This window comes from Acidobacteriota bacterium, from assembly GCA_034211275.1.
Taxonomy (GTDB): domain Bacteria; phylum Acidobacteriota; class Thermoanaerobaculia; order Multivoradales; family JAHZIX01; genus JAGQSE01.
Map to the genome: position 1 here is coordinate 1 of JAXHTF010000014.1, position 57,671 is coordinate 57,671.

The following is a 57,671-nucleotide window of genomic DNA, read 5'->3' on the forward strand; positions in this document are numbered from 1 at the left end:
GTGGGGGGGGGGGGGGGGGGGGGTTGGGGGGGGGGGGCGCGGTCTGCGGCCCGCCCCGCCGCCGGTGCTCGAGCTGCCCCTGGACCGCTCGCGGCCGCCCCGCCCCAGCTATCGCGGCGCCATGGTTCCGATGCGGTGGCAAGAGCCGCTGGTGGAGGACCTCCACCGCCTGGCCCGAGATCACCGGGCCACCCTCTTCATGGTGCTGCTGGCCGGGTGGCAGGTCCTGCTGGCGCGCTACGCCGGCTGCCGGGAGCTGACCACCGGTACCCCCATCGCCAACCGCACCCGGGTGGAGACGGAAGGTCTCATCGGCCTCTTCGTCAACACCCTGGTGCTGCGCACGGATCTCTCCGACGCTCCCACCTTCGCGGCGGTGCTGGAGCGGGTGCGGGAGTCGGCGCTGGCGGCCTACGAGCATCAGGAAGTGCCCTTCGAGCAGCTGGTGGACGGGCTGGTGAGTCGCCGGGAGATGAGCGTGTCGCCCCTCTTCCAGGTCTTCTTCCAGCTCCAGAACGCCCCGGTGGCGGCTCTGGAGGTGCAGGGCCTGAAGCTCGAGCCTTGGCCCGCCACCCTCGGCACCGGGGTCGAATCGCTGGCCAAATTCGATCTCACCCTGGCTCTGGAAGAGCGCGGTGGGGAGCTGCGGGGAGGGCTGCAATACGCCCGGGATCTCTTCGACCGCTCTACGGTCCAGCGCCAGGTGAGTCACCTGCGGCGGCTGTTGGAGGGCGCCGTGGCGAATCCTCGCAGGCCGCTGGCGGCGCTGGAAGTGGTGACACCGGCGGAGCGCCATCAGCTGCTGCGAGAGTGGGCCGTCGGCGAGGAGAGGACAGAATCCTCCTCGTTGGAAGAGTGGACTCCCGAGTCCCCGGTGCATCGCCGCATTGCCATCTTGGCGCGCCGCCGGCCGGAGAGAACGGCGGTGGCCTGGGCGGACGGCAGCTGGAGCTACGGCGAGCTGAGGGCGGCGGTGGAAGCCTTGGCGTCGCGGCTGGCGGCGCGGGGAATCGGCCGCGGCGATCGGGTGGGGGTGTGTCTGGAGCGCGGCCCCTGGCTGCTGGCGTCGCTGCTGGCGGTGCTCGAAACCGGGGCGGCCTACGTGCCTCTGGACCCCCAATATCCCGGCGAACGGCTGATCTACATCCAGCAGGATGCCGGCCTGCGCCTGGTGCTGACGACACCGAATCTGGAGCATCTGCTGGCTTCGGGGGTGGAGTCCATGGTCCCCGATGGTGGAGCTCCCGAGGGGCCGGTGTCAGAGCTGGAGCCGCCGGATCTGGAACCAACGGACCTCGCCTACATCATCTACACCTCCGGCTCCACCGGCGTGCCCAAGGGGGTGGCGGTGCCGCACCGGGGGGTGATCAATTTCCTCGACGCCATGGCCTGGCGGCCGGGCATCGAGCCCGAGGATCTGCTGCTCTCGGTGAGCTCGGCCTCCTTCGACATCACGGTGCTGGAGTTCTACCTCCCCTTGCTCCACGGTGCCCGGGTATTCCTGGTCACGGCCCAGGAGGCGGCGGACGGGCTGCAGCTGCGGCGCCGGCTGGAGAGCACCGGCGCGACCCTGATGCAGGCCACCCCCGCTACCTGGCGCATGTTGCGCAGCGTCGGTTGGCAGGGCAGCTCCTCGTTGCGGACTCTATGCGGCGCCGAGGCCATGCCCGGAGAGCTGGCGGAAGAGCTCACCGGGAGCTGCGCCGAGCTGTGGAATCTCTACGGCCCCACCGAGACCACCGTCTGGTCGTCGGCGAAGAGCCTGAGCCAGGACACCCGCGGACGGGTCGACATCACCATCGGACGGCCGGTGGCGGGCACCCGCTCCCACATCCTCGGCCGCGACCAGCGACCCCTGCCCGCCGGGGCGGTGGGGGAGCTCGTCATCGGCGGTGCCGGCGTCGTCTGGGGGTATTGGGGGCTGCCGGCGCGCACCGCCGAGGTCTTCGTCCCCGATCCTTGGAGCCCCGTTCCCGGCGGCCGCATGTACCGCACCGGTGACCTGGGGCGCTGGCGCGGCGACGGCGATCTGCTGTGCCTGGGCCGCATCGATCAGCAGGTCAAGGTCCGGGGCCACCGCATCGAGCCCGGCGAGATCGAAACCGTGCTGGGCCGCCACCCGGGGGTGCAGCGGGCGGTGGTGACGGTGCATCGGGACCCGCAGCGGGGGGACCATCTGGTGGCCTATTGGGTCGCCGAGGGCACCTCACTGGATAGCTCGCCGCCGGATAGCTCGCCTCCGGAACCCGAGGAGCTGCGCGCCCACGCCCGCCGCCAGCTGCCGGAGTCGATGATCCCCAGCCTCTTCCAGCTGCTGCCGGAGCTGCCCCTGACCCCCAGCGGCAAGATCGACCGCCGGGCTCTGCCGGAGCCGCAGTGGGGGAGCTCGGAGCGCGGTGAGGACGATCTCGGGGAGAGGCTCGCCGGCCCTCAGGAGGAGGTGCTGCGGCAGATCTTCTCCTCGGTGCTGGGCATCGAGCGGATCCGCCGGGACGACGATTTCTTTGCTCTCGGCGGCCACTCGTTGCTGGCCACCCAGGTGATGGCCCGGGTCAACCACGTTCTGGGGCAGGAGCTGCCCCTGCGGACGCTCTTCGAGGCTCCCTCCGTGGGGCAGCTGGCCCAGCGTTTGCGCGCTGCCGGAGAGGAGTCCGACGAGCCCATCGTGCCGGTGCCTCGGGAGGCGGACCTGCCCCTATCCTTCGAGGAGCAGCGGCTGTGGGTGTTGCAGCAGATGGATGCGGCGAGCAGTGCCTACAACATGCCCCTGGCCTTCCGCGCCGAGGGCCCCCTGCGGCCCCAGGCACTGGAGGGGGCGCTGCGGGGCCTAGTGCGCCGCCACGAGATCCTGCACACCGTTTATCCCCAGGGAGAGGGCGGTCCGGAGCGGCGGATTCTGCCGCCGGAGCAGGGCTTGACCGGTGCCGCCGGGTCGTTCGACGAATCCTTCGACGAGCCGCCTGTCGGGGTCGTCCTTCCGGTGGTGGATCTGTCCGCCATCGACCCGTCCCGCCGGGACGAGTTGGGGCAGGAGCTGGCTCGCCGCCGCCTCGGCCAGCCCTTCGATCTTCAGCGTGGACCGCTGATCAGGACGCTGCTACTGAGACTCGGGGACCATCGCCATCGCTTCCTGCTGGCCTTCCACCACATCGTCACCGACGGTTGGTCCTTGGTGGTCACCACCCGGGACCTGGTGTCCAGCTATCGAGCACGGGTCTCCGGCGAGGAGTCGGCTTTGGCGCCGTTGCCGGTGCAATACGCCGACTTTGCCGCCTGGCAGCACCGCCGTCTAACGGAGGAAGCCCTGGCTCGGCGCATCGACGTTTGGCGCCAGCGCCTGAGGGGAGCTCCCACCGAGCTGCAGCTACCCCCGGATCGTCCCCGCACCGAGCCCACCCACCGTCCCGCCGGCCTGGAGGTGCTGCGGGTGCCGCGTCCGGTGGTGGAGCCGCTGGAGGAGCTGGCCCGGGCAGAGGGAGCGACCCTCTTCATGGCTGCCCTGGCGGCGTTCCAGGTGGTGGTCTTCAGCGTCACGGGGCAGCGGGAATTCCTCCTCGCCAGCGACGTGGCCAACCGCGGCCGGCTGGAGACCGAGGACCTGGTGGGATTCTTCATCAACCAGGTGGTGCTGCGCTGTGGCCTGGATGGCGAGGCTTCCCTGCGCCAGCTCCTGGAGACCACCCGCCGGGTTTGCTTCGAGGCTTACGCCGATCAGGATCTGCCCTTCAACCGTCTGGTGGAAGGGCTCAAGGTCAAGCGCCAGCCGGGGGTGACTCCGTTGGTCCAGGTCTGCTTCAACTTCCAGAATCTGCCGCCGGCGGAGGTGCAGGTCGAGGAGCTGACGGTGCATCCGGAGGGCATCGAGCCTCAGGAGGCGCGCTTCGATCTGGTGGTCAATTGCCGCGAAGGAGAGGCGGGGCTGGCGTGCTTCATGGAGTACGACGCAGCACTCTTCGACGCGGCGACGGTGCGCCGTTGGGGTAGCCAGCTGCAGCGGGCCCTGGAGCTCCTGGGGAGCGATCCGGATCAGCCCGTGGCGGCAGCGGTGGCGGAGCTCGAGGCCTTGGGGAGAGAGCTCGCCAAGGAGCAGCTGGAGGAGCTCAAGACGGCCCGGCGTCCGAAGCTCAAGAAGATCAAACGCCGGAGTGTCCACAAGGTTTAGATGGATCGGATGACCATGCACGAAGACGTTCTAGAAGGTTTTGAGCTCTCACCGCAGCAGCGGTATCTGTGGTCCGTGGAGGAGGCGGGCACTCGATACCCCTACTGCGTTCAGCTGGCGGTGGAGCTGGTGGGAGAGGTGGACGAAGAGCGTCTCGAGGAGGCGCTGGAGTCCCTGGTGGCGCAGCACGAGATCCTGCGCACCGGCTTTGCCACCTTGCCGGGCATGACCCTGCCCATGCAGGTGGTGCGGGAGCCCGGCGACGGCGCTCCGGGGCACCGCATTCTGGAGCGGCGGGAGCTGCGGGACGGCGACTCCGTGGACCGCCGCCGCAGCCTGGATCGCTGGTTCCGGGAGGAGCGCCTTCGGCCCTTCGCCACGGCCGACGGCGAGGTCCTGCGGGCGCTGCTGGTGGTGATGGACGACCGGCATCGGGCGCTTTGCCTGACCCTGCCGGCGCTGGCCGCCGACGCCGCTACCCTGGGTCTGCTGTGGGGAGAGCTGTGGCAGGCCTACCAGGGCGAAGTCGTGGAGGAGGAGGGCGACGAGGCGGTGCAATACGCCGACGTCGCGGCCTTCCTCAACGAGGTTTTGGATTCGGAGGAGGCGGCGGCGGGCCTGGCCTATTGGCGCAACACCACCAAGGTGCGGGGGGAGGAGAGCTCCCTGCCGTTCGTCCGTAGCGGGGGCGGCGAACCCTTCGAGGTGGCGGTGACGAGTCTTCGCCTGCCGGCGTCTTTGGGACGGCGGCTGGGCGCCGCGGCGGCGGATGCCGGCGGCAGTCTCGAGGCCCTGCTCCTCCTCGCCTGGCAGCGGCTGGCGGCGCGGCTCACCGGTGGGGATCCGCTGGTGGCCAAGGCCTTCGACGGCCGCGCCCAAGAGGAGCTGGCGGAGATGCTCGGCCCCTTGACCCAATATCTTCCGCTGGCGCCGCGGAGCGCCGGCGCCCAGACCTGGCCCGAGGCCCTGGTAGCTCTGGACGAGCAGCTGGAGGACATGGCCCAATGGCAGGAGTACTACGATCGTGAGCGTCTCCAGGAGGCCGCCGGCGCTGTCGCTCCGCCGCTTCTGGGTTTCGACTGCCAGAGCCTCGCCGATGACGCGCTCTCAGCCGGCAGTCCGGCGTTGGGATCGGTACTCGTTTTCAAGAGCTGTCCTGAGGCTTTCGCACTGCGTCTCTCGGTGCTCGTGGCGCCCTCCGACGAGCTCTTGGTGCGCTGCTTCTTCGACCGTTCCCGCTTCGAGCCGCGCTTCCTGGGCTCCATTCCCGGTGCCTACCGCGAGCTCTTGGAAGAGATGCTCCAGCGGCCCGACGCGATCCTGTCTTCCCTCGGGAGCCCGCAGAGGGTCCAGCGTCACCACCTGCTGGTGGAGCTCAACGACAGCGCCGCCGACTTCGGGCCGCCGGCCTGCCTGCATCAGCTGGTAGCCCGGCGAGCGGCGGAGCGGCCGTCGGCGCCGGCGGTGGAGCTGGCCTGGGAAGGAGCCGAAGAGCCTCTGACCTACGGTGAGCTGCAGCGCCGGGTGCAGCTTCTGGCCCGCCGGCTGGTGCACCATGGGGTGACGCCGGAGACGGTGGTGGGGGTGTGTCTGGAACGCTCCTACGAGCTGGTCATCACCCTCTTGGCGGTGCTCGAAGCCGGCGGCGCCTATCTGCCCCAGGACCCCGACTATCCCGTCGAACGGCTGGCCACCATGCTCGAAGCCAGCGGTGCGGCGCTGGTGGTCACCACCCCCGAGCTGGAGTCGGCGCTGCCGGTGTCGGAGACGCCGAGGCTGGTGCTGACGCCGGAGCTCTTCACCGCCGAAGAGGGCTCCGGCGATGCCGCCGGACCGGATGCGAGAGAGCCGGTGACCCTGCCGCCGGGAGATCCGGACCGCCTGGCCTACGTGATCTACACCTCCGGCTCCACCGGTGTTCCCAAGGGGGTGATGATCAGCCACCGCTCGATCCTCAACCGCATCCTGTGGATGCCCTCGCGCTTCGATCTGGGGCCGGAGGATCGGGTGCTCCACAAGACGCCCTTCAGCTTCGACGCCTCGGTGTGGGAGATCTTCCTGCCCCTGCTGTTGGGGGCTCGGCTGGTGCTGGCGCGGCCCGGCGGTCACCGCGACAGCGGCTACATGGTGCACGCCCTGCGCCGGCACGAGATCACCGTCTTCCAGCTGGTGCCGTCGATGTTGCGGGTGGTGTTGGACGAGCCGGAGCTCGCTCAATGCACCTCCTTGCGCTATCTGTTCAGCGGTGGTGAGGCGCTGCCGGCGGAGGTTGAGGAGCGGGTGGCGGCGACTCTGGACGTGCATCTGGAGAATCTCTACGGTCCCACCGAGACCTCCATCGACGCCAGCTCCTGGAGCTGCCGCGGCGAGCGGTGGTCGGCGGTGGTGCCTTTGGGCCGGCCGCTGAGCAATCTGCGCCTCTATCTGCTGGACCGCCGGCTGCGGCCGGTGACCGCCGGCGCCGAGGGGGAGATCTTCGTCGGCGGCGTGGGGCTGGCCCGGGGCTATCACCGCCGGCCCGGCCTCACCGCCGAGCGCTTCGTGCCGGATCCCTTCGCCTCGGCACCGGGGGGGCAGCGGCTCTACCGCACCGGGGACCGCGGACGCCTGCGCGGGGACGGCACCTTCCACTTCCTGGGCCGCCTGGACCAGCAGGTCAAGCTGCGCGGCTTCCGCATCGAGTTGGGGGAGATCGAAGCGGTGCTCGGCCGGCATCCGACGGTGGCGGCGGCGGCGGTGGTGTTGCGCAGCGGCGTCGGCGGCGATCAGCTGGTGGCCTACGCGGTGCCGCGCATCGCCACCGACGAGATCCCGGCGGCGGAGCAAGGGGCCACCCTGCGGCGCCATCTGGAAGAGCAGCTGCCGGAGTACATGGTGCCGGCCAATATCGTGCTCCTGGACGAGCTGCCCCTGACCCCCAGCGGCAAGCTCGACCGGCGGGCGCTGCCGGAGCCCGTGGAGGAAGTGGTCCAGCGTGAGTACGTGGCGCCCCGGACGGCGGCGGAGGAGCTGCTGACGGCGCTCTTCGCCGAGCTGCTGGAGCTTGACCGGGTGGGGGTCGAGGACGATTTCTTCGAGCTCGGCGGCCACTCCCTGCTGGTCACCCAGCTGACCTCCCGGCTGCGCGCTCAGCACGGCGTCGAGCTGCCCATGCGCACCCTCTTCGAAGCTTCCACGGTGGCGCTGCTGGCGCCGCTCTTCGAACAGGCCCGGAGCGCCGGTGCGGCGGAGGAGGTACCCTTGGAACCGGTGCCGCGGGAGCCCGCGCCGCCCCTCTCCTTCGCCCAACAGCGGCTGTGGTTCCTGCACCAGCTGGAGCCCGCCAGCGCCGCTTACAACCTGCCCGTCAGCCTGCGTTTGCAGGGCGATCTGGATCTGCCGCTGCTGCACCGGGCGATGAGCGGCGTGGTGGAACGGCACGAGGTGCTGCGTACGACGTTCGACGAGGTGGCGGGGGAGCCGCGGCAGATGATCCGCTCGGTAGCTCTCTCCCTGGTGGCCCTCCCGCTGGTCGATCTGAGCGCCTTGGAGCCGGAGGCAGCCCGGCGGGCAGGGGAGAAGCTCGCCCGCCGCTCGGTGGCTCAGCCCTTCGATCTGCGGCGGGCGCCGCTGCTGCGGATGCTGTTGCTGCGGCTGCCGAAGGATTCGGCGGCGCCCCGGGAGCATTGGGCTGTGGCGACTCTGCACCACATCGTCACCGACGGCTGGTCCAACGCCCTGTGGGTGGCGGAGGTGGCGGAGCTCTACCGCGCCGGCGCCGAGGGGCGGCCGCCGGAGCTGCCGGAACTGCCGGTGCAATATGCCGATTTCGCCGTCTGGCAGCGGCGCTGGCTCGCCGCTGGCGCGGAGGTGGATCAGCTGGAATATTGGCGCCGTCAGCTGGCGGGGGAGCTGCCGCCGGTGGATCTGCCGGCGGATCGCCCGCGGCCGCCGGTGCAGCGGCACCGGGGAGCCCTGCGCAGCCGCCGGCTGCCGGCGGACCTGGGGGCGGAGCTGGAGGCCCAGGGCCGCGGCGCCGGCGCCACCCTCTTCATGACCCTGCTGGCGCTGGCCAAGGCGCATATCGCGCGGGTCACGGGGCTCGACGACGTGGTGGTGGGATCCCCCACCGCCAACCGCCCGCGGCCGGAGCTGGAGCCGCTGGTGGGCTTCTTCGTCAACACCCTGGCGCTGCGCACCTCCCTGGCCGGCGATCCTTCCTTCCAGCAGCTGCTGGAGCGGGTGCGGGAGGTGGCTCTGGAGGCCAACGCGCACCAAGACCTGCCGTTCGAGAAGCTGGTGGAGACCCTGCGCCCCACCCGGGACCTGAGCCGCTCTCCCATCTTCCAGGTGCTCTTCAACCTGCAGAACGTTCCCACCGCCAGGGTCGAGCTTCCCGGTCTGACCCTGGAGCCGCTGGCGGTGCACGGCGGCCAGGCCCAATTCGACTGGAGCTACTCGGTGAGCGAGACCGAGAGCGGCCTGGCGATCCTGGTGGAGTACGACACGGACCTCTTCGACGCCACCACCGTGGACCGCGCTCTGGGACAGCTGGAGCGCTTGGGCCGTGCGGTGGTGGCGGCGCCGGGGGAGCCTCTGTCCCGGCTGTCGCTGCTCTCCGCCGCGGAGCGCCATCAGCTGGCGGTGGAATGGGCTTCCGGACCCGCCGGAGAAGGGGACGAAGAGGACGAGAGCCTCCACGGCCTCTTCCTGGCCCAGGCGGCGAGGACCCCGGAGGCGGTGGCTCTGCGCTGCGGGGCCACCACCTGGACCTACGAAGAGCTGGCTCGCCGCGGTTCCGCCGTTGCCCAGCGGCTCTCGGGGCTGCCGGTGGAGGCGCGGGTGGGGGTCTACCTCCAGCGCTCGCCGGAGATGGTGGCGGCGCTCTTGGGGATCCTCCAGGCCGGTGCCGCCTACGTTCCCTTGGATCCCGCGTTCCCGGCAGAGCGTCTGCGCTTCATCGCCGGGGATGCCGGGCTTGCGGCCTTGATCACCGCTGGCGACGAGGCCGAGGAGGCGGAGCAGCTGCGTCCCGCGGAGGGCTCTGCGTTGCCAATCCTGCGGCTCGGCGGATCGCCAGCGGAGGAACAGGTCTCGGCGGCGACGCCAGGCCCGGACTCTCAGGGCTTCGAGGCCCACCGTCTGGCCTACGTCCTCTACACCTCCGGGTCCACCGGCCGGCCCAAGGGCGTGGCGGTGTCCCACGGGGCCATCGTCAACTTCCTGCGCTCCATGGCCCACCGGCCGGGGCTCACGGCGGCGGATCGCATGCTGGCGGTGACTTCCCTCTCCTTCGACATCGCCGCCCTGGAGCTCTATCTGCCGCTGATGGTGGGGGGCGAGGTGATCCTGGCGCGCCGCGACGAGGCAGCGGACGGCATCGCTCTGCGGCGGCTGGCGCGGGAGCACGGCGCGACGGTGATGCAGGGCACCCCGGCCACCTGGCGGCTGTGGTTGGAGGCGGCGGGGGAGAGCGATGAACCTTCCCGGAACGCCTCGGATTCACAGGCCGCCGGCCTGAGGACTCCGGGCCTGCGCGCCTTGTGCGGCGGCGAGGCGCTGCCCCCGGAGCTCGCCCGGCAGCTGGCGGCTCAGGCGCCGGAGCCCGATCTCCCCGGAGCATCCGCCGGCCGGGACGCATGGAATCTCTATGGCCCCACCGAGACTACCGTCTGGTCCTGCGTCGAGGCTTTGGAGCCGGAGTTGCAGCGGGTCACCGTCGGACGGCCCATCGCCGCCACCCAGGCCTACGTGGTGGAGCCCTCCGGAGCCCCGGCGCCGGTGGGGGTGGCGGGGGAGCTGCTCCTCGGCGGCGCCGGCCTCGCCCGCGGCTATCTGGGCCGCCCCGGCCTCACCGCCGCCGCCTTCGTTCCCGATCCTTTCGAGGCCGGCGAAGGAACGGCGGGCGGGAGCCGCCTGTACCGTACCGGCGATCTGGCCCGCTTCCTCCCCGACGGACGTCTGGAGTATTTGGGGCGTCGGGATCATCAGGTCAAGGTGCGGGGCTTCCGCATCGAGCTGGGGGAGGTGGAGAGCGCTCTGGCAGCCCACCCGGCGGTGGCCCAGGCGGTGGCGGTGGTGCGGGGTGAAGGGGCTGCCGCGGCCCTGGCAGCCTACGTCGTGCCGGCTGCTTCTTCGGGGGCGGGAGCAGCGCCGGATGCCGGGGAGCTGCGGGACTTCCTGCGCCAGCGGCTGCCGGAGTACATGATCCCGGGCCTCTTCGTCGAGCTGGCGGAGCTGCCCCTGACCCCCAACGGCAAGATCGACCGCCGGGCGCTGCCGGAGCCGGTGGCGACGCGCTCCACCGGCCGCGCTCCCCGGACGCCGCTGGAGGAGATCCTGGCGGGGATCTGGGCTTCGGTGCTGGATCTCGACGAGGTCGGTGCCGAGGAAGACTTCTTCGAGCTCGGCGGTCACTCCTTGTTGGCGACCAGCCTCATGGGGCGGGTGCGGGAGGCCTTCGGTCTCGAGCTCTCCCTGCGCACCCTCTTCGAGGCGCCGACGGTGGCGCAGCTGGCGCGGCGGGTGGAGGCGGCGGAGGCGGCGCGGGATGCCGGTGGAGCGCCGCAGGCCTCGGTGCAGCCCCTGACCCGAATCCCCCGGGACGGCCAGCTGCCCCTCTCCTTTGCCCAGGAGCGGCTGTGGTTCCTGGATCGTCTGGAATCCGGCGTCGCCGCCGACGGTGGCTCGGCGTACCACATCCAGGCCGTGGTGCAGCTCGACGGACCGCTGGACGCGGTGGTGCTGGAGCGCACGTTGCGCGCCCTGCAGCAGCGCCACGAGGCGTTGCGCAGCCGCTTCCCGGACCGCCGCGGTGAGGCGGTGACGGAGATCGCCGAGGAGCCGGATCTGGTGCTGCGGCGGGTGAATCTGGAGGATCGCGAGGATGCCCGCCGGGCCGCTCAGGAGCTGGCGGAGGAGCTGGCCGTGGAGCTGGCTGAAAAGGACGGCCGCCAGCCCTTCGATCTCGCCACCGGACCCTTGATTCGCGCGTTGCTGCTGCGCCTCGGTCCGGAGCGCCACCAGGTGAGCTTGACGATGCATCACATCGTCGCCGACGGCCTGTCCATGGCGGTGCTGATCCGCGAGGTCTCGGTGCTCTACGCGGCCTTCAGCGCCGGCGAGGAATCGCCCCTGGCGCCGCTGCCGGTGCAGATGGTGGACTTCGCGGCGGATCAGCGGCAGCGGCTGCGGGGGGCCGGCGAGGAGCGGCTGCTGAGTTTTTGGCGGCAGTATCTGGAGGGGGCTCCGCGGGTCCTGGATCTGCCCACGGACCGTCCCCGGCCGGCGGTGGCGGGGAGCTCCGGGGCGAGCGTGCCGGTGGTCCTGGAACCGGGGCTGGCGGAGCGGCTGGTGGCCTTCGGCCGGCAGCATCGGTGCACTCTCTTCATGACCCTCACCGCCGCCCTCGACGCACTGCTTTGGCGCTACACCGGCCAGCGGGACGTGCTTTTGGGGACGCCGGTGGCGAATCGCGACCGTTCGGAGCTGGAGGGCCTCATCGGGCTGCTGCTGGACACCCTGGTGGTGCGCGTCCAGCTGCCTCCGGGGGCCGGCTTCGAGACCCTGGCGGGCCGCGTGCGGGAGTCGGTGCTGGAGGCCCACGGCCACCGTCAGCTGCCCTTCGGCCGGCTGGTGGACGAGCTCCAGCCGGAGCGCGATCTGAGCCGTTCGCCGCTCTTCCAGGTCATGCTCACCCTGCAGGATTTGGGGCGCGACAGCCTGTCCATGGCGGGGGTGACGGCGACGCCGGTGGCGATGAACGACGCCAGCTCCAAATTCGATCTGCTCATGACCCTGGCGCGCACCGGCGGAACGGTGGCGGGCTCGCTGCAATACAACGCGGACCTCTTCGACCGCACCACCGTGGCGCGGATGGTGGCCCAGCTCCAGGTCCTCTTGGCGGCGGCGCTGGACGATCCCCGGCGGCCGGTGGAAGAGCTGCCGTGGCTGACCCCGGCGCAGCAGCATCAGGTGGAGGCGGAGTGGAACGACACCTGGCGGGATTACTCCCGGGGCGGCTACGGCCTGCCCCCGGGCACCGCCCCGGTGACCCTCCACGGACTGTTCGCGGCGCAGGCGGAGCGCACCCCCGAGGCGCTGGCGGTGAGCTACGAGGACCACGCCTGGACCTACGGCGAGCTGCGCCGGCGGGTGAGCTGCCTGGCGGCTCATCTGCGGCGCGGGGGCGTGGGGCCGGAGGTGCCGGTGGGGGTCTTCCTGGAGCGCAGCTTGGAGTTGCCCCTGGCGCTGCTGGCGGTGCTCGAGGCCGGCGGTGCCTATCTGCCGCTGGATCCCGGCTACCCCCGGGAGCGCCTGGAGCTGATGCTCGGCGACGCCGGGGTGGAGCGGGTGATCACCACCGCGGCGCTCCGGCCCCAGCTGCCGGAGGGAGCGCGGCAGGTGGTGTGCGTGGACGAGGATTGGGCGGAGATCGCCCGCGCCGCCGTCGACGGGGACGTCGCACCTGCGGCGACGGATGCCGACACCCTCGCCTACGTCATCTACACCTCCGGCTCCACCGGCCGGCCCAAGGGCGCCATGGTGGCCCACGGCGCCATCGTCAATCGTCTGCAGTGGATGCAGGACGCCTATCGCCTGGGGCCGGAGGATCGGGTGCTGCAGAAGGCGCCCTTCAGCTTCGACGTCTCGGTGTGGGAGTTCTTCTGGCCGCTGCTGGCCGGGGCCGAGCTGGTCATGGCGCGCCCCGGCGGCCACCAGGAACCGGAGTATCTGGCCCGGGAGATCCAGCGCCGGCGGGTGACGGTGATGCACTTCGTGCCATCCATGCTGCAGGTCTTCTTGCAACATCCGGCGTCGGAGGGTTGCGACAGCCTGCGCCTGGTGGTGTGCAGCGGAGAGGCCCTCTCCGCCGAGCTGCGGGACCGCTTCGGCGGCCGGTTGGGGGCTCAGCTGCACAATCTCTACGGACCCACCGAGGCGGCGGTGGACGTCACCGCCTGGCATTGCCGGTCCGGTGCGCCGACGCCGGTGCCCATCGGCCGGCCCATCGCCAACCTGCGCATCCACGTCCTCGATGGCGATCTGCGGCACCTGCCACCGGGGGTGCCGGGGGATCTCTATATCGCCGGTGCCGGCCTCGGTCGCGGCTATCTATCTCGGCCGGCCCTCACCGCCGACGCGTTTCGCCCGGATCCATTTGGCAGCGGCCGCCGTCTCTACCGCACCGGCGATCTGGCGCGGCTGCGGGGGGACGGGGCGATTCAATTCCTCGGCCGCCGGGATCACCAGGTCAAGCTGCGGGGTTTCCGCATCGAGCTGGGGGAGATCGAGGCGGCGCTGTGCACCCATCCGGAGCTGCAGGAGGTGGCGGTGACGGTGCGGCGGGAACTCTCCGGCGCCCAACGGCTGGTGGCCTATCTGGTGCACCGGGGCGAGACCCGGCCGCCGGTGGAGGAGCTGCGGGAGCATCTGGGACGGAGCCTGCCGGAGCATATGATCCCCGCTCTCTACGTGCCCCTGGAGGCGCTGCCGCTGACCTCCAGCGGCAAGCTGGACCGCCGCTCCCTGCCGGAGCCGGAGAAGCTGCGGCCGGATCTCGATCGTCACTACGTCGCCCCCAGCACCAGCGCCGAGGAGATCCTGGCGGGGGTCTTCTCCCAGGTCCTGGGCATCGAGCGGGTGGGGGTCCACGACAGCTTCTTCGCCCTCGGTGGCGACTCCATCTTGAGCATTCAGGTCATCGCCCGGGCGGCGGAGTCGGGGCTGCGGCTCACCGTGCCCCAGCTCTTCCAGCAGCAGACCGTGGCGGCCCTGGCGCGGGTCGCCGGCCGCGTCGACGAGCACGACGTGGAAATCCTGCACACCGAGCCCTTCGAGCTGGTGCCGGAGGAGGATCGCCAGCGGCTGCCGGAGGATGTGGAGGATGCCTATCCCCTCACCCGCCTGCAGTCCGGGATGCTCTTCCACATGGATCTGGAGTCGGAAGCGGCGGTCTTCCACAACGTCAACAGCATGCGGCTGCGCATGCCCTTCGACGCCCCGCGCTTCCAGCAGGCGGTGGATCACGTGGTCCGGCGCCACCCAATGCTGCGCACCTCCTTCGAGCTCTCCGCCTACTCCCAGCCGCTGCAATTGGTGCATCCGACGGCGCGGTTGGAGGTGGGGCTGGGGGATCTCCGGGATCATCCCTTCGAGCAGCAGGAGCGGCGGATCCGGGAGTTCATGGACGCCCAGGTGGCCTGGCGCTTTGACCTGCGGCGGGCGCCGCTGCTGCGCTTCTTCGTCCACCGCCGCGGAGCGGAGGAGATCCAGCTGACCCTCACCGAGCACCACGCCATCTTCGACGGCTGGAGCCTCCACACCACCCTCGACGAGATCTTCCGCACCTATTTCGCCCTCCTCGACGGCGAGGCGCCGGTGATGGAAGAGCTGCCGGTCTTCACCTTCCGGGACTACGTCGCCATGGAGCGCCGGCAGGTGGCTTCCGACGAGGCGCGGGAGTTTTGGCGCGGCAAGCTCGCCGGCTACCGGCGGCTGGAGCTGCCGTCGTGGAACCTGGCGCCGCGGCAGGGGGAGCGGCGGAGAGTGGAGATGCTGCCGGTGCCCATCTCCCAGGAGCTTTCGGAGGCGGTGAAGAAGGTCGCCCGCAGCGAAGCCTTGCCGCTGAAGAGCCTGCTGGCGGCGGCCCACGTCAAAGTCCTGGGGGCGATGGCCGGCCAGGAGGACGTGCTCACCGGCATCGGCACCCATGGTCGCCCGGAGGTGGAGGGAGCGGAGAGGGTGCGCGGGCTCTTCCTCAACAGCGCGCCCCTGCGCCTGAGCCTGCGACCGGGGAGCTGGAAGGAGCTCGCCCGCCGCGCCTTCCAGCAGGAGTGGGAGCAGATCCCCTACCAGCGCTATCCGCTGGCGGAGGTGCAAAAACAGATGGGGGGCGAGGGTCTCTTCGACACCCTGCTGAACTTCGTCCACTTCCACGTGGTGGACGAGCTGCTGCTCTCCCGACGCCTCGAGGTGCTGGACTTCCAGAAATACGAAGCCACCAACTTCAGCCTCATGGCGGGCTTCTTCATCGATGCCGTCTCCGGGCGGGTGGCCCTCGACCTGACCTACGATCCGGACGTCCTGACGGCGGCCCAGATGCAGACCATGGCGCGGCTCTTCGTCGACGTGCTGGAGGCCATGGCGGCGGATCCGGAGGCGCCCCACGAGCTCTTCTCGCCGCTGTCGACGACCCAGCGTCAGCTGCTGCTGGAGGAGTGGAGCGGCGCGGATGTCACGGCTCCGGTGGGATCGGAGGCGGTGCTCCACGAGGTGGTCATCGCCCAGGCCCGGCGCACCCCCGACGCGCCGGCGGTGGTGCTCGGCGACGAGGTCATCACCTACGGCGAGCTGGACCGCACCACCGCCGCCCTGGCTCGCCGGCTGCTGGCCCTGGGGGTCGGTGCGGAGACGCCGGTGGGCATTTGCCTGGAGCGCTCTCCGCGGCTGATCTTGGCGCTGCTGGCGGTGCTGCGGGCGGGGGGCACCTACGTGCCTCTGGATCCCGCCTACCCCGCCGAACGGCTGAGCTTCATGATCTCCGACAGCGGCCTCGGGCTGGTGCTCACGGAGCGCTCCCTGGCGCAGCGTCTGGAAGCTCTGGAGGGTCCCTCCGAGGTCTCCAAAGGCGAGGGGTCCGAAACGAGTGCGCTGCGGACGGTGCTCTGCCTCGACGAGGAACCCCTGGATGAGGACGCTCTGGACGGCTCCGCGGCGGCGGCCGGGGACCTGCCAGCGGTCGATCCCCGGCAGCGGGCGTACATCATCTACACCTCCGGCTCCACCGGCCGCCCCAAGGGCGTTGCCATCGAGCACCGCAGCGCCGTCACCATGGTGCGGGTGTCCCTGGAGTCCATCCCGGCGGACCAGCTGGCGGCCACCATGGTGTCCACCTCGGTGTGCTTCGACGTTTCGGTGATCGAGATCTTCGTGCCCCTGGCGGCGGGGGGCAAGCTGCTGCTGGCCCGGGATCCCTTCGACCTCGCCGGCCCGCTGCGGGACGCCGGGGTGACCCTGGTGAGCATGGTGCCCTCGGTGATGAAGGAGCTGCTGCGCCAGGGGCCTCTGCCGGGATCGGTGCGCTGCGTCAGCCTCGCCGGGGAGCCCATCCCTCGGGGGGTGGTGCAGGCGGTGACGGCGTTGCCGGGGGTGGACGCCCTCAATCTCTACGGGCCCACCGAGGACACCTCCTACTCTTCCACCGCCCGCCTGCAGCCCGACGGCCGCTCTCCCATCGGCCGGCCGGTGGCGGGAACGCGGGTCTACGTGGTGGACCGCTACCAGCGGCTGGCGGCCCTGGGAGCTCCCGGGGAGCTGCTGCTGGGGGGCGCCGGGCTGGCTCGGGGCTATCTGCGGCGGCCCGCCCTCACCGCCGAGCGTTTCATCCCCGATCCCTTCGGCGGCGCCGGCGAGCGGCTCTACCGCACCGGCGACCTGGTGCGCTGGCTGGCTTCCGGGGAGCTGGAGATCCTCGGCCGCATCGACCAGCAGGTGAAGGTGCGGGGCTTCCGCATCGAGCTGGAGGAGATCGAGGCGGTGCTCGCCGCCCATCCGCGGGTGATGGCGGTGGCGGTGGCGGCGCGCAGGGATCCCCGGGGCGACCACCGCCTGGTGGCCTACATCGTCGATGCCCAGGGCGCCCTCGACGTCGGCGAGCTGCGGGACTACCTGGCGGGACGGGTGCCGAGCTACATGATCCCCTCCCTCTTCGTCGCCGTGGCGGCCATTCCTCTCACCTCCAGCCGCAAGACCGACCGCCGGGCGCTGCCCGAGCCGCAGTGGGAAGAGGGCGCCTCCGAGGACGACTACGAGGCACCGCGGAGCGAGATCGAAAAGATCCTCGCGGAAGTTTGGGCGGAAGTGTTGGGAGTGCGCCGGGTGGGCATTCGGGACAACTTCTTCGAGCTCGGCGGCGACTCCATCTTGAGCATCCAGGTCATCGCCAAGGCACGGGATTGGGGGCTGGGCCTGACCGCCGGCGTGCTGTTCAAGAATCCCACGGTGGAGCGGCTGGCGAAGGTGGTGCAGCAGATCGGCTCCGGAGCCGGGGCGGCGCAACGTCCGGAGCCGGGGCCGGTGCCCCTGACGCCCATCCAGCGGTGGTTCTTCGAGCTCGATCTGGCGAACCGCCATCACTTCAACCAGGCGCTGCTGCTGAAGGTTCGGCAGGTCGTCTCTCCGGCGGCGCTGCGGCGGGCCGTGGCCCACGCCTTCGCGCATCACGACGCGCCGCGGCTGACCTTCCGGCAGGCTTCGAGCGAAGAGGAAGAGCCGCGGTGGATTCAGGAGCTAGCTCCAGAAGCAGGTCCGGACGAGCTGCTGCCGGTGCCGTGGGTGGACCTTTCCAGCCTGCCGCCGGAGCATCGGTCCTCGGAAGTCGAGGCATTGGCCCGGCGGGCTCAGCGGAGTCTCCATCTCGAGGCGGGGCCGCTGCTGCGGGCCTTGGTCTTTACCGGCACTGGCGACGGCCACCGGCTGCTGCTGGTGAGTCATCACCTGCTGGTGGATGGTGTCTCCTGGCGGGTGCTGCTGGCGGAAATGGAGAGCGCCCTGGCGCTGCTGGGACGCCGGGATCGGCTGCCACCGGCGCTGCCCGAGACGGCTTTTTCGACCTGGGCCCGGCGGCTGCCGGAGCGCGCCGAGGAGCCCAGCCTGGCGGCGGAGCTGGAGTATTGGTCGGCGGTGCAGGCGCCAGCGCCGGCGCTCCCCCGGGACTTCCCCGGCGGCGGCAACCGGCGCCATGAGACGGCGGCGGTGACGGTGTCGGTGGACGCCGAGGTGACGGAGGAGCTGCTGCGGGAGCTGCCCCGGCGCTTCGGCGGCGAGAACGGCTCCGCGGGAGTCGAGGACGCCCTACTCACCGCCCTCGCCCTCACCCTCGGCCCGTGGTGCGGTGGCCCGCTGCGGGTGCACCTGGAGAGCCACGGCCGCGACGAACTCTTCCCGGACCTCGACCTGAGCCGCGCCATGGGCTGGTTCACCGCCCTCTATCCGGTGCGCTTGGAGCTCACCGCGGACCAGCAGCAGGAGGCCGGCGCGAGCCTCGAGGCAGTGCGGCGGCAGCTGGCCCGGGTGCCCGGCCACGGCATCGGCTATGGCCTGCTGCGCTACCTGCGGCGGGACCTGCCGGCGGCCCGGCGGCTGGCGGAAGCGCCGGAGCCGGAGGTTCTGTTCAACTATCTCGGCCAGGTGGACCAGGCCCTGGGCGAGAAGTCACCGTTCTCGCCGGCGCCGGAATCGGCGGGACCGGCCCAGAGCGAGGTGGGCGAACGCTCCCACATTCTGGACATCACCGCCTCCGTCGGCGCCGGCCGCCTGCATCTGCGCTGGGAGTACAGCCGCGGCCTGCACCGGGAGGAGACAGTGGCGGAGCTGGCCCGTACCTGCATCGGCCATCTGCGGCGGCTGGCCTCGGCCCGACCCGCTGAGACCATCCCGTCGGAAGCAAAGCCGGAACACGAAGTGCAAAGCGAGGCGGGAGCCGCCGAGGCCTTCCCGCGGGCCCGGGTGAGCCAGGACCAGCTGGACACCTTCTTATCCCGCCTGGGCGGCAAGAAATCCAGTGGAAACAAGCCCGCTGAGAAAAAGCCCACCGGCGAAGGGGATCGAGATGAATCCTGAAGATATTGCGGATCTCTACGAGCTCTCGCCCATGCAGCAGGGCATGCTCTTCCACAGCTTGCAGCTGGCGGAGCGGGGCGTGTACTTGCTGCAGCTGGTGGCGAGCCTCGAAGGACCGCTGGACCCCGGCGCCTTCGCCGCCGCCTGGCGCCGGGTTCTCGCCGCCCACGGCGTTCTGCGCACTACCTTCCACTGGCGCGAGCTCGACAAGCCGCTGCAGGTGGTGCACCACGAGGCACCGCTGGAGCTACACACGGAGGACTGGCAGGAGCTGGACGAGGCGGCCTTCCAGGAACGCCTGGCCACCTTCCTCGCGGAGGACCGGCGGCGGGGCTTCGACCTCACCGAGCTGCCACTGATGCGGCTGACCCTGATCCGCCGGGGGCCGGCTGAGCATCAGCTGGTGTGGACGCTGCACCACCTCCTGTTGGACGGCTGGTGCCTGAGCCTGGTGTTGGAGGATTTCGTTCGCGCCTACGGGGCGGCGCTGGCCGGCGCCGAGGCGGAGCTGCCGTCCCGCCGCCCCTTCGGCGACTACATCGAATGGCTGCAGCAGCGGGAACCGGAGGCCGACGAGGCCTTCTGGCGCCGCACCCTGGCCGGCATCGCCGCTCCCACGCCGCTGGGGGTGGACGGTTTGGGGATGGGGGAGGCCAGCTCCGAGATTGGGGCTGAAACCGAGAGCCTGGACTTCGAAGCCGGCTATGTGGAGGCCCGGCGGCGCCTGAGCCGGGAGGCTAGCGGAGCCCTGCGCTCCTTCGCCGGCAGCCGCGGCCTGACCATGAATACCCTGCTCCAGGGTGCCTGGGGGCGGCTCCTCTCGCTCTACAGCGGCGAGGAGCGGACGGTGCACGGAGCGGTGGTGTCCGGCCGGGCGGTGCCCCTGGCGGGCATCGGCACCATGGTGGGGCTCTTCGTCAACACCCTGCCGGTGGTGGTCCGGAGCGAGCCGTCGATGGCGGTGGCGGCTTGGCTCAACCGGCTCCAGGAAGGCCTGGGGGAAATGCAGGAGCACGAGCACAGCTCGCTGCTGGACATCCAGGGCTGGAGCTCGGTGCCCCGGGGCCTGCCCCTCTTCGAGAGCGTGGTGGCGTTCGAGAATTACCCACGGTCGGTGGCGGCGGGGCCGGGGGAGAGCGCCGGGGGAGCGGCGTCTCTCAGCCTCACCGGTCTGGAGGCGGTGGAGCGCACCAACTTCCCCCTCAGCCTGCTGGTGGCCCCCGGGGACGAGCTCTCCCTCGCCCTCACCGGCGACGCTCAGCGCTTCTCGCAGGACACCGCCGAAGCGATCCTCGAGCATCTGGAGGTGCTGCTGGTTTCGCTCCCGGAGCGCGCCGACGGAGCCCTCGCCGACTGGCGCCCTCTCTCCGACACGGAGCGTCGGCGGGTGCTCGAGGACGGCCGGGGAGAGGTCCGGGACTTCTCTCCCTGGACTCCTCTGCACCGTCTTTTCGAGGCTTCTGTGGACCGCGATCCCGAGGCCCCGGGAGTGATCTTCGAGGATCTCCAGCTGAGCTACGGCGAGGTGGACCGGCGGGCCAACCGCTTGGCTCGCCTGCTGGTGCGGCGGGGGGTCGGGCCGGACGTCTTGGTGGGGCTCTCCCTGGGGCGCTCGGAACGGCTGCCGGTGGCGATGCTGGCGGTGCTCAAGGCCGGCGGCGCCTTCCTACCGCTGGATCCCACCCTGCCGGCGGAGCGTCTGCGCACCATGCTCGAGGATGCGGAACCGCGGGTGGTGATCACGGAAGAGCGCTGGCTCGGTGGGTTGCCGGAGAGCGCGGCCCAGCGGCTGGTGCTGGACGGGGAGGAGGCTTCCCGGGAGCTGGCGGAAGAATCGGCGGCGCGGCTGGAAGATTCGCTGCTTTCGGAGGACCTGTCTCCTGATAACCGGGCCTACGTGATTTTCACCTCCGGTTCCACCGGCCGACCCAAGGGGGTGGAGATCAGCCACCGGGGCCTGCACAACCTGGCGGAGGCGCAGGTGCTGGTCTTCGGTCTCGGGGCGGCGGACCGCGTGCTGCAATTCGCCTCCCTCAACTTCGACGCCTCGGTCTTCGAGATGACCATGGCGCTGCGCGCCGGTGCCGCCCTCTACATGGCGTCGCCGGAGGATCTACTCCCCGGCCAGCCGCTGACCCGGACCTTGGGCCGCCACCGCATCACCAGTCTCACCGTCACCCCGTCGGCGCTGGTGGCGGTGGATCCGAAGGAAGTGCCGGAGCTGGCCATGGTGGTGGCCGCCGGCGAGGCCTGCTCGCCGGATCTGGCGGCGGCATGGGCGGCGGATCGGCGCTTCTTCAACGCCTACGGGCCCACCGAGGCCACGGTGTGGGGGACGGTGGAGCGCTGCGCCGGCGGCGGCGCCCGGCCCACCATCGGCGGTCCCATCGCCAACGCCGTGGTGCGGGTGGTGGACCCCCGGGGTCGGCTGCAGCCGCCGCGGGTGGCGGGGGAGCTCTGCCTGGGCGGTCCCGGCCTGGCCCGGGGCTATCTGCGCCGGCCGGCCCTCACCGCCGAGCGCTTCGTCCCCGATCCGTGGTCCGAGGAGCCCGGGGCGCGGCTTTACCGCACCGGTGACCTGGTGCGCTGGCTTCCTTCCGGAGATCTGGGCGCCGGACGACTCGACTTCCTGGGGCGCATCGATTTCCAGGTCAAGCTGCGGGGCTTTCGCATCGAGCTGGAAGAGATCGCCGAGACCTTGCGCCGCCACCCGCAGGTGGAGCAGGCGGCGGTGCTGCACCGCAACGACCCCGGAGGACCGCGGCTGGTGGCCTATGTGGTGCCGGCGGGGGGACCGAAGGAGGACGAAGCGCCCCGAATCGAGGCTTGGCGGCACTTCCTCCAGGAGCGGTTGCCGGAATACATGATCCCCAGCGTCTTCCTCTCCCTGGAGCGGCTGCCCCTGACCTCCAGCGGCAAGTTGGACCGCGGCGCCCTACCGGTGCCGGAGAGTACTCGGGCCGCCCTGGAGCAGCCCTTCGTGGCGCCGCGCAACGAGATCGAGCGGACGGTGGCGGAGATCTGGCGCTCGGTGCTCGGCCTCGACTCGGTGGGGGTCGACGACAACTTCTTCGACCTGGGAGGTCACTCCCTGCACCTCTTCCAGGTGCATAAGAAATTGGAGGAAGCGCTGGAGCGCAACATCGTGATGACCGATCTCTTCCGCTATCCCTCGGTGGCCCAGCTGGCCCGCGCCCTGAGCGCTCCGGCGTCGGCGGAGCCGGTGGAGGACGCTGGCCGCGAACGCATCGAGGCCGCCGGGAGCCGGCGGCGGCGGCAGGAGCGCCGGCAGAAGGAGCGGCGCCAGAAGGTTGGAAAAGACTAGTGCTATGAGGTTCGAGAACCCATCAGGAGATCGCCGATGAGCGGCCGATCCAACCACGAGGCGCCGCCGGTGCCGGTCCCGGAGATCGAGGACGCGGTGGCGGTGGTGGGGTTGGCGTGCCGCTTCCCCGGCGCCGGCGACCCTCAGGAGCTCTGGCAGCTGCTGCGGGAGGGGCGGGAGGGAATCCTTCCCCTGAGCCCGGAGGAGCTGCGGTCGGCGGGGGTGGATCCGGCGAGTCTCGACGCGAATCACGTGGCGGTGGCCTCGGCGGTGGAGGGCATCGACCGCTTCGACGCGCCTTTCTTCGGCTTCAGCCCCCGGGAGGCGGAGATCACCGATCCCCAGCAGCGGGTGTTCCTGGAATGCGCCTGGCAGGCCCTGGAGGACAGCGGCTACGACCCGCGCAGCTACGGGGGCAGCATCGGCGTCTTCGCCGGCACCAATCTGAGCAGCTACCTCTTCGAGCTCTTCGCCCATCCCCGGGCCATGGAGGCCATGGGGCGCTACCGCACCCTGTTGGGCAACGACAAGGATCACCTGCCCACCATGGTCTCCTACCGCCTCGATCTGCGGGGCCCCAGCCTCAACGTCCAGACCGCCTGCTCCACGTCGTTGGTGGCGGTGCACCTGGCCTGCCAGAGCCTCCTAGACGGCGAGTGCTCCATGGCGCTGGCCGGCGGCGCGGCGCTGGCGGCGCGGCAGAAGACCGGCTACCAATACCAGCGCGGCGGCATCTACTCCCCCGACGGCCACTGCCGGCCCTTCGACGCCGACGCTCAGGGCACGGTGCCCGGCAACGGTGTCGGGGTGGTGGTGCTCAAGCCCCTGGCGGCGGCCCTGGAGGACGGCGACGCCATCCGGGCGGTGATCCTCGGCTCGGCGATCAACAACGACGGCGCCGGCAAGGTGGGCTACACCGCCCCCAGCGTCGAGGGCCAGGTGCGGGTCATCGCCGAAGCGTTGGCGGTGGCGGGCATCGACGCCGAAACGGTGGAGTACGTGGAAGGCCACGGCACCGGCACCGAGCTCGGCGATCCCATCGAGGTGGCGGCGCTGCGCCAGGCTTTGGAGGCCGCAGGGGCCGCCGAGGGGCGCTGCGCCCTGGGCTCCATCAAATCCAACCTCGGCCATCTGGACGCCGCCGCCGGCGTCGCCGGGCTGATCAAGACGGTGCTGGCGCTGGAGCACGGTGAGCTGGTGCCGTCGCTGCACTTCCGGCGCCCCAACCCCAAACTCGACCTCGGGGAGCGCCTCTACGTCAACGTCGAGACGACCCCCTGGCCCCGGCGGGACGAGGCTCCCCGGCGGGCCGGCGTCAGCTCCTTCGGCATCGGCGGCACCAACGCTCACGCGGTGCTCCAGGAACCGCCGGTGCAAGAGCCCTCCGGCGCCGGCCGGGAGCTTCAGCTGCTGGTGCTCTCGGCGCGCACCGAAAGCGCTCTGGAGGCGGTGACGGATCGCCTGAGCCAGCGACTGACGGAGGAGCTGGAGCGCCCGAGCTCGTTCGCGCCGGAGGAGGGCCGGCGCCGCCTGGCGGACATCGCTTTCACCTTGGCGGTGGGGCGCACCGCCTTCGCCCACCGGCGCACCCTGGTGGCCGCCGACCTCGGCGAGGCGCGGGAGATTCTGCAGCAGCGCGACGCCGGCTCCGAGGCTCGGGGGCTGCGTTCCCGCCACCAGGAAGCGGGGCACCGGCCGGTGGCCTTCCTCTTCCCTGGCCAGGGGAGCCAATTCCCGGCCATGGCGGCGCAGCTCTACGCCGCGGAGGAAGTCTTCCGCCGGCATCTGGACCGCTGCTTGGAGATCCTCGGCGAAGAGCTGGGCGGGAAGCTGCGCTCGCTGCTGCTGGAGGCTCCGGCGGGGGACGAGGAGGCCGCGGCGGCGCTGGAGCGCACGGAGCTCACCCAGCCCGCTCTCTTCTGCGTCGAATACGCCCTGGCGCAGCTGTGGCAGGAGTGGGGAGTGGTGCCGGAGGCGCTGCTGGGCCACAGCGTCGGGGAATACGTGGCAGCCTGCCTGGCGGGAGTTTTCTCCCTCGAGAATGCCCTGGTTCTGGTGGCCGCCCGGGGCCGGCTGATGGCCTCCGCCGAGGCCGGTTCGATGCTCTCCGTGCCACTGGAGGAAGACGATCTCGCGCGGCGGCTGGAAGGCTTCCCGGGGGTCGAGCTGGCGGTGGTCAACGGCCCGCGGCGCTGCGTTGCGGCGGGGCCGGCGGACGCGGTGGCGGCCCTCGCCGAGGCTCTGGCCGGGGATGGCGTCAAGGCGCGGCCTCTGCGCACCTCCCACGCCTTCCATACGGCGATGATGGAGCCCGCCGTGGAGCCCTTCCGCCGGCAGCTGGAAGGTCTGGAGCTGCAGCCTCCGCGGATTCCCTTCCTATCCAATCTCAGCGGCACGTGGATCCGCCCCGAGGAGGCGGTGGACCCGGAGTATTGGGTAGCTCAGCTGCGCCGTCCGGTGCGTTTCGGGGCCGGCCTGGAGGAGCTGCTTCAGGAGCCCCGCCGGATCCTGTTGGAGGTCGGCCCGGGAGCCACCCTGAGCACCCTGGCACGCCCCCGGCGGATTCATCCGGACCAGCAGGTGGTGCTTTCTTCCATGCCTCATCCGCGTCAGGACACCCCCCACCTGCGGCACCTGCTGGACGCCCTCGGCCAGCTGTGGGCCGCCGGTGCTCCGGTGGCCTGGACCGGGGTCTACCAGGGCCAGCGGCGCCATCGGCTGCCGCTGCCCACCTATCCCTTCGAACGTCGGCGTCATTGGGTCGAAGGCCCGACGCCGGCCGCTCACTTGGAGACCGTTATGCCCGACGAAGCGACGACCGATCAAGCCGCCCCCGCGCGCCGTGAACGCATCCTGCCGGTGCTCTTGGAGCTGGTGCAGGAGCTCACCGGGCTGGAGCCGCAGCAGGTGGATCTGCAGGCGAATTTCCTCGAGGTGGGCCTGGACTCGCTGATGCTGATCCGCGCCACCGAGGACATTGAGAAGAGCTTCGGCGTCACCATGTCGGTGGTGCAGCTCTTCGAAGAGGTCAACACCCTGGAGCTGCTGGTGAGCTATCTCGACGAGGAGATGCCGGCGGACGCCCTGCCCTCCCCGGCGCCGGCGGCTCCGGCGCCGCAAGCCGCAGCGGCGGCACCGGCGGCGGCCTCTCCTCCGGCTGTTGCTGGGCCGGCAGCTCCGGCGCAGCCCGCGCCCGCTCCGGCAGCCGCCGCGCCGCCGATGGCGACACCGGTGCAACAGCCTCCCACCGCTCCCGCGCCGAGCCTCCCGGCCCCCGCCGCCTCCGGCTCGGGGGTGGAAGCGCTGGTGCAGCAGCAGCTGTGGCTGATGCAACAGCAGCTGGAGATGCTGCGCGGCGGCACGGCTTCAGCCAGCCCGGCCCCGGCAAGCCCCGCAGCCGCCGTGCCGCCGGTGTCCGCGTCCCCGGCACTTCCGACACCTCCGACACCCCAAGCACCGCCGGTGAGCGTGGCGAGCCCGCAAAGCACCAAGAACCCGCCGCCGTCCCCGCCGCGGGCCTCCACCGCCGGCAGCTCCGCCGAGGACGACGAGCCCAAGGCTTACGGGCCCTACCAGCCCATCGTCCTCGGCTCCACCGACGGGCTGACGGATCGCCAGGCGAGCTATCTGCGCGGCTTCATGCAGGACTACAGCCGGCGTACGGCGGAATCCAAGCGGCGGACCCAGGAGCACCGCGCCACCCTCGCCGACAGCCGCGGCACCATCGGTTTCCGGCGGCTGTGGAAGGAGATCGTCTACCCCATCCTCGGGGATCGGGCCAAGGGCTCGAAGATCTGGGACGTGGACGGCAACGAGTACGTGGACGTCTCCCTGGGCTTCGGCCTGCACTACTTCGGCCACTCCCCGGACTTCATCGTCGACGCCCTGCGCGCCCAGCTGGACAAGAACATCGCCCTGGGGCCGCAGTCGGACCTCGCCGGCGAGGTTTCTCAGCTGGTCTGCGAGCTCACCGGCCTCGACCGCGCCATGTTCTGCAACTCCGGCACCGAGTCGGTGATGGGGGCCATGCGGGCGGCGCGGGTCTACCGCCGGCGGGACAAGATTGTCATCTTCAACGGCTGCTACCACGGCTGGGCCGACGGCACCCTGGTGCGCTCCATCGAGCGCGACGGTCAGCTGATCTCGGCGCCGGTGGCGTCCGGCGTGGCGCCGGGAGCGGTGCAGGACGTGATGGTGCTGGAGTACGACGATCCGGCGTCCCTGGAGATCATCCGGCGCCATGCCGACGAGTTGGCGGCGGTGATGGTGGAGCCGGTGCCCAGCCGGCGGCCGGATCTGCAGCCGGCGAAATTCCTCCGCGAGCTGCGGCGCATCACCGAGGAGACCGGGGTGCTGCTGATCTTCGACGAGATGGTCACCGGCTTCCGGGTCGCCCAGGGCGGCGCCCAGGAGTGGTTCGGCGTGCAGGCGGATCTGGCCACCTACGGCAAGCTGGTGGCCGGCGGTCTGCCCATCGGGGTCATCGCCGGCAAGGCGCCGGTGATGGACGTCTTCGACGGCGGACCGTGGAGCTTCGGGGACGATTCCTACCCGCGCTCCCAGAAGATTCTCTTCTCCGGCGCCTTCTTCAAACATCCCCTCACCATGGCGGCGCTGAAGGCCACCATGGAGCGCATGAAGGAGCAGGGGCCGGAGCTGCAAACCCGCCTCAACCAGCGGGTGGAGGCCCTCACCGGGCGCCTCGACGCGTATTTCCAGGAGCATCGGGTGCCGGTGCACACGGTGCGCTACGGCCCTCTCTTCCGCTTCGTCTTCGATCCGCAGCTGCAATTCACCGAGATCTTCACCCAGCACCTGGTGCACAACGGCATCTTCTACACCGCCGAGACCGGCAATTGCTTCCTCTCCACCGCCCACACGGCGGAGGACGAGGAGAAGATCCTGCAGGGCGTGCGGCGCACCGTCGAGGGCATGCGGGAGGGCGGCTTGTGGCCCGAGGACCCGGAAGATCCCGACGGCTCCGGCGGTGGCTCGGGAGGGCGCAAGGCCTCGACCTCCACTAGAAGCTCCGCCGAGAGTACCGTCACGGCCTCGCCGGCGGCGCCGGCCATGGCCTCGTCGGCATCGACCTCGGTGTCGAGCTCAGCGTCGAGCTCGGCTGGGGCTGGCTCCGGAGTTGGCTCCGGAGCCAAGGCCATGGACTTCGGTCTCTACTATTTCGGCTACTACCCGCCGGAGTACGACGCCGACAAATACGACCTCATCCTGCGCTCCGCCCGCTTCGCCGACGCCCACGGCTTCAGCGCCCTGCTGCTGCCGGAGCGTCACTTCGACGCCGTCGGTGGTTTTTCTCCCAACCCGTCGGTGGTGGGGGCGGCGCTGGCGCGGGAGACCCAGCACATCCAGATCCGCGCCGGCAGCGTGGTGCTGCCGCTGCATCATCCGGTGCGGGTGGCGGAAGAGTGGGCGGTGCTGGACAACCTGGCGGCGGGCCGAGTGGGAGTTTCCGTCGCCTCCGGCTGGCATCACAACGACTTCGTCTTCAACCCCGACGCCTACGATCAGCGCCACCAGCTGATGATGGACGGCATCGAGACGGTGCGCGCCCTGTGGCGGGGGGAGGCGGTGCGGGTGCGCGGCGGCGGCGGCGAGCTGGACGTGCGGCTGCATCCGCTGCCCAGCCGCCCGGACATTCCCCTGTGGCTCACCGCCACCAGCGAGGACACCTTCCGCCGCGCCGCTTCCATCGGCGTCGGGGTGCTGACCAATCTGCTGGGCCAGCCGCTGCCGGAGCTGCGCCAGCGCATCGCCGTCTATCGCCAGGCTCTCGCCGAGCATGGCTTCGACCCCGCCTCCGGCACCGTCACGGTGCTCCTCCACACCCTGGTGGGGGACGACGCCGACACGGCCCGGGACGCGGCCTTCGAGGCCTTCCGCAACTATCTCTCGTCCTCCTTCAACCTGGTGCGCCGCCACGCCCGCAGCGAGGGCCGCAAGGTCGAGCTGGAGGGGCTCTCCGAGCGCGGGGTGGCGAGCTATCTCGACGCCACCACCCGCCGGCTGATGCACACCAGCACCCTCATCGGCAGCCCCGAATCCTGCCGGCCGCTGGTGGAAGAGCTGATGGAGGCCGGTGTCGACGAGATCGCCTGCTTCGTGGACTTCGGAGTCGGCGGAGAGGTGGCCCTGGCGGGGATGGAGCCGCTGAATCGGCTGCGTCAGTATTACTCCGGGGACAAGTCTGGGGCCGGCTCCGAGCCCGGCGGCGCGGTGAAAGTCTCCGTTCCGGCCCAGCCTGAGGCTCCGATGCAGGCCCCCATGGCATCCGGCCAGCGGGGCCTGTGGGTGCTGGCTCAGATGGGAGAGGACGCCAGCCGCGCCTACAACGAGTCGGTGGCCTTCCATCTCCACGGTCCGTTCCAGCTGCGGGCCATGGGGCGGGCTCTCCAGCGGGTGGTGGACCGCCACGAGTCGCTGCGGTCGACCTTCGACGCCGACGGCCGACACCAGCGCATCGCGCCGTCCTTGACCATCGAGCTGCCGCTGATGGATCTTTCGGCGCTGCCGGAGGAGCAGCGGCAGCAACGCCTCCGGCGCTTCCTGGAAGAACAGGCGCTGGAGACCTTCGACCTCGAGGCGGGACCCCTGGTGCGGGCTCAGGTGGCGCGGCTCAGCGCCGACTATCACGTGATGGTCTTCACCACCCATCACATCGTCATCGACGGTCATTCCTTCGGCGTCGTGCTGCGGGAGCTGGGGGCCGCCTACTCGGCCTTCTTCGCCGGCGGTGAGCCGAATCTGCCTCAGCCCCAGCCCTTCCGGGACTTCCTCCAGAAGGTCGAGGAGCAGGGGGGCGAGGCGGCCCGGGAGAAGGCTCAGGCCTATTGGCTGGAGCAATTCGCCGACGGCGTGCCGTCCCTGGAGCTGCCCACGGACCATCCCCGGCCGCCGGTGCAGACCTTCCACGGCGACCGCCTGCGATATCCCCTGGACGCCGAGCTCTACGCCGCCGTCAAGGCCGCCGGCATCGCCACCGGCTCGACCCTCTACATGGTGCTGCTCACCGCCTTCAAGGTGCTGCTCCATCGCCTCACCGGGCAGCGGGACCTGGTGCTGGGGGTGGACGCCGTGGACAAGTTGAGCATCGACGCCAAGGCGTTGGTGGGCTTCGCCGTGAACCCGTTGCCGCTGCGCAGCAGGCTCTCGGGGAACCCCACCTTTCGCGAGCTCCTGGGCGTCACCAAGCGGCAGGTGATGGAGGGCTATCAGCACCAGCGCTACTCCTTCGGCGACCTGGTCCAGCAGCTCGGACTGCTGCATCAAGACCGCAGCCGGCCGGTGCTCTACGCCGCCTCCTTCAACATGGACAACGTCGGCTCGACGCCCCTCGAGGGCCTCGACGTGGAGGTGATCAACAATCCGCCCCGGGCGGCTCGCTTCGAGTTCGGCTTCAACGTGCTGGACTCGGGCCGGGACATCCTGGTGGAGTGCGAGCTCAACACCGACCTCTTCCACCGCACCACGGCGCTCCGCTGGCTCGACGGCTACCGGGCTTTGCTGGAGGCTTTGGCCCGGGATCCGGAGCAGCGAATCTTCGATCTGCCCCTGGTTCCCGCCGTCGCCCGCCACCAGCAACTGGTGGAGTGGAACGACACTCACCGCGCTTGGGATCTGGATCAGCGCACCTTCCTGGACCTCTTCGCCGAGGCTGCGGAGCGCCGCTCCCGGGCTCTGGCGGCGGTGTGCGGCGAGGAGCGCTGGACCTACTCCCGGCTGGAGCGGGAGAGCCGGGCGGTGGCCCAGGCCCTGGCGGCCCGGGGAGTGGGGCCGGGAACGGTGGTGGCGTTGCTGGGAGAGCGTGGCCTGGGGCTGCTCAACGCCATCCTCGGTGTGTTGCGGGCCGGCGGCGCCTACCTGCCGCTGGATCCCCATCATCCGCCGGCACGGCTGGCGCGGATCCTGGAGCGTAGCGGCGCCGCGGTGGCGGTGGCAGTGGCGGAGCTGGAGCCGGTCTTGGGGCAAGCCTTGGAAGAATTCTCCCAGGAGGCCGGCACCGCCCCGCCGGAGCGCACTACCGTCGAAGCCCTGACCCGGGAGGGAGCCGAGGAGCACCCGCTGCGGGCTCCCGTGCCGTCGGATCTGGCCTACGTGATCTTCACCTCCGGCTCCACCGGCGTGCCCAAGGGGGTGATGGTGGAGCACCGCGGGATGCTCAACCACCTGCTGGCCAAGGTCGAGGATCTGGCGCTGAGCGAAGACGACACGGTGGCCCAGACCGCCTCCCAATGCTTCGACATTTCGGTTTGGCAATTCCTCGCACCGCTGGCCGTCGGCGGCCGGGTGGAGATCTTCCCCGACGAGGTGGCCCACGACGCCGAGCGCTTGCTGGCGGCGCTGCAGGAGCGGCGGGTGAATATCTTCGAGACCGTGCCGTCGCTGCTGCGGGTGTTGCTGCAGCAGGCCGTGGCCCAAGACGCCACCCTACCCAAGCTGCGGTGGCTGCTGTCCACCGGTGAAGCCCTCTCCGACGAGCTCTGCCGGGAATGGCTGGAACGCTTCCCGGCGATCCCGATGGTCAACGCCTACGGCCCCACCGAATGCTCCGACGACGTCACCCATGCGGTGCTGCGGGCCGGCGCATCGGCATCGGCATCGACTCCTACCCCAACCCTGGGGCGGGTCATCGCCAACACCGGCCTGTACCTCCTCGACGCCCACCAGCGGCCGCTGCCGGCGGGGGTGGTGGGGGAGCTGTGCGCCGGTGGTGAAGGGGTGGGCCGCGGCTACCTCGACGATCCCCGCCGCACCGCCACCGCCTTTGTGCCGGATCCCTTCTATCCCCGCGCCGGAGCCCGCATGTACCGAACCGGCGACCTGGTGCGGGCCTTGCCCGACGGCCGCTTCGAATTCCTCGGCCGGCGGGATCATCAGGTGAAGGTGCGCGGTCATCGCATCGAGTTGGGGGAGGTGGAGTCGGTGCTGCTGGGGCATCCTGCGGTGGCGGAAGCGGTGGTGGTGGTGCGGGATCTGGGCGCCGGCGGTGACCAGCTGGTGGCCTACGCCGTCCCCCGCCCCGGGCGCGCGCCGAGCTCCGACGAGCTGCGGGACTTCATCCGCGGCCGGCTGCCGGGGTACATGGTGCCGGCGGCGATGATGCTGCTGCCGGCCATGCCCCTCAACACCAGCGGCAAGATCGACCGCAAAGCCCTGCCGGAGCCGGAAGACCTGGTGGCCGAGGCGGGCCCCACCGGCGGTGCCGCCCAGGACTCGGAGACCGAGTTGGTGGCGGGGGTGTGGGCGGAGGTTCTAGGGCGCGAGGCGGTGGGCGCCGGCGGTGACTTCTTCGAGCTCGGCGGCCACTCGCTGCTGGCCACCCAGGCGGTGTCGCGGCTGCGCGCCCTCTTCGGCATCGAGATCTCCCTGCGCCAGCTCTTCGAGACGCCGACCCCGGCGGCCATGGCGCGGCGGGTGCGAGAGCAGCGCAGTGAGGGCAGCGGCCTGGTGCCGCCGCCGCTGGAACCGGTCTCCCGGGACGGGGAGCTCCCCCTCTCCTTCGCCCAGCAGCGGCTGTGGTTCTTCGAGCAGCTGGAGGAGGACAGCACCGCCTACAGCCTTCCCGAGGCGCTGCGGCTGGAGGGGCCCCTGGACGTGGCGGCGCTGGCGGCGAGCCTGCGGCAGCTGCAGCAGCGCCACGAGGTGTTGCGCACCACCTTCCCGGAGGAGGACGGCAAGCCCCGCCAGCACATCGCGCCGGAGCCCCTCATGGATCTGCCGGTGGTCAGCCTGGAAGCGCTCCCCGAGAGCGTCTGGGAAATCCACCTACGGCAGCTGGCGGAGCGCGAAGCCATCCGCCCCTTCGATCTCGAGGCGGGGCCGCTGATGCGGGCGATCCTGGTGCGGCTGGACGACCAGCGCCACGCCATCCTCTTCACCATGCATCACATCATCAGCGACGGTTGGTCGGTGGCGGTCCTGGTGCGGGAGGTGGGGGAGCTCTACGCCGCTCGGGTGGCGCAGCGCCGGCCGCGCCTGCGGCCGCTGCCGGTGCAATACGCGGACTTCGCGGTGTGGCAGCGCAGCTGGCTTCAGGGGGAGGCTTTGGAGCGCCAGCTGAGCTATTGGCGGCGACAGCTGGCGGGGGCTCCTACCCTCCTCGAGCTGCCCACCGACCGGCCGCGGCCGGAGGTACAGCGCTTTGCCGGCGCGACGCGCTCCTTCGAGCTCTCCGAAGATCTCTCCCGCGGTTTCCGGCAGCTGGCCCGGGAGTCGGAGGTGACTCATTTCATGGCCCTGCTGGCGGCCTACCAGGTGCTCCTCCACCTCGCCTCCGGGCAGCCGGACGTGCTGGTGGGCACGCCGGTGGCGGGGCGCACGGCGGTGGAGACGGAGGGGCTCATCGGTTTCTTCGCCAACCTCCTGGTGCTGCGCGGCCGTTTCGGCGAGGAGCTGAGCTTCCGCCGAGTGCTGGAGCAGACCCGACAGCTGACCCTGGGCGCCGCCAGCCACCAGGACCTACCCTTCGACAAGTTGGTGGAGGAGTTGGGGGTGGAGCGCTCCCTGGCCCACAACACCCTCTTCCAGGCCACCTTCACCTTCGACAACGTGCCCCGGGAGGCGGTGACCTTCGAGGGGCTGACCTTCGTTCCGGTGGAGGCGGAGGTGCAGCGCTCGCCCTACGACCTCAACCTCATCGTCGGCCGGGTCGAGCCCACCATCGCCGGTGCCTTCCAATACAAGACCGATCTCTTTGACGGCGCCACCGTCGAAGGGTGGATCGACCGATTCCGGGAGCTGGTGGAGAAGGTCGTGGCGGAGCCGGAGGTGCGGCTCGCGGAGCTGCGACGCTGGTATCGCCAGAGCACCGAGCGGGGGCAGCGGGGCCAGCGCAAGGAGCGCAAGGCGGACCTGCGGAGCAAGCTGCTGAAGAGTCTGCGCAGTGCGTGAGGCTAGAGACATGTGGAGTAGGGGAGATGTGGAGCGGCGGAATGTGCGGGAGGAGTTAGAGCGTTGAGCACCGGGAACCTAGAAGGATTCGAGCTGGCGCCCCAGCAGCGGCGGCTATGGCGGCTGCGCGGCGAGAGCGCGGAGGCCCTTGGGCTGCGCTGCCGGGTGGCGGTGCGGGGAGAGGTAACGGCGACGGAGCTGCGGCGGGCCCTGGAGGCGGTAGTGCAGCGCCACGAGATCCTGCGCACCACCTTCGCTCCGGTGCCGGGGATGGAGCTGCCGCTGCAGACGGTGGAGGACTCAGCGGGGGACGAGCCCGAGGCGGTGGTCTGGCTGCCGGCGGAGGCCACCGACGACGAGGTGGCGGCGGCGGTGGGGGAGCCCGCCTCGCTGCCGGCACTGGCAGCCCGCTGGAGCCCTCCGCTAGAGGGTGAGAAGACCGAAGGCGAGCTGCTCCTGGTGGCCTCTCCCCTGACCCTCGACGCCGCCGGCGCGGAAGTGCTGGTGGCGGAGCTGGCGCAGGCCTTGGCGGCAATGCGTTCCGGAGAGGCGGAAGGAGAGGCCGACGAGGCGGTGCAATACGCCGACCTGGCGGCGTGGCAGAACGAGCTGCTGACCTCGGAGGATACGGAGGACGATCGCAAGGAGTGGCATCGCCTGCCGGTGGCCACCAGCCTCAACCAGCTCGACCTGCCCCTGGCCCAGGAGGCGCCCGCCGGCGAGTCCGGGGCCGCTTCCTTTGAGCCCCGCTCGGTCACCGCGACCCTGGCTGCGGAGACGGCGGCGGGGATCGCCCGGCTGTCCCGGGAGGAGGATCTCGAGACCGCCCTGCTGGCGGTGTGGGCGGCGGTGGGGGGGCGTTGGGGCGGCCGCGAGGAGGTGGTGGTGAGCGCCCGCTTCACCGGCCGCGACTACGAGGAGCTGGAAGGCACTCCGGGGCCGCTGGAGCGTTTCCTTCCCCTGCGCTGCGACGTCGCTCCGGACCAGGTTTTGGGAGAGCCGGTGGGGCAGATGGCCGCCAATCGAGACCTGGCGGCGGAGGCTCAGCATTTCTTCGACTGGCAGCAGGCCGGCGCCGAGGGGCAGCAGGCCGGCGAGGCCTACCCGCGCCTCGCCTTCCGCTACCAGGACGTCCCACCGGTCCATGACGCCGGTGGCGGAGCCCAGCTGCGGCTGTCGTCTGCGCGGGGCTGGAACGAGAGATTCCTGCTGCTGCTGGAGGCTCATCGGCAGGCTGGGGGGGAGCTGGAGCTGGTCCTGGGCTACGACTCCCGATGCTTTCCCGAAGCCGCGGCGGAGCGCCTTCTCGAGCAGCTCCGCGGCGGGCTGGAGGCGGTGGCGGAGGATCCCGAGGCCTGGTCTCGGCGGCCCCTCGGTGAGCTGCCGCTGCTCTCCGCGGCGGCTCGCCGGCGGGTGCTGGTGGAGAAGAACAGCACCGACGTGGACCTGGGGGCTTTCTGGGACGGGGCAGTCCACCACACCCTGCACCAGCCCTTCGAGGCCCAGGTCGGCCGCACCCCCGACGCTCCGGCGGTGGTGCTGGCGCAAGACGGGGGAGGGGCTCTCACGTTTGCTCAGCTGGAGTCCTGGGCTAATCGTCTGGCGCGCTATCTGAAGGATCGGGGAGTCGGCCCCGAGGTGGCGGTGGGGCTGAGCCTGGAGCGCTCCCGGTTGCTGCCGGTGGCGGTGCTGGCGGTGCTCAAGGCCGGTGGTTACTACGTGCCCCTGGATCCCGCGGCGCCGGCGGAACGCTCCGCCGCCGCCCTGACGGAGTCCGGTGCCAGGCTGCTGCTCTGCGACGCCGGGGACGAGGGGGAGAGGCCCCGCTTCGAAGGCGTCGAGACGCTCCCGTTGGCGTTCTCTGCTGAGGCAGTGGGCTCGCTGGAAGTCGCGGGTTCATCCTTGGCGAGCCTCGACGACGCTCCTCTGGATCTAGAGATCTCCTCCGAGAACGCCGCCTACGCCATCTTCACCTCCGGTTCCACCGGTCGCCCCAAGGGCGTGGTGGTGAGCCACGGGGCGATCTGCAACCGCCTGGCCTGGATGCAGCACCAGTTGCCCCTGGAGCCCTCGGACCGATTGCTGCAAAAGACTCCCTACGTTTTCGATGCTTCCATCTGGGAGCTCTTCTTGCCCCTCTGGACCGGTGCCCGGCTGGTGCTGGCGGCTCCCGGAGCTCATGGGGATCCGGCCTATCTGGTGCGCACCGTGGCCGAGGAGCAGATCACCGTCCTGCAGCTGGTGCCCTCCATGCTCCAGGTCTTCTTGGCGGAGGAGGGGGTGGAATCCTTGTCCTCCCTGCGGCGGGTCTTCTGCGGTGGCGAGCGCCTCGACGAGGAGCTTTGCCGCACCTTCCACCGCCGGCTGGACGCCGAGTTGCACAATCTCTACGGCCCCACGGAGGCGTCCATCGACGCCACCTGGCAGCCCTGCCCGGCGGATCGCCAGCCCGGCACCGTGGCCATCGGGCGCCCCCTGGCCAACGTCCAGGTCTACGTCTTGGGTGCCGACGGCGAGCCGGTCCCGGAGGGCCTCGAAGGGGAGCTGCACATCGGTGGTGCCGGTCTCGCCCGGGGCTACCTGGGGCGCCCCGCCCTCACCGCCGCGAGCTTCGTACCGGACCCCTTCGCCGAGCTCCACGGCCGCTCCGGGGGCCGGCTGTATCGCTCCGGCGACCTTGCCCGGCTGCGAGCCGACGGCGCCGTCGAATACCGCGGGCGCCGAGACCAGCAGATCAAGCTGCGGGGTTTTCGCATCGAGTTGGGAGAGATCGAGGCGCGGCTCAACGAGCATCCGCGGGTGCGGGAGGCGGTGGTGCTGGCGCGGGAGGACCGCCCCGGCGACCTGCGGCTGGTGGCCTACTTGGTCGCCGCCGGAGAGGAAGAGCTCTACCGCCTTCCCAACGGTCTCGAGGTGGCGGTGAACAATCCCGCCGAAACCGACGTGCTGTATCGGGAGATCTTCGAGGACGAGGCGTACCTGCGCCACGGCGTGACCCTGGAGGAGGGGGATCAGGTGGTGGACGTGGGGGCCAACGTGGGCTTCTTCGGCCTCTATCTGCGTCACCGCCTGGAGAGCTTCCGCCTGCTGGCGCTGGAGCCGGTGCCGGCGGTCTTCCGCCGCCTACATACCAACCTCCGGCGCTACGGTATCGACGCCGCCACCCGCTGCGTCGCCGTGGGCGCGCAGGAGGGCTCGATGGAGATGGTCTTCTATCCGCACTGGAGCACCATGTCCGGTCTTTACGCTGATCCCGACGAGGACGCCGAGGTGACTCGGGCGGTGCTCGCCAACATCGATCCCGCCGCAGCCCGGGAGTCCGACGAGCTGCTGGCGGAGCGCTTTCAGGAAGAGCGTTTCACCGCTCCCGTCACCACCCTCTCGAAGCTCCTCCGGGAGCACGACCTGGAGCGCGTCGATCTGCTCAAGCTGGATGCCGAGAAGGCCGAGCTGGAAGTGCTCCAAGGCCTCGACGAGGAGGATTGGGGCAAGATCCGGCAGATGGTGGTGGAGGTCCACGATCTCGACGGCCGCTTGGAGAAAGTGCAGAGCCTGCTGGAAGACCACGGATTCCGATGTGTGGTGGAGCAGGACGACTGGCTGCGGGGCACCGGCATGTACAACCTGTGGGCGGTGCATGGGGAGCGCGGACGCCCGGCGACGGCGGATGCCGCCGCGCCGTTGGTGGCTTCCGGCAGTGCCTCGGAATCCCCCCTGGAAGCGGTCACGGAGGAGGCCGAGCTGGAGCCGGTGCTGCGAGAACATCTGGCGTCCAGGCTGCCGGAGTACATGCTGCCGGCGGCCCTGGTGCAGCTTCCGGAGCTGCCGCGGTTACCCAGCGGCAAGCTCGACCGCTCCGCCCTGCCGGCGCCGGAGGCGGTGGACAAGCGCCGCCGCAGGCCCTTCCAGGCCCCCGCCACGGAGACCGAAAAGCGGTTGGCGGATCTCTGGCGCGAGCTCTTGGAGATCGAGCGGCTGAGCGTCCACGACAGCTTCTTCGAGATCGGCGGCCACTCCCTGTTGGCCACCCAGCTGGTGTCGCGCATTCGCCGCGTCTTCGGTGCCGAGGTCTCGCTGCGGGGCCTGTTCGAAGAGCCCACCCTGGGTGGTCTGGCGGCGTACCTGGACGACAGCCCCGCGTCCACCGCGGCGCCGCCGCTGGTGGTGGATCCGCAGCGCGGGGATGTGCTGCCGCTGTCCTACGCTCAGCAGCGGCTATGGTTCCTGGACCGGCTGGACCCCGGCAACGCCGCCTACAACCTGCCGATGGCGGCGAGGCTGCGGGGCGACCTCGACGAAGCGGCCCTGGAACAGGCCCTGAGCGCCCTGGTGCAGCGCCACGAGGCCCTGCGCACGCGCTTCGAGGAGCGGGCCGGTGAGCAGTGGGGCGGTGAACCGGTGCAGGTGGTGTTGCCGCCGTATGCGGTGAGCCTGGAGCACAGCGACCTCAGTGAAGTCTCCCAGCGCGATGGGAGCGAGTCGCTGCGGGTCGCGGTGGCCAGAGAGGTAGCGCAGGAAGTGGCCAAGGAGGTGGCCTTTGCCTTCGACCTGGAAGCGGCTCCGCCGCTGCGGGTGCGGCTGGTGCGCACGGCGCCGGACGAGGTGGTGCTGATGATCACCGTCCACCACATCGTCTCCGACGGCTGGTCCACCGGGCTGCTGCTGCGGGAGCTGGCGGCTCTCTACAACGCGTACCGCGCCGGCGAGCAGCCCGAGCTCGAGCCTCCGGCGGTGCAATATGGAGACTTCACCCTCTGGCAGCGGCGCTGGCTGGAAGGCGGAGCGGAGGAAGAGCAGCTGGCCTATTGGCGCGGCCGGTTGGGCGATCCCCCGGCGCCTCTGGCCCTGCCCCAGGACCGCCCACGGCCGGCGATGCAGACCTCTGCCGGTGCCGCCTGCGGGCTGATGCTGCCGGCGTCGTGGACCGAGGCCTTGGAGGAGCTGGCGGCGGCGCGGGGGGCGACTCCCTTCATGCTGTTGCTGGCGGTCTTCCAGGCCCAGCTGGCACGCTACTCTGGCAGCTCCGACATCGCCGTCGGAACCCCCAGCGCCAACCGCGACCGGGAGGAGTTGGAGGGCCTGGTGGGATTGGTGGCCAACACCCTGGTGCTGCGCACGGACTTCGGCGGCGATCCGGACTTCGATCAGCTGCTGGAGCGGGTCCAGGAGACCTGCCTGGGCGCCTGGACCCATTCCCACCTGCCCTTCGAGCGGTTGGTGGAGGCGGTGGACCCTCAGCGGGACCTCAGCCGCTCGCCGCTCTTCCAGGTGCTCTTCACCCTCCACAACCAGCCGCTGGAATTGCCGGTCATGGACGGTCTGGAGGTGCTGCCCCTGGGGCTCGACGCGTCCCGGGCGCAATTCGATTGGAGCCTGGCGCTCACCGATACCGGGAAGGGCATGGCGGTGACCCTGGAGTACAACACCGACCTCTTCGACCCCTGCACCGCCCGCCGTGCTCTGGGCCACTATCGCCGGCTCTTGGGCGGCCTGGTGGAAGGTCGGCAGCCTCCGCTCTCCCGCTGGTCGCTGGTGACGGCGGCGGAGCACCATCAGCTGTGCGTGGAATGGGCCCAGGGCCCCAAGGAAGAGAAGAGTGGAGACGAGGAGCTGCTGTCGGTGCCGGTGGCCATCGCCCGCCGGGCGCAGCAGCAGCCCGAGGCGCCGGCGGTCTGCTTCGGCGACGAGATCTGGAGCTACGGCGAGCTCCACCGCCGGGCTCTGTGGGTGGCGCGGCGGCTGCGGCATCAGCTCGCGGCGGCGGACGCCGGTGGGGAGCCGCTGGTGGGGATCCACCTCTCCTCCTCGCCGTGGATGCTGGCGGCGCTCCTGGGCACCTGGTACGCCGGCGCCGCCTACGTGCCTCTCGATCCCGACTATCCGACGGCACGACTGGCCTGGATTCTGGAGAATGGCAGCCCCGCGGCCTTGATCGCCGCCGCCGGCGACCAGGGGCTGGACCGGCTGCTGGCGAGCTCCGCCGACGCGCCGTTGAGGGTGCTGGTGGGGGAGGAAGAATTCGCCCGGGACTCCGGAGCAGACTCCGGAGCAGAGCCTGGAGCAGCCGGCGAGGGAGGAACGAGGGGGGAAGCCGAGGAGCCGTCCGCCGCTTCCCAGGAGCTGGCCTACGTGCTCTACACTTCCGGCTCCACCGGCCGGCCCAAGGGGGTGGCGGTAAGCCATGGGGCCCTCGCCAACTTCCTGGCATCCATGGCCCGGCGGCCCGGGCTGACAGCCTCCGACCGGCTGCTGGCGGTGACCTCCCTGTCCTTCGACATCGCCGCCCTGGAGCTTTACCTGCCGCTGCTGGTGGGGGCACGGGTCGTGCTGGCGGAGCGCCAGGAGACCGCCGACGGAACGGCCCTGGCCCGCCGCCTCGACGCGGCCGAGATCACCGTGATGCAGGCGACGCCTGCCACCTGGCGGCTGCTGGTGGACGCCGGATGGTCCGGCCGAGAGGGCTTGAGAGCGCTGTGCGGCGGCGAGGCCTTGCCGCCGGCGCTGGCGGCGGAGCTGGTGCCGCGGACGGCGGCGGTGTGGAATCTCTACGGGCCCACGGAGACCACCGTATGGTCGTCGGTGGATCGGCTGGAGCCAGGGCCCCGGCCTTCCATCACCCTCGGCCGGCCCCTGCGCAACACCCACATCGTGATCGTCGGTGCCGGTGGCCAGCCGGTGCCGGCGGGGGTGCCCGGCGAGCTGCTCATCGGCGGTGCCGGCCTCGCCCGGGGCTACTACCGGGATCCGGCCCGCACCGCCGCGGCCTTTGTTCCCGACTTCCTGGCGGCGTGGCAGGAGGGTGGACGCCTCTACCGCACCGGCGACCTGGCCCGCTGGAGAGCCGACGGACGCCTCGAATACCTGGGGCGGCGCGACCACCAGGTCAAGGTCCGTGGTCACCGCATCGAGCTGGGGGAAGTGGAAGCGGCGTTGGAGAAGCATCCGGCGGTGGAGCGGGCCGTGGTCCGGGCCTTCGCGGTGGCCGGTGGTGCTGCCTCAGCGGACGGCCCTTCAGCGGACGGCCCTTCAGCGGACGCTCTGGCGGCCTACGTGGTCTGTGGCGACGAGCCGCCGGCGGTGGCGGATCTGCGCGCCTTCCTGCGCCAGGCCCTGCCGGACTTCATGGTCCCTTCCGCCGTCGTCTTCCTCGATGAGCTGCCCCTGACCCCCAACGGCAAGATCGACCGCAAGGCTCTGCCGGCGCCGGATCAGGCGGGGCAGGCCGCCGGCGAGATCTTGCCCCCGGCGGATACCTGGGAGCTGCGCATGCTGCGCATCTGGGAGGACCTCTTCGGCCGCGAGCCCCTGGGGGTGACCCAGGACTTCTTCGACCTCGGCGGTCATTCGCTGTTGGCGGTGCGGCTGATGGCGCGGGTGCGGGAGACCTTCCAGCGCGAGGTGCCGCTGGCGGCGCTCTTCCGGCATCCCACGGTGCGGGAGCTGGCGGCGAGCCTGCGGCGGGGAGCGGATTACGCCGCCGAGGAGACGGTGGTGGCCCTCGAGCCGCGGGGGGATCGCCCGATCTTCTTCTGCATCCATCCCATCGGCGGCGACGTCCTGGGCTATCTCGACCTCAGCCGGGCGCTGGGACCGGAGCAGCCGTTCTTCGGCGTCCGGGCGCCGCTGCTGGCCCACGGCGAAGAGTACGAGACCACCATCGAGGAGATCGCCGCGGAGTACCTCGAGCAGATTCGCGAGGTGCAGCCGGAAGGCCCCTACTACCTGGGAGGCGGCTCCTTCGGTGGCATCGTGGCTTTCGAGATGGGCCGCCAGCTGCTGGCGGCGGGGGAGGAGGTGGCCTTGGTGGCGCTGCTGGACACCATCCGCCCGGTGCGTCAGGAGGAGTTCACCGACGCCGACTACACCGCCGAGATCCTCGGTCTCACCCGGGAGCTGGCGGAGGAGCACGGGGTTCCCCTGACCCTCACCCACGAGGAGCTGGAGGAGCAGCCCCGGGAAGATCAGCTGCGCGCTCTGCTGGCCTTCCTCAAGGGGTATCGATTGATCGCGCCGGAGGTGGGCTTCGATTGGATCCGCCGCCTCATGGCCGGTCATATCTCCCGCGTGCGGGCGGCATTGTTCTATGAGGCGAAACTCTTCCCCGGGCCGCTTACGTTATTCAAAGCAGACGAGTACAGCGCCCAATACCTGGAGGACCTGTCGGAGACGGCGCGCCGCTACGCGGTAGACCCGACCCTCGGATGGCAGGAGCTGTCGCCGGAGCCGGTGGTCATGCACCACATCCCCGGCACTCACGCCTCCATGTACCGGCCGCCCAACGTCGGCGAGCTGGCGCAGCATTTGGCGGCCGCTTTGGAGCGGGCTCGCGAGCAGGTCGAGGCAGAATCCGGAGGTCGCCGAGTGGGCTCCGGTCTGCGGGAGGGGGACTCTTGAGGTCGCTTTTCGTGGAGAAAAAGCGCTTGAATATGTGCGCTATCATGCGGTCGACCTGCCCTTGTGCTGCCTTGCGCCGGTCCTTTCGTGCGGGACGATTCCGGTGGGCCGAGGCGATGATTTCAATTCCTTCGATGATCGAAGGGGCTGTTCTCCAACAGTCCTGAGGAGAGAGCGCATGGAAAGCTTGCTGCAAGATTTGCGATTCGGTCTACGCTCCCTGGGGAGGAGCAAGGGCTTTACCCTGGCGGTGTTGGTCTCCCTGGTGTTGGGTATCGGAACCACCACTGCGGTGTTCAGCGTGGTCAACGGCGTCGTCCTCAAGCCGCTGCCCTACGCGCAGCCGGATCGGCTGATGACGGTTTGGACGCAATTCCTGGCGGTGGGGCTGGAGCGCAATTACTTCTCCGGTCCCGAGTACCAGGACTTGCTCGACGGCGCCAACGCCGACCGGCAGGTCTTCGACGGCATCGCCGGCTACTACTCCGGCAGCAGCGTCACCGTCACCGGTGGTGAGACCTCGCAGCAGCTGACGGCGAATCTGGTGACCCCGGACTTTTTCCGCGTCCTGGGCGTCGAGGCCGAGCGCGGCCGCACCTTCCTGCCGGAGGAGGGAACGCCAGGGCGCTCCCAGGCGGTGGTGCTCAGCTATGGGTTCTGGCAGCGCCGCTTTGGCGGAGACACCAACGTTCTCGAGAACACCCTGAGCATCGACGGCGAGCCCCATTCGGTGGTGGGGGTGATGCCCGCCGGCTTCTTCTTCGATCAGGAGGCGGATCTCTGGATGCCCCTGGTGGTGGACCCCGCCGATCTCGGCTCTCGGGGCGGCCGGTATATCGAGGTCGTCGCACGGTTGGCGGACGGCGTCAGCCGACGCCAGGCCCAGGAGGCTTCGAGCCTGGTGGCGCAGCAGCTGGCGCGCCAATATCCCGACAACTACCCCGTGGACAGCGGCTGGGGCATGGCCCTGATCCCGCTCCACGAACAGGTGGTGGGGGATGTGGGAGCCAAGCTGTGGGTGCTTTTGGGGGCGGTGGCCTTCCTGTTGCTCATCGCCTGCGCCAACGTCTCCAACCTGATCCTGGCGCGCACCCAGAGCCGGCTGCGGGAGATCTCCCTGCGCAGCGCCCTGGGGGCTGATCGCTGGCGGATTTTCCGCCAATTCCTCACCGAGATGAGCGTCCTCTCCGGCCTTGGTGGCCTGGTGGGCCTGCTGCTGGCCTTCGGAGCTTTGCAGCTGATCAAGCTCAGCGATCCGGAACAGCTGCCGCGGGTGGCGGAGCTCTCCTTGGACGGCCAGGTGGTGCTCTTCGCCCTGGTGGTGTCGGCGCTGGTGGCGCTGCTGCTCAGCGCCGTGCCCAGCCTCCAGCTCTCCCGCCTCAATCTCAACGAGACCCTCAAGGCGGAGCGCTTCGAAGGCCACAGCGGCGTCGTCGATTCGCGCACCGTGTTGGTGGTGGTGCAGGTGGGGCTGGTGCTGGTGCTGCTGGTCAGCTCCGGGCTGTTGATCAAGAGCTTCCTGCGGCTGCAGGAGGTTTCCCCGGGCTTCGAGCCGCGGGATCTGCTCTCCATGGAGCTCAGCCTGCCGACGAGCCAGCTGCCGGAGGATTTTCAGGTCCGTAGCTTCGTCGAACGGCTGAGTGAAGAAATGAACGGCTTGCCGGGAGTGGCGAAAGCGGGGGTGACCTCCCAGCTGCCTCTAAGCGGCAGCTCGTTCAGCAACTCCTTCCTGGTGGAGGGGCAGCCGTTCAATCCCGGGGACATCCCGCCGGAAGGGCAGGTCTCGTGGATCCACGGCGACTACTTCCAGGCCATGGGCATCGCGCTCCTCGATGGGCGGGTGTTCCGTTCCAGTGACGACGCCGAGGCGCCGCTGGTGGCGGTGGTAGACAAGAGCCTGGCGCAACGCTTCTGGCCGGACGAGAGCCCGGTGGGCAAGCGGGTGACCATCGAGGGGCCGGAAGGTCCCTGGATCGAGGTGGTGGGGATGGTCGACCACGTCAAGCAGGAAGGTCTGGAAGCTTCCTCCCGGGTTCAGATGTACTTCCCCTTCGCCCAGGGCGTGCAGCGCGGGATCTATCTGGTACTGCGCACCGAGACGCCGCCGGCGGGGGTCATCGCCGCCGCCCGGCAGCGGCTGACCACCCTGGACAGCGACCTGGCCTTCGGCGACGTGCGCACCATGGAGCAGCGGCTGGCGGACTCCCTGTCCGAGCGTCGCTTCTCCATGGCTATGGTGGTGGCCTTCGCCGTCATCGGCCTGTTGCTGGCGGGAGTGGGGATTTACAGCGTCATGACCTACGTGGTCAACCAGCGCCGTCGGGACGTGGGCATTCGCATGGCGTTGGGAGCCAAGCGCGCCGACGTCTTCCGGCTGATGATCGGCCGTGGGCTGCGGGCTGCGGCGGTGGGGGTCGTCTTTGGTTTGGTGGCGGCGTGGCTGTGGACCCGCACCTTGGAGAGCATGCTCTTCGGAGTGGGAGCGACGGACGTGGGCATTTTCGTCCTGGTTTCGGTGCTTCTGCTGACGGTGGCTTCTATTGCGACGTTGGTCCCGGCGCGCCGGGCGACGAGAGTGGACCCGCTCCAGGAGATGCGCCACGAGTAGACCGAATGCGAACCACGCCAGCCTCGGGGCGATCGAGGGGATGGGGCGGCGAATTTCAACGCCAGGCCGGAAGCGGGCACGAGCCCGCGGGACGGCAGGCAAGAATCTTGGATGAAGGACTTTAGGCTATGGTAGCTGTCATACGATTCGTTTCTTCTTTGATCGAGGTCTCCAAGGGGATCCCGTACATTCGGTCCTTGGTCTCTCTGGCGCTGCTCTTCGGCGTCGTCAGCGGTCTGGCCAACGCCGGCCTGGTGGCGCTGATCAACAAAGCCATCAACGCGCCGGTGGAAGCCCGGGAGGGCTGGGCTCTGGCGTTCCTGGGGCTGTGCGTCGCGCTGCCGGTGAGCCGGGTCCTGGCCCAGGTGTTGTTGGTGCGCATCGGAGCTCGCACGGTGGTGGAGCTGCGCATGAGCCTGGCGCGGCAAATCCTGCGGGTGCCCCTGCGCCAGCTGGAGAAGCTCGGGCCGTCCCGCCTGATGGCGGTGCTCACCGAGGACATCACCAACATCAGCGACACCGTCATCGTGGTGCCCATGTTGTGCATGCATCTGGCGGTGGTGGCGGGAACCCTGGGCTACCTGGGCTGGCTCTCCTGGCCTCTCTTCCTGGCCCTGCTGGTGGTGATGGTGGTGGGCGTCATCACCTACTATCTGCCGCTGCTCAAGGCCTTCGGCCACGTGCGCCTCTTCCGCGAGGCCTGGGACACCATGTACGAGCACTTCGAGGCCCTGACCAAGGGCACCAAGGAGCTCAAGCTGCACCGCGGCCGCCGGGACACCTTCCTCTCCGAAGGGCTCAACAAGACCGCCGACAAGCATATGCACCACCAGGTCATGGGGGTTTCCATCTTCGTGCTGGCCTCCAGCTGGGGGCAGGTGCTCTTCTTCGTCGTCATCGGCCTGCTGCTCTTCATCGCTCCCAACTACCAGGCCGTGCCCATGGAGGTGCTCACCGGCTTCACCCTGGTGCTGCTCTACCTGACCACCCCCATGGAGTTCATCCTCAACCGCATGCCGGATCTGGCCAATGCCAACACCTCGATGAACAAGATCCGGGAGCTGGGCTTCTCCCTGCGCGAGCTGCCCGACGACATGGGCACCAACAAGCAGCTGCAGGCTCCCTTCCAGCGCCTGGAGCTGCGGGGGGTGGAGCATCACTACGAGGGATCCGAGGACGAGGAAGGCTTCAGCGTCGGTCCCGTGAGCTTGAGCCTGGAGCCCGGGGAGGTGATCTTCCTGGTGGGCGGCAACGGCAGCGGCAAGACCACCCTGGCCAAGACCCTCATCGGACTCTACGAGCCCGACGGTGGTGAGATCCTGGTGGACGGCCGGCCGGTGACGGACGCCGACCGGGACAGCTACCGGCAGCTCTTCACCGCGGTGTTCTCGGACTTCTACCTCTTCGAGTCGCTGCTCGGGCTGGGGGGACCGGATCTCGACACCCAGGCGCACAAATACCTCTCGGAGCTGCACCTGGAGAAGAAGGTGAAGGTGGAGGAGGGGGTGCTCTCGACCCTCGATCTCTCCCAGGGGCAGCGCAAGCGGCTGGCCTTGCTCACCGCCTATCTGGAGGATCGCCCCATCTACCTCTTCGACGAGTGGGCGGCGGATCAGGATCCCCAGTTCAAGCAGATCTTCTACCGTGAGCTGCTGCCGGAGCTGCGGGCCCGGGGCAAGGCGGTGGTGGTGATCAGCCACGACGACCAGTACTACGACGCCGCCGACCGCATCTACCGCTTCGACTTCGGTCAGATGAGCCAGGTGGAGGCCGCGGACTACCGAAGCTTGAGCGCCGGTTGATTCCCCATGGGGAAGAACATTCACAGCTCGCAGAAGACCGAACTGCATCGTGGTGGATTGACGGCGGTCGGCACTGAGCTTTGGGCCTGCCGGTAGGGTGGGGCCTTCGGATAGCATGGCGCCGACTATGGGCACATCTGACGCATCCACCAATGCCCAACACCGATTCGGGCTCAGCCCTTATCGGCTGTATCGTTCGGCGTTCCTGGTGGTGTTGGTGCTCCTGCTGGGGCTCAACGCGGTCTCCTTGGCGGTGTACTGGCAGGACTCTCAGCGATTGGCAGCGGTCGCCGAAGGCCTTGTGGATCGGCAGGCGCCGGCGTCGGAGAAAGCTCGAGCCCTGGCGGGGTTCGTATCCGACCTGCCCACCGGCAGCCCAGACGGCTACCACCTGCTGCCGATCTTCCGTCCCTTGCGACTGACCGCCGCCCAGGTTCTCGATCTCGGCGGTGAGTGTGCTCACAAAGGTCGGGCGTTCATCGTCCTGCTGCATCATCTGGACGTCGAGGCTCAGAAGCTGGTGCTGCGGAACGCCGCTGGGGAGCCACGCCACGCCGTGGTCGTGGTCGAGACCGAGCAGGGGGATTTGGTCGTCGACCTGCTCTACGGCATCGTCTATGAGCACGAAGACGGCGAGCCGATGTCCCTCGGCTATCTGGCGGACCATCTCCCCGGTGTTATCGAGCAGGAGATTCGCTGGGGGAATACTCTAGCCGCTGACTATCCGTTGGAGGACTACCCTTTCACCGATCCGGTGACCATCAACTGGCAGAAGAATGCTCTATGGCAGAGCGCTCGGCGTGCTCTTGGCTGGGTCCTTTCGGAACAGCAAGTCGACCGACTGGGCCGGCCGTTTCTCGCCGAAGAACCGGCGCTCATGGTGCTCGTCGCGTCGGGCTTTTTTCTGCTAGTGCTCTGGACGCCTCTGGGGTTGGTCAAGATCTACCAGTGTTCAAGGTCGGCTGCTCGAGAGGACGCGAGTTGACCCCCCATGGGGGCGGCGGTAGACTGCGGAGTGGCCTGTAATCGGCGGCGTTTTGGCGTCGGTTGCCCCAGGTCGTTGCCGCCTCGGCGATCCCGCCGTCCCCATAGGATTCTTAAGCCCGCCCCCGACCGTTCCCGGCGGCCCATCAGAAAGAGCGCGATGAGCAAGAGCCCGAAGAGCAAGAGCTCGACAGACAAGAGCAGGAACTCGGCCGACGAGAACAGCCCCTTCGCTCCCATCGAGGAAGCCATCGAGGCCATGCGCCAGGGCAAGATGGTGATCATCTGCGACGACGAGGATCGGGAGAACGAAGGGGATCTGGCCATCGCCGCCCAGCACGTGACGCCGGAGGCGATCAACTTCATGGCCAAGTTCGGCCGCGGGCTGGTCTGTCTGGCCCTCACCGAGGAGCGTTGCGCCGAGCTCGATCTGCCGCTGATGGTGGAGCGCAACACCTCTCCCTTCGAGACCGCCTTCACCGTTTCCATCGAGGCCCGGGGCAAGATCAGCACCGGCATCTCCGCCGGCGACCGCGCCGCCACCATCCGCACCGCCATCGATGCCAAATGCCGGCCGGAGGATCTGCTGCGGCCGGGACACGTCTTTCCCTTGCGGGCTCACAACGGCGGCGTCCTCAAGCGCGCCGGCCAGACCGAGGCGTCGGTGGACATGGCGGTCCTGGCGGGATGCAATCCCTCGGCGGTGATCTGCGAGATCATGAACGACGACGGCACCATGGCACGGGTGCCGGATCTCGCTGAGTTCGCCCAGCGTCACGGCTTGCTCTTGATCACCGTCGCCGATCTGATTCGCTACCGCATGCGCACCGAGCGGCTGGTGGAGCTGGTGGCGTCGCCCCGGCTACCCACCGCCTACGGCGAGTTCGAGCTGCGGGCCTATCGCTCCGAGGCCACCGGCGAAGAGCACGTGGCCATGGTCATGGGCGATATCGAGGAGGACGAGCCCACCTTGGTGCGGGTGCACAGCCAATGCCTCACCGGCGACATGTTCGCTTCCACCCGCTGTGACTGCGGGCCGCAGCTGCACCAGGCGCTGGAACGCATCAGCCAGGAGGGCAAGGGCGTGCTGCTCTACCTGCTCCAGGAGGGGCGGGGCATCGGCCTGTTCAACAAGCTCAAAGCCTACGAGCTCCAGGATCAGGGCCACGACACGGTGGAGGCCAACGAGAAGTTGGGCTTCCGGCCGGATCAGCGCAACTACGGCGTCGGTGCCCAGATCCTGCGTGACATCGGCGTGCGCCGCATGCGCCTGCTGACCAACAACCCGAGCAAATACATCGCCCTTTCCGGCTACGGCCTGGAGATTGTCGACCGTGTGCCCCTGGAGATTCCTCCCACCGAGGACACTCGGGATTACCTGCGCGCCAAGCGCGAGAAGCTCGGCCACCTGCTGGACTTGGTCTAGAGCGTCGAGCTCAGGGGCCTTGGGGCTCAAGGGCCTTAGGCTCAGCACCCCTTCGGCTCTGGTGCCGCCGTCGTCCTCGGCTGGTCCCGCGAGTCCCTTTCCATGGATCTGCTGCTCGTCGTTTCCCGTTACCCCTGGCCGCCGCGGCGGGGGGATCAGCTGCGCGCCGCCCAATGGATCGAATTGCTGGCACCGGAACATCGCATCACCCTGCTGACCCCCGAGCCGCCGCCGGCGGCGCCCGTTCCCCCCTCCACCCGCCCTGCTGAGGGCTCGGCCGAGCTTCGAGTCGAGCACTACCGGCCCGCCTCAACCCTGGGGCGGGGCCTCGCCGTCGGCCGTCGGCTGATCATCGGAGAGCCGTTGCAGAACGGCCTCTTCCAGCCGCCGGCGCTGGCGGATCAGCTGCGCCGGCTGGCTCCGGCGGCGGATCTGGTGGTGCTCCAGCTGGCCCGGCTGGCGGGTTTGGAGCGGCATCTGGGGGACGTTCCGTGGGCGGTGGACTTCATCGACAGCCTGAGCCTCAACCTTGAGCGCCGAGCTGTCTTCGACGCTCCCTGGTTGCGCCCGGTCTTGCGCTTCGAGGCCCGGCGCCTGGCGGCGGCGGAGCGGCGTCTTTTGGGCTCCGCTGCCGGTGCCCTGGTGGTGTGCCCACGGGATCGGGAGGCCCTGGCGGGGCTCTTCGACGGAGAACCGGCGGCGGGGGCCGCTCAGAGTGTCGGTGTCCGGGGGCTCAGTCCGCGGGGCCTCGACGTCCTGCCCTTGGCGTTTCCCCTGCGGCAGACTGCGGATTCTTCCCTACCGGAGTCCCCCGGTGGGGCTGGGAGCGGGGACGGAGAAGATGGGACCTCGGCGCCGCCGACGGTGTGCATGACCGGCAATCTGGGCTACTTCCCAGCGGTGGACGGCTTTGGCTGGTGGCTGGAGGAGGTGCTGCCGCGGCTGCGGCGCCGGGTGCCACAGGTGCGGGTGGTGCTGGCCGGCGCCCGTCCCGCGGCCAGCCTGCGGCGGAAGGCCCGGGCCGCCGGCGCCGAGCTGGTGGCGTCGCCGCCGGATCTGGTGGCTATCCTGCGCTCCGCCGACGTCGCCTTGGCGCCCCTTCGCTGCGGCTCCGGCCAACCCCTCAAGATCCTCGAGGCGTGGCAGGCGGGCAAGCCGGTGGTGGCCTCGCCGTGGGCGGCGGCGGGGACCACTTCCAAGGCTTCGAAGGCTCCGAGACAGCCCGAAGCCTCGTCGGAGCGGGAAGGGATGCTGGTGGCCGAGACTCCGGAGCAGTGGGCGGACGCGGTGGCGGAGCTGCTGAAAGATGCCGCGGCGCGGGACCGCCTGGCGGCCGAAGGGCGAGAGGTCTTGGTGCGGGATTACGGCCGTAAAACGGTGGCGGCGGGGCTCGAGAAGTGGCTCCAGGGCTGCGTATCGGGGAGTCCGAAGGAAACCTAAGTCGCGGCCACTAAGATTTTGCTCGTCTCCTCTTGACAGCTGAAATTCTCTTCGTTAGCCTGTTAGCACTCGTCGGGGAGGAGTGCTAACGGCACCCCCGAGAGCTCTAGGGAGGCAGACGATCTCCCAACAAACGCTTCAAGCTAACGCTAGACAGTAGCTTCGAGCTAACAAGACAAGCAACAAAGTTTGGTTTTCAAGGAGGAAGAGACAGTGAACATACGTCCACTCCATGATCGGGTCCTGGTCAAGCGCGTCGAGCAGGAAGAGCAGGTTCGGGGCGGGATCATCATCCCCGACACCGCGAAAGAGAAGCCCCAGGAAGCGGAGGTCGTCGCTGTCGGCCCCGGAAAGGCGATGGAAGACGGTAGCCGTGCGGCCATGGACGTCAAGGTCGGTGACCGCGTCCTGGTGGGCAAGTACTCCGGCAGCGAGATCAAGCTCGACGGCCAGGACTACGTGATCCTGCGCGAGGACGAGATCCTCGCCGTCGTCGGCGGCTGATCTCAGCTCACCCGACCGACGCAGAGCAACCATCGGATCCATCGAAGAAGCGAAGAAATTCCCAGGAGGTTTAGATAACCATGGCCAAGCAGATTACCTACTCCGAGGAGGCTCGGGCCGCGATTCTCAGGGGCGTGAACCAGCTCGCCAACGCGGTCAAGGTCACCCTCGGTCCCAAGGGCCGCAACGTCGTCATCGAGAAGAAGTTCGGCTCCCCCACCATCACCAAGGACGGTGTCACCGTCGCCAAGGAGATCGAGCTCGACGATCCGCTGGAGAACATGGGCGCCCAGATGGTGCGCGAGGTGGCCTCCAAGACGTCCGACGTCGCCGGTGACGGCACCACCACCGCCACCGTGCTGGCTCAGGCGATCTTCCGCGAGGGCTCGAAGAACGTCACCGCCGGCGCCAACCCCATGGAGCTCAAGCGCGGTATCGAGATGGCGGTGAAGGCCGCCGTCGAGTCCGTCGACAACCTGGCGAAGCCGGTGGGCACCAAGGACATCGCCCACGTTGGCACCATCTCCGCCAACAACGATGCGGAGATCGGTCGCATCATCGCCGAGGCGATGGACAAGGTCGGCAAGGACGGCGTGATCACCGTCGAGGAGGCCCGCGGCCTGGAGACCACCCTGGAGGTGGTCGAGGGTATGCAGTTCGATCGCGGCTACCTCTCGCCGTACTTCGTCACCGACTCCGAGCGGATGGAGACGGTGCTCGAGAACCCCATGATCCTTCTCCACGAGAAGAAGATCAGCTCCATGAAGGACCTGCTGCCGATTCTCGAGCAGGTCGCCAAGCAGAGCCGCCCGCTGCTCATCCTCGCCGAGGATGTGGAGGGCGAGGCCCTGGCCACCCTGGTGGTCAACAAGCTGCGCGGCACCCTGCAGATCGCTGCGGTGAAGGCGCCGGGCTTCGGCGACCGCCGCAAGGCCATGCTCGAGGACATCGCGGTCCTCACTGGCGGCCGCGTGATCACCGAGGATCTGGGCATCAAGTTGGAGAACGTGCAGTGGCAGGACCTGGGTGAGGCGAAGAAGATCGTCATCACCAAGGACGACACCACCATCGTCACCGACGCCGACAGCGAGTCCCACCGCGAGGCCATCAGCGGCCGCGTCAAGCAGATCCGCAACCAGATCGAAGAGAGCACCTCCGACTACGACCGCGAGAAGCTCCAGGAGCGCCTGGCGAAGCTCGTCGGCGGTGTGGCGGTGATCAAGGTCGGTGCTGCCACCGAGACCGAGATGAAGGAGAAGAAGGCCCGCGTCGAGGACGCCATGCACGCCACCAAGGCGGCCGTCGAAGAGGGCATCGTCCCCGGCGGCGGTGTCGCCCTGCTGCGCGCCATCGCGGCGGTGGACGGCGTCGACACCGATGGCGATGCCGCCGTCGGCGTGCGCATCGTGCGCCGCGCCCTAGAGGAGCCGGCCCGCCAGATCGCCGCCAACGCCGGCGAGGAGGGTTCGGTCCTGGTTCGCGACGTCATGGAGCAGAAGGGTGCCATGGGCTACAACGCCGCCACCGGCGAGATGACCGACCTGCTCAAGGCCGGCGTCATGGACCCGGCCAAGGTCACCAAGACCGCTCTGGTCAACGCTGCTTCCATCGCCGGCCTCATGCTCACCACCGAGGCTCTCGTCTCCGACATCAAGGAGAAGGACGACGGTGACGTCGGTGCTGCTGCCATGGGCGGTGGCATGGGCGGTATGGGTGGAGGCATGGGCGGCTTCTAAGCCCAGCTCCCTCATCCATCGTCAGATACTTGCGGCCGGTCCGGGCTTCCCGGGCCGGCCGTTTTGTGTTTGCTTTTTCGGGCACGGAGGGGTCTAAGAAACTCGACTTCTCTGACCCGGCTTGATATTATTTAAAGATATCTCCCGACGCATTTAAGTTCCGCCTTCCTGATATTTTCCTGACGGAAATTGTGCCTAATAGGTATAGGCGATTCGTTTGAGGTGCGAGTTGACCGGCCTCGGCGAACGCTAGAAAGGAGGCGGGTCATGAACACTTACCGCACCCATTCCTTCTTCGCTTTGGTCATCGTCCTGGTGACTCTGATACTTCTCGCTGCTACCGCTGCCGGAGCTTCCGGTATCGAGACGCAGGCCCGTCAGGAGCTGGAAGATTCCATCCTCGCGGCGCTGGCTACGGAAGGCTTCGATGCCGGGAAGCCACCGGTGGAGGAGCCTGCTCCCGGCATGCGCTGCTTGCCCTCCTGCGCGGTGGACGACGGCCGATTCCTCGCCGTGGTGGCCGGCGCGGATCTGATGACGCTGAGCGAGACCTCGCTGGCCATCGAGATCGCCGTGCCCAGTTCCTGGAGCTCCTTCGAGGTGGGCATCTTCGACGCCGACGCCGAAGCCACCAACGGCAACTGGGATGTGGGAGCGGCTCCCTTCATGTATTCGGTCTACGCCGACCCCATGAAGGACGGCAGCACCATGACCCTGGTGGCCGGTCCCTTCGCTTGCACCACGCTGCCCAACAACACCTGGTTCGATGTTTCCATCGATGTGGGCCCCGAGGCCCAGGCGCCCAGCGGGCACTACTTCTATCGCCTGATCGTCGCGCCCCAGGACCCTAGCCTGACGGTGCTGAACTCCTTCAAGGTGCGCTCCAGCGGCGTGCTCTCCATCGGCGTGGATCAGCAGCCCTTCGGCTTCTACGCCGCCATCCAGAGCATGGCCGATGCGCAGATTCTCTACCCCGACTTCCCGGAGTACTATCCCGACGCCCTGCCCGGCGAGCCGGGCTATACCGCCTACGACGGTGAATTCACCTTCTACCTGGACGTCCAGGCCGGTGGGGAAGAGATGGTGGTGTGGGACGGTGACCTGGATCACGGTGCCTGGGATGGCAGCACTCGGGATACCGACGACCCGGACACCCCCGGCGCTCCCTTCTTGCCGCCGTGGGCGACCATGGACACGCTGCCGGAAGGGGTGGCGGTAGGCCTCGGCGGAGCCAGTGGCAATCCGCCGGACGATGTGGATCCGGCGGGGCTGGGGATGTATCTGATGCGCTCGCCGTCCATCGTCTTCGAGCTCATCGATCCCGAGGGCAACGTCTACGCCGAATCCAATCCTTCGGGCAATCAGGAGTGGGAGCAATTCCGCATCGCCACCGGCCCCTTCGATCCCACGACCGCCGATCAGCCGGCGTCGACGATACCGGCGGGGGTCTGGATTGTGCGGGCTCGCGGTGTGGACATGCAGAACCTGAACTTCTGGCGCTTCTTCAATCCGGTGCTGTGCACTGAGCCCGACGGTTCTCCCTGCGAGCCTCTGCGGGGCTTCCGGATTGGTGACACCGTGTTCGCAGATAGCGACGAGGACGGTGTTCAGGACGCCGGTGAGCCAGGACTGGCGGGAGTGACGGTGGAGCTCCTGGATCCCATGGGTGAGGTGCTGCACTCGACCATCACCGGGGCCGACGGCACCTACTTCTTCGAGGTGGACGCCGGAGTGCATCGGGTACGGGTGGCTGCCGGCAACTTCGTTCCCGGCGCAGCTCTGGACGGTTGGGTGAGCACCACCGGAGACGAGCTCACTCGCACGGTGGTGGACGCCAACGTCTGGACTTACGACTTCGGCTACCGCCCCGCCGGCGATCCTTGCCCGCCGACCCTGACCTTCGACACCGCCGCCGACGGCAGCAACCTGCCCGCCGGTACCGTGGTGCACGAGCAGTGGGCGGAGCTGGGCATCCACGTTGCCAGCGGCGACCCGGTGCACCACCCCGCCATGATCTTCGACAGTGCTCATCCCACCGGTGGTGATTGGGATCTGGGCGCCCCCCACCGCGACTTCGGTGGACCGGGCATCGGCACCGGCGGCGCTGCCGGTACGCCGGGAGAGAACGCCGTGCCCCAGGGCAAGGTGCTGATCCTGTCGGAGGACGGCGATGCCGGAGATCCCGACGACAACGCCGGTGGCGGTACTTTGGTCTTCACCTTCGACCATCCGGTGGAAGTGGCTTCCGTGAGCCTGCTGGACATCGAGGCCAGTGGTGCCGGCATGGTGGAAGCCTACGACAGCACCGGGGCCCTGCTGACGGCGGTGCCCATGCTGGCTCTGGGAGACAACAGCTTCCAGAGTCTGCCCATCGAGGTCGTAGACGTTCGGAGGTTGGAGGTTCACTTCCCCGAGAGCGGCGCGGTGGCGGCGGTGACCTTCTGCCCTCCGGTGATTACCGGTGGCTGCTTCGGTACCGTGGACTTCGCCCTGGACGGTGAGGGGCTGCCCCTGGCAGCTGGCCAGAGGGTGAATGACGAGCTGGCCGGGTATGGCATCCAGGTGCTCACCGGTGACCCCGTCAACCATCCGGTGATGGTCTTCGACAGCGCCCATCCCACCGGTTGGGATTGGGACTTGGGGACGCCCCACGAAGACTTCGGTGGCCCCGGTCGCGGGGATGGCGGCGCCGCCGGCATGCCCGGCGAGAACCACCGGTCCTTGGGCAACCTGCTGATCCTCTCCGCCGACGGTGATGCCGGAGATCCGGACGACTTCAACGGTGGAGGAGTCTTCATCTTCCTCTTCGACGAGCCGGTGGAGATCCGCACCGTGACGGTGGTGGACACCGATTGCGACGAGCCCTTCGGCCGGGTCACCGCCTTCGACGTGCTCGGTTACCCTCTGGCGAGCCGACCGCTGCAGACTCTGGGTGACAACAGCGTCCAGACGGTGGCGGTGGAGGCCCAGGAGGTGCGGCGCCTGGAGGTCTCCCTGACCGGCAGTGGCGCCGTGGCGGAGCTGGTGTCCTGCCCCGTGGAGACCGACGCCGGCACTCCCGGAGGGCAGGTCGGGGACGAAGATCCCGATGGCGGTACCGCCGGTGCGCCCGGTGGAACGCCGCCGTCGGACCCCGATCCTCCGGATTCCGGTCCCACGGATCCGTCTCCGACCAGCCTGGAACGGATGCGCCGCCCCGATCAGGGCTGACGCCGATCAGGGCTGCAACGGACGGAGTTGAAAGAGGCCCGGGCTCTGCCATCTAGAGCCTGGAGGAGCCCGGGGCCTGATCGAGAAGCTGCCGGTGGCCGAGTGCCATCGGCAGCTTTTTGATGGGCGAGCGGCTGACGCAATCCTGACGCGAGTATTTTTCAATAGCGCTATAGATCCCAGTGGCTCCGTGCCGCCGGCCTTTCGGAGAGGCTCTCCAAAGGCCCTCAGTGGAGGTGTGTCTTCACGAGGCAGTGCAGGAGCTCGCAGGAAGCGATCCGTCAGGAGGTACTCTCATGATTCAGCGCCCAATATTGATTCCGGTCCACCGTCTCGCCCTCTTCGCCTCGGTCATGGCCCTGCTGCTCGCAGTGATGCCCGCTGGAGCTCAGCCGGCTTCGCAGGTGGGGAGCATCGAGGAACTCGCTCGTGAGGAGCTGGAAGCCGCGATGCTCAGCGGGGCGCCCCCAGTGGAGATCTTCCAGGCGGGCGTGGCGGCTCTGGGAGCCGCCGTTCCCGAGGGTTCGCCGACGATGCGCTGCCTGCCTTCCTGCCTGGTCGACGACGGCCGCTTCCTGGCTGTGGCCTCCGGGGCGAACCTGGTGACCCTGAGCGAGACTTCCTTGGACGTTCAGGTCGCCGTGCCCGCGGGAGTCTCCAGCTTCCAGATCGGAATCTTCGACGGTGACGCCGATGCCGCCAACGGCAATTGGGACGTGGGGGCGGCCCCGTTCACCTACGAGATCTTCGAAGATCCGAACCGCGACGGCTCCAGCTCCGTGTCCGTGGCCGGTCCCTTCGCCAGTGGCGCCATGCTCAACAATGCCTGGTTCGACATTACGGTGAACGTCGGCCCCGGGGCTCTGGCGCCTAGCGGTGTTGGCTTCTACCGGCTGTCCATCGCCAGCCAAAACCCTTCCTTGACGGTGCTCAACTCCTTCAAGCTGCGCACCGACGGTGTCGCCTCGGTGGAGGTGCGGCAGCAGCCCTTCGGCTTCTACGCCGCCATCCAGAGCCTGGCCGACGCCTCGGCGGTGTTCCCGGACTTTCCCACCTACGACTCCGCCGCTCTGCCCGGCTCCCCCGGAGCGTCGAACTACGACGGCGAGTTCAATTTCTACCTCGACATCAACTCGTCGGAGGACGATCTGGTGGTTTGGGGTGGTGATCTGGACTACGGGGCCTGGGACGGCAGCACCCGCGACACCGACGACCCGGATACTCCCAACGCTCCCTTCCTGCCGCCCTGGGCGACTCTCGACGCCGTGTCCGAGGGGCTTTCCGCCGGCTTGGGCGGAGCCAGCGGCAATCCGCCGGACGATGTCGACCCGTCGGGGCTGGGCGCCTACCTCCAGCGCTCACCGTCCATCACCTTCGAGCTCATCGATCCCGAGGGCACGGTCTATCTCAACGACAATCCCTCCGGGAATCAGGAGTGGGAGCAATTTCGCATCGCCACCGGCCCCTTCGATCCCGCCACCGCAGATTTCCCCGCCGCTTCGCTGCCGGTGGGCACCTGGGTGGTGCGGGCGCGGGGAGTGGATATGCAGAATCTGAACTTCTGGCGCTTCTTTCATCCGGTGCTGTGCAGCGAGCCGGACGGTTCGCCTTGCGTCGCCCTGCGCTCCTACCTGCTTGGCGATACGGTGTTCGCCGACGACGACGGCAACGGGGTTCAGGACGCTGGGGAAGCGGGCATTGAAGGCGTCACCCTGCTGCTGCTGGACTCGGACGGCGACCTTGTCGCCAGCACCGTCACCGACGCCGACGGCTACTACGAATTCCCGGTGGACGGCGGCTTCTACTCGGTGACCGTGGCAGCTACCAATTTTCTCGCCGGCGGCGCCCTGGAGGGGCTCGAGCTGACCACGGCATTCGATCCATTCGACGTCGAGGTGGTGGATGACAACATCCTGACCCTGGACTTTGGCTATCGGGCCACCGGCTCCATTGGCAACTTCGTTTGGTACGACGCCAACGGCGACGGCGTCTTCAACGAGGATCCGGGGAGCGGCCTGGGGGACGTGGCGCTGACCCTCATCGAGGCCGGAGGCGACGGCCTGCTGGGCACCGCCGACGACGTCACCGTCGGCACCACCGCCACCGATGCCGGCGGGGCCTACGACTTCCTCAATCTGCCGCCGGGGCTCTACCTCGTGGATGTCGACGAGACCACGATTCCCGCCGGGTTGGTGCTCTCCACCGGCAATGAGCCTTTCGAGGTGGTGCTGGGAGCCGGTGAGGACTTCGACGACGCCGACTTCGGTTATGCGCCGGACGTCGATCAATGCTCCGCCTGCGATGGCAAGGTCACCGAGCTCACCCTGCGCTACTTCGGCGCTGCCGACGGCGTTCAGGTGGAAGTCCGTACCCGCCATCACGGCACCCTGCTCTACTCCGGCGTCCTCGATAGTGGCGATGTCTTCAGCTTCGTCGGTCAGGATCGCAAGGGCACCGTGGGGCCGGCCATCGAGATCTTCGTCGATGGCCAGTACGTCGCCATGCTGCACACCAGCTGCTCCGAGCCCATCGGCCCGGGCACGGTGGCCGGTGACTTCGTGGTGCTGGCGGGGA

14 protein-coding genes (1 of these 14 running past the window's edge) are annotated in these 57,671 nt (G+C 69.5%); all 14 read left to right on the top strand.

Translation table 11 applies throughout. The features are described from left to right. The first annotated feature begins 64 nt into the window (after positions 1-64). On the top strand, positions 65-4,162 hold the full coding sequence (locus SX243_04535) for an amino acid adenylation domain-containing protein (protein ID MDY7092222.1): 4,098 nt from the start codon (positions 65-67) through the stop codon (positions 4,160-4,162). A 9-nt stretch (positions 4,163-4,171) separates the two neighbouring features. Continuing rightward, positions 4,172-18,763 (top strand): amino acid adenylation domain-containing protein, encoded by a 14,592-nt coding sequence (locus SX243_04540; GenBank protein ID MDY7092223.1) that lies wholly within the window; start codon positions 4,172-4,174, stop codon positions 18,761-18,763. Beyond that, the gene (locus tag SX243_04545; GenBank protein MDY7092224.1) at positions 18,753-22,088 is read left to right on the top strand and encodes an amino acid adenylation domain-containing protein; all 3,336 of its coding nucleotides are present in this window, start codon (positions 18,753-18,755) and stop codon (positions 22,086-22,088) included. The genes SX243_04540 and SX243_04545 overlap by 11 nt, the downstream gene beginning before the upstream one ends. Before the next feature lie 36 nt (positions 22,089-22,124). After that, on the top strand, positions 22,125-32,993 hold the full coding sequence (locus SX243_04550; protein MDY7092225.1) for a MupA/Atu3671 family FMN-dependent luciferase-like monooxygenase: 10,869 nt from the start codon (positions 22,125-22,127) through the stop codon (positions 32,991-32,993). Positions 32,994-33,056: 63 nt separating this feature from the next. Next, positions 33,057-41,387, top strand: coding sequence for an amino acid adenylation domain-containing protein (locus SX243_04555; protein MDY7092226.1), 8,331 nt, complete (start codon positions 33,057-33,059; stop codon positions 41,385-41,387). A 178-nt stretch (positions 41,388-41,565) separates the two neighbouring features. Next, on the top strand, positions 41,566-43,995 hold the full coding sequence (locus SX243_04560) for an ABC transporter permease (protein ID MDY7092227.1): 2,430 nt from the start codon (positions 41,566-41,568) through the stop codon (positions 43,993-43,995). A 128-nt stretch (positions 43,996-44,123) separates the two neighbouring features. Next, a complete protein-coding gene (locus tag SX243_04565; GenBank protein ID MDY7092228.1) occupies positions 44,124-45,797 on the top strand; it encodes a cyclic peptide export ABC transporter in 1,674 nt (557 codons plus the stop codon). A 127-nt stretch (positions 45,798-45,924) separates the two neighbouring features. Beyond that, positions 45,925-46,782, top strand: coding sequence for a hypothetical protein (locus tag SX243_04570; protein MDY7092229.1), 858 nt, complete (start codon positions 45,925-45,927; stop codon positions 46,780-46,782). A 159-nt stretch (positions 46,783-46,941) separates the two neighbouring features. Then, positions 46,942-48,207, top strand: coding sequence for a bifunctional 3,4-dihydroxy-2-butanone-4-phosphate synthase/GTP cyclohydrolase II (locus SX243_04575; protein ID MDY7092230.1), 1,266 nt, complete (start codon positions 46,942-46,944; stop codon positions 48,205-48,207). A 102-nt stretch (positions 48,208-48,309) separates the two neighbouring features. Then, positions 48,310-49,647: a glycosyltransferase family 4 protein gene (locus SX243_04580; protein ID MDY7092231.1), complete on the top strand. Its 1,338-nt coding sequence runs from the start codon at positions 48,310-48,312 to the stop codon at positions 49,645-49,647. A 189-nt stretch (positions 49,648-49,836) separates the two neighbouring features. Continuing rightward, the gene (groES, locus tag SX243_04585; GenBank protein ID MDY7092232.1) at positions 49,837-50,151 is read left to right on the top strand and encodes a co-chaperone GroES; all 315 of its coding nucleotides are present in this window, start codon (positions 49,837-49,839) and stop codon (positions 50,149-50,151) included. Positions 50,152-50,231: 80 nt separating this feature from the next. Continuing rightward, on the top strand, positions 50,232-51,887 hold the full coding sequence (gene groL, locus SX243_04590) for a chaperonin GroEL (protein ID MDY7092233.1): 1,656 nt from the start codon (positions 50,232-50,234) through the stop codon (positions 51,885-51,887). Between the two features lie 267 nt (positions 51,888-52,154). Then, positions 52,155-55,097: an SdrD B-like domain-containing protein gene (locus tag SX243_04595; GenBank protein ID MDY7092234.1), complete on the top strand. Its 2,943-nt coding sequence runs from the start codon at positions 52,155-52,157 to the stop codon at positions 55,095-55,097. Between the two features lie 296 nt (positions 55,098-55,393). Next, positions 55,394-57,671, top strand: the 5' portion of a protein-coding gene (locus SX243_04600) for an SdrD B-like domain-containing protein (protein MDY7092235.1). 422 nt of this gene lie beyond the right edge of the window; the window shows 2,278 of its 2,700 coding nt (coding positions 1-2,278); the start codon lies at positions 55,394-55,396; the stop codon falls past the right edge of the window.

Coding starts and splice junctions, on each gene's coding strand:
- SX243_04565 (MDY7092228.1), top strand. CDS start 44,124: ATGGTAGCTGTCATACGATTCGTTTCTTCTTTGATCGAGGTCTCCAAG.
- SX243_04545 (MDY7092224.1), top strand. CDS start 18,753: ATGAATCCTGAAGATATTGCGGATCTCTACGAGCTCTCGCCCATGCAG.
- SX243_04550 (MDY7092225.1), top strand. CDS start 22,125: ATGAGCGGCCGATCCAACCACGAGGCGCCGCCGGTGCCGGTCCCGGAG.
- SX243_04575 (MDY7092230.1), top strand. CDS start 46,942: ATGAGCAAGAGCCCGAAGAGCAAGAGCTCGACAGACAAGAGCAGGAAC.
- SX243_04595 (MDY7092234.1), top strand. CDS start 52,155: ATGAACACTTACCGCACCCATTCCTTCTTCGCTTTGGTCATCGTCCTG.
- SX243_04560 (MDY7092227.1), top strand. CDS start 41,566: ATGGAAAGCTTGCTGCAAGATTTGCGATTCGGTCTACGCTCCCTGGGG.
- groL (MDY7092233.1), top strand. CDS start 50,232: ATGGCCAAGCAGATTACCTACTCCGAGGAGGCTCGGGCCGCGATTCTC.
- SX243_04540 (MDY7092223.1), top strand. CDS start 4,172: ATGACCATGCACGAAGACGTTCTAGAAGGTTTTGAGCTCTCACCGCAG.
- SX243_04570 (MDY7092229.1), top strand. CDS start 45,925: ATGGGCACATCTGACGCATCCACCAATGCCCAACACCGATTCGGGCTC.
- SX243_04580 (MDY7092231.1), top strand. CDS start 48,310: ATGGATCTGCTGCTCGTCGTTTCCCGTTACCCCTGGCCGCCGCGGCGG.